General features: G+C 64.5%; 60 protein-coding genes, 2 tRNA genes and 2 pseudogenes. 33 read left to right on the forward strand and 31 right to left on the reverse strand.

Annotation, left to right across the window (positions count from 1 at the left end):
• Window positions 1-649: 649 nt before the first annotated feature.
• The 7 genes from VIR62_RS06700 (at window position 650) to VIR62_RS06730 (ending at window position 5,652) form a co-directional block, all read left to right on the forward strand.
• Window positions 650-1,138: a sigma-70 family RNA polymerase sigma factor gene (locus tag VIR62_RS06700; protein ID WP_431869779.1), complete on the forward strand. Its 489-nt coding sequence runs from the start codon at window positions 650-652 to the stop codon at window positions 1,136-1,138.
• Between the two features lie 137 nt (window positions 1,139-1,275).
• Window positions 1,276-1,845, forward strand: a complete 570-nt coding sequence (locus VIR62_RS06705) for a ferritin-like domain-containing protein (protein ID WP_431869781.1) — start codon at window positions 1,276-1,278, stop codon at window positions 1,843-1,845.
• 76 nt (window positions 1,846-1,921) lie between these two features.
• Window positions 1,922-2,263, forward strand: a complete 342-nt coding sequence (locus VIR62_RS06710) for a c-type cytochrome (RefSeq protein ID WP_431869783.1) — start codon at window positions 1,922-1,924, stop codon at window positions 2,261-2,263.
• Between the two features lie 161 nt (window positions 2,264-2,424).
• Complete coding sequence (locus tag VIR62_RS06715) at window positions 2,425-4,092, forward strand: GMC family oxidoreductase (RefSeq protein ID WP_431869785.1); 1,668 nt, start codon at window positions 2,425-2,427, stop codon at window positions 4,090-4,092.
• A gap of 63 nt (window positions 4,093-4,155) precedes the next feature.
• Window positions 4,156-4,605, forward strand: coding sequence for a peptide-methionine (R)-S-oxide reductase MsrB (gene msrB / locus VIR62_RS06720; RefSeq protein ID WP_431869787.1), 450 nt, complete (start codon window positions 4,156-4,158; stop codon window positions 4,603-4,605).
• Window positions 4,602-5,114 carry a peptide-methionine (S)-S-oxide reductase MsrA gene (gene msrA, locus VIR62_RS06725; protein ID WP_431869789.1) on the forward strand — a complete coding sequence of 171 codons (513 nt, stop codon included), beginning with the start codon at window positions 4,602-4,604 and terminating at the stop codon, window positions 5,112-5,114. Before msrB ends, msrA begins: the two co-directional genes overlap by 4 nt.
• Before the next feature lie 55 nt (window positions 5,115-5,169).
• Window positions 5,170-5,652, forward strand: coding sequence for a peroxiredoxin family protein (locus VIR62_RS06730; RefSeq protein WP_431869790.1), 483 nt, complete (start codon window positions 5,170-5,172; stop codon window positions 5,650-5,652).
• 21 nt (window positions 5,653-5,673) lie between these two features.
• Here VIR62_RS06730 and VIR62_RS06735 read toward each other — a convergent pair whose 3' ends face one another.
• The gene (locus tag VIR62_RS06735; RefSeq protein ID WP_431869791.1) at window positions 5,674-7,353 is read right to left on the reverse strand and encodes a cation:proton antiporter; all 1,680 of its coding nucleotides are present in this window, start codon (window positions 7,351-7,353) and stop codon (window positions 5,674-5,676) included.
• 450 nt (window positions 7,354-7,803) lie between these two features.
• Between VIR62_RS06735 and VIR62_RS06740 the strand changes: the two genes are divergently transcribed.
• The 8 genes from VIR62_RS06740 (at window position 7,804) to VIR62_RS06775 (ending at window position 13,600) form a co-directional block, all read left to right on the forward strand.
• Window positions 7,804-8,085 carry a GNAT family N-acetyltransferase gene (locus VIR62_RS06740; RefSeq protein WP_431869793.1) on the forward strand — a complete coding sequence of 94 codons (282 nt, stop codon included), beginning with the start codon at window positions 7,804-7,806 and terminating at the stop codon, window positions 8,083-8,085.
• Window positions 8,086-8,121: 36 nt separating this feature from the next.
• Window positions 8,122-9,132, forward strand: coding sequence for a magnesium and cobalt transport protein CorA (locus VIR62_RS06745; protein WP_431869794.1), 1,011 nt, complete (start codon window positions 8,122-8,124; stop codon window positions 9,130-9,132).
• A 122-nt stretch (window positions 9,133-9,254) separates the two neighbouring features.
• On the forward strand, window positions 9,255-9,497 hold the full coding sequence (locus VIR62_RS06750; protein WP_431869796.1) for a DUF2171 domain-containing protein: 243 nt from the start codon (window positions 9,255-9,257) through the stop codon (window positions 9,495-9,497).
• Between the two features lie 55 nt (window positions 9,498-9,552).
• Window positions 9,553-10,053 carry a Dps family protein gene (locus VIR62_RS06755; RefSeq protein WP_431869798.1) on the forward strand — a complete coding sequence of 167 codons (501 nt, stop codon included), beginning with the start codon at window positions 9,553-9,555 and terminating at the stop codon, window positions 10,051-10,053.
• 659 nt (window positions 10,054-10,712) lie between these two features.
• Entirely contained in the window at window positions 10,713-10,898 is a 186-nt protein-coding gene (locus VIR62_RS06760; RefSeq protein WP_431869800.1) for a hypothetical protein, read from the forward strand.
• 476 nt (window positions 10,899-11,374) lie between these two features.
• Window positions 11,375-11,662 carry a co-chaperone GroES gene (locus tag VIR62_RS06765; protein ID WP_431869888.1) on the forward strand — a complete coding sequence of 96 codons (288 nt, stop codon included), beginning with the start codon at window positions 11,375-11,377 and terminating at the stop codon, window positions 11,660-11,662.
• Between the two features lie 49 nt (window positions 11,663-11,711).
• Complete coding sequence (gene groL, locus VIR62_RS06770) at window positions 11,712-13,355, forward strand: chaperonin GroEL (protein ID WP_431869802.1); 1,644 nt, start codon at window positions 11,712-11,714, stop codon at window positions 13,353-13,355.
• 89 nt (window positions 13,356-13,444) lie between these two features.
• Complete coding sequence (locus VIR62_RS06775) at window positions 13,445-13,600, forward strand: hypothetical protein (RefSeq protein ID WP_431869803.1); 156 nt, start codon at window positions 13,445-13,447, stop codon at window positions 13,598-13,600.
• Window positions 13,601-13,902: 302 nt separating this feature from the next.
• Here VIR62_RS06775 and VIR62_RS06780 read toward each other — a convergent pair whose 3' ends face one another.
• Together VIR62_RS06780 and VIR62_RS06785 are read right to left on the reverse strand one after the other, a co-directional pair.
• On the reverse strand, window positions 13,903-14,382 hold the full coding sequence (locus VIR62_RS06780; RefSeq protein ID WP_431869805.1) for a GNAT family N-acetyltransferase: 480 nt from the start codon (window positions 14,380-14,382) through the stop codon (window positions 13,903-13,905).
• Window positions 14,383-14,743: 361 nt separating this feature from the next.
• Window positions 14,744-15,127: a hypothetical protein gene (locus VIR62_RS06785; RefSeq protein WP_431869807.1), complete on the reverse strand. Its 384-nt coding sequence runs from the start codon at window positions 15,125-15,127 to the stop codon at window positions 14,744-14,746.
• Between the two features lie 72 nt (window positions 15,128-15,199).
• On the opposite strand from VIR62_RS06785, the gene VIR62_RS06790 reads away from it, so the two are divergent.
• A tRNA-OTHER gene (locus VIR62_RS06790) sits at window positions 15,200-15,321 on the forward strand.
• Between the two features lie 7 nt (window positions 15,322-15,328).
• Here the strand turns inward: VIR62_RS06790 and VIR62_RS06795 are convergent.
• On the reverse strand, window positions 15,329-15,661 hold the full coding sequence (locus VIR62_RS06795; protein WP_431869808.1) for a PilZ domain-containing protein: 333 nt from the start codon (window positions 15,659-15,661) through the stop codon (window positions 15,329-15,331).
• A gap of 139 nt (window positions 15,662-15,800) precedes the next feature.
• Between VIR62_RS06795 and VIR62_RS06800 the strand changes: the two genes are divergently transcribed.
• Both VIR62_RS06800 and VIR62_RS06805 read left to right on the forward strand, forming a co-directional pair.
• Complete coding sequence (locus tag VIR62_RS06800; RefSeq protein WP_431869810.1) at window positions 15,801-17,243, forward strand: ABC transporter substrate-binding protein; 1,443 nt, start codon at window positions 15,801-15,803, stop codon at window positions 17,241-17,243.
• Between the two features lie 37 nt (window positions 17,244-17,280).
• Entirely contained in the window at window positions 17,281-17,730 is a 450-nt protein-coding gene (locus VIR62_RS06805; RefSeq protein WP_431869812.1) for a DUF4112 domain-containing protein, read from the forward strand.
• 1 nt (window position 17,731) lies between these two features.
• Here VIR62_RS06805 and VIR62_RS06810 read toward each other — a convergent pair whose 3' ends face one another.
• From VIR62_RS06810 to VIR62_RS06845, 8 genes are all read right to left on the reverse strand, one after another.
• The gene (locus VIR62_RS06810; protein WP_431869813.1) at window positions 17,732-19,843 is read right to left on the reverse strand and encodes a prolyl oligopeptidase family serine peptidase; all 2,112 of its coding nucleotides are present in this window, start codon (window positions 19,841-19,843) and stop codon (window positions 17,732-17,734) included.
• A 60-nt stretch (window positions 19,844-19,903) separates the two neighbouring features.
• Entirely contained in the window at window positions 19,904-21,232 is a 1,329-nt protein-coding gene (locus tag VIR62_RS06815) for a DUF2254 domain-containing protein (RefSeq protein WP_431869815.1), read from the reverse strand.
• Between the two features lie 6 nt (window positions 21,233-21,238).
• Window positions 21,239-22,240: a quinolinate synthase NadA gene (gene nadA, locus VIR62_RS06820; RefSeq protein ID WP_431869817.1), complete on the reverse strand. Its 1,002-nt coding sequence runs from the start codon at window positions 22,238-22,240 to the stop codon at window positions 21,239-21,241.
• A gap of 25 nt (window positions 22,241-22,265) precedes the next feature.
• Window positions 22,266-22,955: a DUF4230 domain-containing protein gene (locus VIR62_RS06825; RefSeq protein ID WP_431869819.1), complete on the reverse strand. Its 690-nt coding sequence runs from the start codon at window positions 22,953-22,955 to the stop codon at window positions 22,266-22,268.
• Window positions 22,952-23,818 carry an MBL fold metallo-hydrolase gene (locus VIR62_RS06830; RefSeq protein WP_431869821.1) on the reverse strand — a complete coding sequence of 289 codons (867 nt, stop codon included), beginning with the start codon at window positions 23,816-23,818 and terminating at the stop codon, window positions 22,952-22,954. Before VIR62_RS06830 ends, VIR62_RS06825 begins: the two co-directional genes overlap by 4 nt.
• A gap of 42 nt (window positions 23,819-23,860) precedes the next feature.
• Window positions 23,861-25,570, reverse strand: coding sequence for a M56 family metallopeptidase (locus VIR62_RS06835; RefSeq protein ID WP_431869823.1), 1,710 nt, complete (start codon window positions 25,568-25,570; stop codon window positions 23,861-23,863).
• Window positions 25,567-25,935 carry a BlaI/MecI/CopY family transcriptional regulator gene (locus VIR62_RS06840; protein ID WP_431869825.1) on the reverse strand — a complete coding sequence of 123 codons (369 nt, stop codon included), beginning with the start codon at window positions 25,933-25,935 and terminating at the stop codon, window positions 25,567-25,569. The genes VIR62_RS06835 and VIR62_RS06840 overlap by 4 nt, the downstream gene beginning before the upstream one ends.
• A 314-nt stretch (window positions 25,936-26,249) precedes the next feature.
• A complete protein-coding gene (locus VIR62_RS06845; RefSeq protein WP_431869827.1) occupies window positions 26,250-27,029 on the reverse strand; it encodes a helix-turn-helix domain-containing protein in 780 nt (259 codons plus the stop codon).
• Window positions 27,030-27,157: 128 nt separating this feature from the next.
• Here VIR62_RS06845 and VIR62_RS06850 point away from each other — a divergent pair, with 128 nt between their 5' ends.
• Window positions 27,158-27,547, forward strand: coding sequence for a hypothetical protein (locus tag VIR62_RS06850; protein WP_431869828.1), 390 nt, complete (start codon window positions 27,158-27,160; stop codon window positions 27,545-27,547).
• A gap of 93 nt (window positions 27,548-27,640) precedes the next feature.
• Here the strand turns inward: VIR62_RS06850 and grxD are convergent, their stop codons facing one another.
• The 7 genes from grxD to VIR62_RS06885 form a co-directional block, all read right to left on the reverse strand.
• A complete protein-coding gene (gene grxD, locus VIR62_RS06855) occupies window positions 27,641-27,970 on the reverse strand; it encodes a Grx4 family monothiol glutaredoxin (protein WP_431869830.1) in 330 nt (109 codons plus the stop codon).
• Window positions 27,971-27,981: 11 nt separating this feature from the next.
• A complete protein-coding gene (locus tag VIR62_RS06860) occupies window positions 27,982-28,215 on the reverse strand; it encodes a BolA/IbaG family iron-sulfur metabolism protein (RefSeq protein WP_431869832.1) in 234 nt (77 codons plus the stop codon).
• 17 nt (window positions 28,216-28,232) lie between these two features.
• A complete protein-coding gene (locus VIR62_RS06865) occupies window positions 28,233-28,559 on the reverse strand; it encodes a DUF1476 domain-containing protein (protein ID WP_431869833.1) in 327 nt (108 codons plus the stop codon).
• 75 nt (window positions 28,560-28,634) lie between these two features.
• Window positions 28,635-29,633 carry an NADPH:quinone oxidoreductase family protein gene (locus VIR62_RS06870; RefSeq protein WP_431869835.1) on the reverse strand — a complete coding sequence of 333 codons (999 nt, stop codon included), beginning with the start codon at window positions 29,631-29,633 and terminating at the stop codon, window positions 28,635-28,637.
• A 15-nt stretch (window positions 29,634-29,648) separates the two neighbouring features.
• Window positions 29,649-30,470: an N-acyl homoserine lactonase family protein gene (locus VIR62_RS06875; protein ID WP_431869837.1), complete on the reverse strand. Its 822-nt coding sequence runs from the start codon at window positions 30,468-30,470 to the stop codon at window positions 29,649-29,651.
• 23 nt (window positions 30,471-30,493) lie between these two features.
• Complete coding sequence (locus tag VIR62_RS06880) at window positions 30,494-31,129, reverse strand: 3-oxoacid CoA-transferase subunit B (protein ID WP_431869839.1); 636 nt, start codon at window positions 31,127-31,129, stop codon at window positions 30,494-30,496.
• 130 nt (window positions 31,130-31,259) lie between these two features.
• Window positions 31,260-31,967: a CoA transferase subunit A gene (locus tag VIR62_RS06885; RefSeq protein WP_431869841.1), complete on the reverse strand. Its 708-nt coding sequence runs from the start codon at window positions 31,965-31,967 to the stop codon at window positions 31,260-31,262.
• A 119-nt stretch (window positions 31,968-32,086) separates the two neighbouring features.
• Here VIR62_RS06885 and VIR62_RS06890 point away from each other — a divergent pair, with 119 nt between their 5' ends.
• Window positions 32,087-32,446: a bleomycin resistance protein gene (locus VIR62_RS06890; protein ID WP_431869843.1), complete on the forward strand. Its 360-nt coding sequence runs from the start codon at window positions 32,087-32,089 to the stop codon at window positions 32,444-32,446.
• Window positions 32,447-32,474: 28 nt separating this feature from the next.
• Here VIR62_RS06890 and VIR62_RS06895 read toward each other — a convergent pair whose 3' ends face one another.
• Complete coding sequence (locus VIR62_RS06895) at window positions 32,475-32,777, reverse strand: SCP2 sterol-binding domain-containing protein (RefSeq protein ID WP_431869845.1); 303 nt, start codon at window positions 32,775-32,777, stop codon at window positions 32,475-32,477.
• A 97-nt stretch (window positions 32,778-32,874) separates the two neighbouring features.
• On the opposite strand from VIR62_RS06895, the gene VIR62_RS06900 reads away from it, so the two are divergent.
• Window positions 32,875-34,533: a thiamine pyrophosphate-binding protein gene (locus tag VIR62_RS06900; RefSeq protein WP_431869847.1), complete on the forward strand. Its 1,659-nt coding sequence runs from the start codon at window positions 32,875-32,877 to the stop codon at window positions 34,531-34,533.
• Between the two features lie 35 nt (window positions 34,534-34,568).
• Window positions 34,569-35,492, forward strand: a complete 924-nt coding sequence (locus VIR62_RS06905) for a tetratricopeptide repeat protein (protein ID WP_431869849.1) — start codon at window positions 34,569-34,571, stop codon at window positions 35,490-35,492.
• Here VIR62_RS06905 and VIR62_RS06910 read toward each other — a convergent pair.
• The gene (locus VIR62_RS06910) at window positions 35,489-37,471 is read right to left on the reverse strand and encodes a protein-L-isoaspartate(D-aspartate) O-methyltransferase (protein WP_431869851.1); all 1,983 of its coding nucleotides are present in this window, start codon (window positions 37,469-37,471) and stop codon (window positions 35,489-35,491) included. The two genes, VIR62_RS06905 and VIR62_RS06910, sit on opposite strands and share 4 nt — an antisense overlap.
• Before the next feature lie 67 nt (window positions 37,472-37,538).
• Window positions 37,539-37,754, reverse strand: a pseudogene (thiS, locus tag VIR62_RS06915) (sulfur carrier protein ThiS); the annotation flags it as partial.
• A gap of 47 nt (window positions 37,755-37,801) precedes the next feature.
• Here thiS and aroQ point away from each other — a divergent pair.
• The 3 genes from aroQ to accC all read left to right on the forward strand — a co-directional run bounded on the left by aroQ (window position 37,802) and on the right by accC (window position 40,222).
• On the forward strand, window positions 37,802-38,242 hold the full coding sequence (gene aroQ, locus VIR62_RS06920) for a type II 3-dehydroquinate dehydratase (protein ID WP_431869853.1): 441 nt from the start codon (window positions 37,802-37,804) through the stop codon (window positions 38,240-38,242).
• 35 nt (window positions 38,243-38,277) lie between these two features.
• Window positions 38,278-38,748 (forward strand): acetyl-CoA carboxylase biotin carboxyl carrier protein, encoded by a 471-nt coding sequence (gene accB / locus VIR62_RS06925; RefSeq protein WP_431869855.1) that lies wholly within the window; start codon window positions 38,278-38,280, stop codon window positions 38,746-38,748.
• 124 nt (window positions 38,749-38,872) lie between these two features.
• Window positions 38,873-40,222, forward strand: coding sequence for an acetyl-CoA carboxylase biotin carboxylase subunit (accC, locus tag VIR62_RS06930; protein ID WP_431869857.1), 1,350 nt, complete (start codon window positions 38,873-38,875; stop codon window positions 40,220-40,222).
• Between the two features lie 217 nt (window positions 40,223-40,439).
• Here accC and VIR62_RS06935 read toward each other — a convergent pair whose 3' ends face one another.
• Entirely contained in the window at window positions 40,440-41,153 is a 714-nt protein-coding gene (locus VIR62_RS06935) for a L,D-transpeptidase family protein (RefSeq protein ID WP_431869859.1), read from the reverse strand.
• Window positions 41,154-41,694: 541 nt separating this feature from the next.
• Between VIR62_RS06935 and arsC the strand changes: the two genes are divergently transcribed.
• Window positions 41,695-42,042, forward strand: coding sequence for an arsenate reductase (glutaredoxin) (gene arsC, locus VIR62_RS06940; RefSeq protein ID WP_431869861.1), 348 nt, complete (start codon window positions 41,695-41,697; stop codon window positions 42,040-42,042).
• A gap of 52 nt (window positions 42,043-42,094) precedes the next feature.
• Window positions 42,095-42,844 (forward strand): leucyl/phenylalanyl-tRNA--protein transferase, encoded by a 750-nt coding sequence (gene aat, locus VIR62_RS06945; RefSeq protein ID WP_431869863.1) that lies wholly within the window; start codon window positions 42,095-42,097, stop codon window positions 42,842-42,844.
• Window positions 42,845-42,879: 35 nt separating this feature from the next.
• On the opposite strand, the pseudogene VIR62_RS06950 reads toward aat, so the two are convergent.
• The 6 genes and pseudogenes from VIR62_RS06950 to VIR62_RS06975 all read right to left on the reverse strand — a co-directional run.
• A pseudogene (locus VIR62_RS06950) lies at window positions 42,880-43,233 on the reverse strand (DUF2155 domain-containing protein); the annotation flags it as partial.
• Between the two features lie 29 nt (window positions 43,234-43,262).
• On the reverse strand, window positions 43,263-43,784 hold the full coding sequence (locus VIR62_RS06955) for an outer membrane lipid asymmetry maintenance protein MlaD (RefSeq protein WP_431869865.1): 522 nt from the start codon (window positions 43,782-43,784) through the stop codon (window positions 43,263-43,265).
• Window positions 43,785-43,790: 6 nt separating this feature from the next.
• The gene (locus tag VIR62_RS06960; protein ID WP_431869867.1) at window positions 43,791-44,171 is read right to left on the reverse strand and encodes an NADH:ubiquinone oxidoreductase subunit NDUFA12; all 381 of its coding nucleotides are present in this window, start codon (window positions 44,169-44,171) and stop codon (window positions 43,791-43,793) included.
• A 41-nt stretch (window positions 44,172-44,212) separates the two neighbouring features.
• Window positions 44,213-44,707 carry a DUF192 domain-containing protein gene (locus tag VIR62_RS06965; protein WP_431869869.1) on the reverse strand — a complete coding sequence of 165 codons (495 nt, stop codon included), beginning with the start codon at window positions 44,705-44,707 and terminating at the stop codon, window positions 44,213-44,215.
• Entirely contained in the window at window positions 44,707-45,312 is a 606-nt protein-coding gene (locus tag VIR62_RS06970; protein ID WP_431869871.1) for a cold-shock protein, read from the reverse strand. The genes VIR62_RS06965 and VIR62_RS06970 overlap by 1 nt, the downstream gene beginning before the upstream one ends.
• Window positions 45,313-45,386: 74 nt before the next feature.
• Window positions 45,387-45,941: a regulatory protein RecX gene (locus tag VIR62_RS06975; RefSeq protein WP_431869873.1), complete on the reverse strand. Its 555-nt coding sequence runs from the start codon at window positions 45,939-45,941 to the stop codon at window positions 45,387-45,389.
• A 101-nt stretch (window positions 45,942-46,042) separates the two neighbouring features.
• Between VIR62_RS06975 and VIR62_RS06980 the strand changes: the two genes are divergently transcribed.
• The 5 genes from VIR62_RS06980 (at window position 46,043) to nusG (ending at window position 51,337) form a co-directional block, all read left to right on the forward strand.
• Window positions 46,043-47,821, forward strand: coding sequence for a fatty acyl-AMP ligase (locus VIR62_RS06980; protein WP_431869875.1), 1,779 nt, complete (start codon window positions 46,043-46,045; stop codon window positions 47,819-47,821).
• Between the two features lie 62 nt (window positions 47,822-47,883).
• Window positions 47,884-50,223, forward strand: a complete 2,340-nt coding sequence (locus tag VIR62_RS06985) for a putative bifunctional diguanylate cyclase/phosphodiesterase (protein ID WP_431869877.1) — start codon at window positions 47,884-47,886, stop codon at window positions 50,221-50,223.
• A gap of 70 nt (window positions 50,224-50,293) precedes the next feature.
• Window positions 50,294-50,369, forward strand: a tRNA-Trp gene (locus VIR62_RS06990).
• A gap of 162 nt (window positions 50,370-50,531) precedes the next feature.
• Complete coding sequence (gene secE, locus VIR62_RS06995) at window positions 50,532-50,729, forward strand: preprotein translocase subunit SecE (RefSeq protein WP_431869879.1); 198 nt, start codon at window positions 50,532-50,534, stop codon at window positions 50,727-50,729.
• Window positions 50,730-50,797: 68 nt separating this feature from the next.
• On the forward strand, window positions 50,798-51,337 hold the full coding sequence (gene nusG, locus VIR62_RS07000) for a transcription termination/antitermination protein NusG (protein WP_431869881.1): 540 nt from the start codon (window positions 50,798-50,800) through the stop codon (window positions 51,335-51,337).
• 336 nt (window positions 51,338-51,673) lie between these two features.
• Here nusG and VIR62_RS07005 read toward each other — a convergent pair whose 3' ends face one another.
• Entirely contained in the window at window positions 51,674-52,579 is a 906-nt protein-coding gene (locus VIR62_RS07005; RefSeq protein ID WP_431869883.1) for a HEPN domain-containing protein, read from the reverse strand.
• Between the two features lie 65 nt (window positions 52,580-52,644).
• Here VIR62_RS07005 and VIR62_RS07010 point away from each other — a divergent pair, with 65 nt between their 5' ends.
• Entirely contained in the window at window positions 52,645-52,917 is a 273-nt protein-coding gene (locus VIR62_RS07010; RefSeq protein ID WP_431869885.1) for a hypothetical protein, read from the forward strand.
• Window positions 52,918-53,109: 192 nt separating this feature from the next.
• Here the strand turns inward: VIR62_RS07010 and VIR62_RS07015 are convergent.
• The coding region (locus VIR62_RS07015) for a hypothetical protein (RefSeq protein ID WP_431869887.1) at window positions 53,110-53,806 on the reverse strand (697 nt) is incomplete at its 5' end.

The raw sequence follows: 53,806 nt of genomic DNA on the forward strand, positions 1-53,806 counted from the left end.
TGTGGTTCCAAGCCTCCGCCACTTCGGTCAGATATCGGCTGGATTCGAGCGTTGCGATGCGTGCTTGGGCTTCGAGCAATTGGGGTCTCCTCACCATTCAGGATTTGCTGTCTACTCGCGCCCCAACGCGCCGGCGTTACACTGATGGCCGATCTCGACGAAAGTCAACGCGACCGCTGTCCAGTGGACCTGCAAGGCAGCGATCTGAGTCGAGTCGGCGTCTCATCGCGTCCAAAAGACGTGCTTGGACCGCTCTGCGTGCGGTATTATCTACTGGGCGTGCGCTGTCGTCCAAAGTTGGCGCGCAAGCCCGTAAAGCAATGGAAACATCCTTAATCGCGGCTCATGGTCGGCGACGGATGGACGCCCCAGACAGGTTCTGGTGCGCATTATCTTATTGGAAATAAGGTCGTTTCCAGCGAAGTGTGATATTGGACGCGGTTACAGGTCAAGAGGTCCGTTCGAAGTCCGAACGCGGGTTCTATTCGATCACTGACCTGAAACCCTTCGGCACGTTGCTGCTCGACCCCTGGACGAGGCAGCCCGAATGTCAGGATCGATACATAGAGACGCGCCGTGTTCTTCCGAGGAAGTCGAGGCAGCCCAAGCACCGACCATCATTTCTCTGAACGACCGATGGAATGCGCTGATGACGGCGGCCCAGAACGGCAATGATCGCGCCTATGAACGATTGATGGGCGAGGTAAGTCACTGGCTTTCAAAATATTTCCACAGGAAGCTTCCACCGGCCGCAGCGGAGGACGCCACCCAGGAAGCGCTTCTCGCCATTCATGTCCACAAGCAGAAATACCAAGCCAATGCGCCGATGACGCCCTGGCTGAAGACAATCGCACGTTTCAAATGGATCGATCAGCTGCGCGCACATTTACGCAGTCCCGATAGTTTGGGGGAAACTGATGTTTCGGTCGCTGATCACGGTCCTGCCGCACGAGCGGCCATCCTGCTCGAACTTCTCTTGGCCGAAGTAAAGCCGTCACAGGCCCATGTCATCAAGCTGGTTAAGCTGCACGGTGCCACGGTCGAGGAAGCGTCGAGGCTATCGGGACAATCGCCCTCGCTCGTTAAGGTCAACATCCACCGTGGATTGAAACGCATCGGGCAAGCCCTCTCCGACTGAGCGGCCGCGCGATTGCCGAGGTCACTGCTGTAACCGTTCCCGATCAGCCGCCGAGTTTGAAACCAGTAGTTCGAGGCTCCGCGGTTGGCGCCCGAACGATGGGTCCGAGTCTAACCGGACGCTTTGGAGATGGGACGATGGGCATGAATCAGGGTGTAGGCATCAGCGATCGACGCAAATTTCTTAGTTCCGGCGCGGTAATGCTGGGCATTGGCGCAACCGGCTTGATAAGCAGCAGTGCGGTAGCTGCCGTCGCCCAGTCGGACGATTTGGGCGTGCTCCAGACGTCGCTCGCCCTGGAACATGAAGGCATTGCCGCTTACCAGATCGCGGGAAAGAGCGGGCTGCTTTCTCCAGACACGCTCAAGGTCGCCCTGACGTTCATGGGGCATCACCAGGAGCACCGCGACTCTCTTGCCAAACTCGTAACGCAGTTAGGCGGCCACCCGATCGAACCGAAGACCGACGCCCAGTATATTGCCGAGCTCAAGCTCGGAGCGCTCAAGTCGGAAGGCGATGTCGTGGCACTCGCCGCAACGCTCGAGCGGGGCGCAGCCAGCGCCTATATCGGCCAGATCACTTCCCTCAAGGACCCCAAGATCGCCAAGCTCTTTGCTTCGCTCTCGGCGGACGAGGCGGTGCACTGGGCGACGCTCAACAATGCTGCCGGAACGCCGATACCCGCGGCAGCCTATCTCTTCGGCTGATCGGAGGTCGGTTATGGGTCTATCGCTCGTCGCAGTCTCCCGGATCGGGGCCGCGTTGTCAGTCGGCGCAGGCGTCATGTTTGCCATCGCGCGACCGAGCGCGGCGGCCGATGGTGCCGCGGCGGGACAGGCGCTTTATCAAACCAAGTGCGCCGGCTGCCATTCGGTGGATACCGACCGCATCGGGCCACGCCACCGAAATGTGGTTGGGCGTGCGGTCGCCGGCGTGCCGGGGTACACTTACTCGCCTGCCTTGAAGAAGCTGGGGGGCGTGTGGACTCCGGCCAGGCTCGACCAATGGCTACGCGGCACACAAAAGATGGCGCCGGGAAGCAGGATGTACCTTGAAATGGACGATCCGGCGCAACGGCGGCTGATCGTTGCCTACCTCCAGTCCGTGTCGAAAACGAAACCTTAGTCCGCCGCGTCGGCGTCGCGCGCAAGCCCCACGCGAGAAGGGCAGTCCGCTGCCACGACGCCGGCTATCCAATCAATTTCAGGACCGGGCACCGCGATGGCGCTGCGCCAGCTCCGGTTGCTGATCGAACGATACAAATGGCGAGAATGGGAAAGACACTGATGTATCACGAAGCTTACGACATTGTTATTGTTGGTGCGGGCGCGGCCGGCTGCGTTGTCGCGAGCTATCTCGCCGAGCACACCTCTGCGTCGATTGCGCTGATCGAAGCGGGCGGCGTGGATCGCGATCCGTTCATCCACATTCCGGCGGGCTTCGCCAACATGCTCGCCCATGACCGGAACGTCTGGAAATACGAGACGGTCCCCCAGCACGGCACCAAGCGGGCCTATCGCTCGGCCAAGGTGCTCGGCGGCGGCTCCTCGATCAACGCGATGGCCTATGTCCGTGGTCAGATGCGCGATTATGCCGCCTGGCAGGATGCGGTCGGCGAGACCGGCAAATGGTCGTATGAAGACCTGCTTCCCGTCTTCATCGCCCAGGAAAGCAACGACACCTTCCACGACGATTATCACGGCATTGATGGTGGCCTGGCAGTCCAGCAACCCAAGGGCATCAACGCGCTCAACCAATATTGCCTCAAGGCCTTCCAGGAATATGGGGTTCCCTTCAATCCCGACTATAACGGCAAGAGCCAAATCGGCGTCTCGCCGGTGCAGTCTACGATTGGAAATCAACGACGGTGCAGCGCGGTCGATGCCTATCTGCGTCCGCACCTCGCCTCTGGACGCGTGACCCTTCTCACCGAGAAGACCGTCGTTCGCGTTCTTGTCGAAAATGGCCGCGCCGTCGGCGTCCAGCTGAGCAGCAAGGGCTTCGAGGCGATCATGGCCCGCCAGGTCGTGCTATCGGCCGGTTCTATCCAAAGTCCGACGATCCTCATGCGCTCGGGCATCGGGCCGGCCGGACAGTTGCGCCGGCACGGCATCGGGGTGATCGTCGACTCTCCGGAAGTGGGGGAAAATCTACAGGACCACCCGATGGTGCCGGTCCGAGCCTATGTAAAGGGCGACCTCGGCTATCAGGCGGCCGCGATGGGCCTCGGAACCGTGAAGGCGGGCCTGCGATATCTCGTCACCAAGGATGGTCCGGCAGCGGGGAACGGCATCGAGACGGTTACGCACTGGAATCCGTCGGACGTCACCGCCGAACCCACGATCCAATGCTATCACGTTCCGATCATAGCCACCGAGGGTCTCGCTGCGACGGGCGACCGCTCGGGCATCACCTTCGAGCTCGTGGTGCTCCAGCCGAAAAGCCGCGGGTGGGTGCGGCTGGCCGACAAGGACCCGACATCGATGCCGCTCATCAACCCGAACTTCATCGGCGAGGAAGAAGATTTGAGGGCGGCGGTGGAATCGGTTCGCGCGATCCGCGCGGTGATGGCCCAGGAGTCGCTGGCGCCGGTGATCGAGGAAGAGATGGAGCCTGGGCCGCACATCCAGTCGGATGGGGAGATCGGCGAATGGGTGAAGCGTGTCGTGACGACGATGTGGCACCCGGTCGGAACGTGCCGGATGGGCCAGGATGCGCGAGCGGTGGTTGACGCAAGGCTGAGGGTCCGTGGCGTGGACGATCTCCGGGTCATCGACGCCGCGATCATGCCGAACATCACGAGCGGCAACACGAACGCCCCGACCCAGGCGCTCGCGCGCCACGCTACGGCGATGCTTGTCGAGGACCTGAAGCGGACCTGGGGCGCTCCGGCGCGAGCCGGCGACGCCGCTGTTCACGCCGCGCCCCGACTTGCGGCTGCATTGAAACTATAGCCTGGGCCTATTGGACACGATCCGGCCCAGCGCCCATCTCACCAAGGAGCCAAGGAGGATACCATGGCAAAATACGAGAAAGACCAAGCTGCTATCGCCAAGCTGACGCCGGAACAGTATCGCGTCACACAGGAGTGCGGAACCGAGCGCCCGGGAAGTGGCGAGTATCTCGGCAACAAGGAAGCTGGGATCTATGTCGACATCGTGTCGGGCGAGCCGTTGTTCGCGTCCTCCGACAAGTTCGAGTCCGGCTGCGGCTGGCCCAGTTTCACCAAGCCCATAGAGCCGGCACATGTGAACGAGCTGCGCGATACGAGCCACGGGATGGATCGCACCGAGGTGCGTTCGAAGCATGGCGATAGCCATCTGGGGCATGTATTCCCTGACGGCCCACGCGACCGCGGAGGCCTGCGCTATTGCATCAATTCAGCGTCGCTTCGCTTCGTGCCAAAGGCGGAAATGAAGGCCCAGGGCTACGGCGACTATCTCGATCAAGTGGAGGACATCCAATGACCACCGAACGCGCAGTACTGGCAGGCGGCTGCTTCTGGGGCATGCAGGACCTGATCCGTAAGATGCCGGGCGTCGTTTCGACCCGTGTCGGCTATACCGGCGGCGACGTGCCGGACGCGACCTATCGCAATCACGGCACGCATGCCGAGGCGATTGAGATCATCTTCGATCCGGAGCGAACGTCGTACCGCAAGCTGCTCGAGTTCTTCTTCCAGATCCACGACCCCACGACGCCCAATCGCCAGGGGAATGATCGCGGTTCAAGCTACCGCTCCGCCATCTATTTCACGAGCGACGAACAGAAGGCCGTGGCCCAAGACACGATCGCCGACGTCAATGCCTCGGGTTTGTGGCCCGGCAAGGTGGTGACCGAGGTGGAGGCTGCCGGACCCTTCTGGGAAGCGGAGCCCGAGCACCAGGATTATCTGGAGCGTATACCGCACGGATATACCTGCCACTTCGTGCGACCCAATTGGGTATTGCCGCGCCGATCAGAAGCGGCGGCCTAGCCTATGTTCCTGTCCGCGGTCCCTTGCGGGCCGCGGACATTGCCTGGAGGTCAGAATGCAGACGGGTATTGCGGGTCTGCCGGCACCACAATTGCGCGACGTGCGGTGGATCGACGGCAGCGGCGAAGAGCGCGGCCCTTTGTCGCTGGACGATCTCGGTGACGGATATCGGATACTGTACTTCTTTCAGCATTGGTGCCCGGGTTGCCACGCCCATGGTTTTCCGACCCTCGTCAGGCTGGTCGCCGAACTGGCGGACAGGAATGTAGGGTTCGCGGCGATCCAGACGGTATTCGAGGGATTCGAGGTCAACACGTTCGAGCGCATCCGCGACAACCAGCAGCGCTACGGTTTGAACATCCCCTTTGGCCATGTCGGTCCCGAGCGCGGCAAGTCGCTACCGGTTTTAATGGAGGAGTATCGTACCGGCGGGACGCCTTGGTTCGTGGTCATCGCGCCGGATGGCGGGGTGGTGCTCGACGGGTTCCAGCTTCATCCGAAAGCGCTCATTCGGGTTTTGCGGCCGCCGGCGGCTTGAACCGCGACGGCGGCGCGCGTGTCACGCGGCCAAGGGGCTCGCGATCCGCGCCCGCTGCCGGTCCGCCCAGGCGGAGACAGCGTCTGGCGCGATTCCGAACGCGGTAAGCAGCGCCTGGGCAGCATCGAGACCGTGAGATTCGTCGGACGAGACCACTGCTTCGATCCCAAGCTCATTGAGCTGCGCCGCCTCGTCGTCGGAGCCTGCCACCCAGAGGCGGTGAAGGTCTGGGTAGAGCGCCAGAGAAGATGGTATCCACTCCTGGGCAGCGGCGATCGAGGAGGCCGTCATCACACTGAATTGGCGCCCCCCAAGGTCGAGGGCGCGCCAGAGCCTCGCGTCCGACGCGTCCCCGAAGGAAGCCTTGTAGCCGTCGGCTACCGCGCTGCGAAGTCGGGCGCCATCGCGCTCGACAGCGTCATAGCCGATATCAAACTCCTCAAGGGCATCGGCGATCGTGCGCCCGACATCTCCCATGCCGACAATGATCACCGGGTTGGTCTTTCCCTGTGGTACCATCTCGGTTTGCATCTTGCGTGTCGCACGCCAGCGCAAACGTCCAGCAACAGCGCGGCCGATATAGGCAAGCGTCGGCGTCACAGCGAGCGTCAGAGCCACCGCGGCGACGAGCTGCGTGGCCGTAGCGTCGCCGACGGCCGCGCGAGCGCCGGGCGCCGCAAACACGACGAAGGCGAATTCCGAGCCGCCGGCCATCAATACCCCCAATTGGATTGAGCCGGGCACGGACCAGCGGAAGGCCAGGCTCGCAAGGACATTGCCAACCGACTTCAAGGCGATGATCCCGATCGCCATGGCGACGATGACCGGCCAGGCGCTAGCGACCACGGCACGGTCCAGCGAAGCACCGACCGAGAGGAAGAAGAAGCTGACCAGGAGACCGCGGAAAGGTCCGATTTCCGATCGCACGCTCGCTTTAAACGGACTCTCTGCCACCATCATCCCGCCAAGAAAGGCGCCGAGCGTCATTGACAGCCCGGCTATGGCAGCCGTCCAGCCCGCCGCGAGTGCGATCAGCAGCGCAGTCGCGGTGAAGGCTTCCTCCCCTCCGTGCCGCGAGAGGATGGCAAAGAGCGGGCGGACGATGAAGCGGGCCGAGAGCAACGCTATTGCGATTGCGACCAGGGTCTTCAACAAGGCCGCAAGCATGGCCGGCCCGGCGGCGCCGGTCTCCAGCGTCGTCGTCAGAATGAGAAGGAAAATGGCCGCAACATCCTGAAAGATCAGGATCGATATGGCCGTGAGCGCGACCGGGCAATTTTGTTGCCGGCGGTCCGCAATGACTCCCGCCACGATCGCGGTTGATGAAAGCGCTAACGTAATCCCGATAACGAGCGCAGCGATCGGCGATAGGCCCAGCGCCCACGCGCAGCCACCGATGAGGATTGTCGAGGCACCCACCTGCAGTGGCCCCAATCCGAAAATGTCGGCCGCTTGGCGGCGGACGTGCGCCGTGGAGAAATGCAGGCCGATATCGAAGAGCAGGAAGACGACGCCAAGCTCGGCTAACAGGTGAACCGTTCCTCCCGCCGAAAGCAGTTCGGGGCGGACGGCGGACACGACTATGCCAAGGAAGAGGTAACCGACGATCGGGCTCACCTTCGCCATGCGCGACAAGACGGCGGCCGCTATTCCGAGGGCCAGTAGAACCAGTATCGGAAAGATGGCTTCAGCGATCTCCACGCGCGCTATCCTTGCTGGCTGCGGGAACCGGGCCGAGCGCCAGGCGCCTGCTGAACCACGACGATTTGGGCATTCCAGTTCCTTCGATAGGCATGACCGGCAAACCATTGGCGCGTCTCAACCTTGACCGCGCGCGGATGGGCAAACCTCGCTCCCCTCACCCGCCGCGGCCGGCCTTCAAAGTCCGCGCCCCACAGATAAGCTTACCGGCCGAGAACGCCCTGGGGTTACGACCGTGGCCTCCAATCAAGCGCAAGATCCTGGCGGTCGCCGCCTGCAATGCCCCCGGTAGCCGCCACGATCGCCCCATCTCATGTAACCGTTGCTCCGTTCGCACCGAGCTTCGCAGCAGACCGGACCGTTTTGGCGCCGGGCAAGTCGTGGCAGAGGGCGGCATGTGCGCGCCGCGGGTTGCGAGCGACGTGCTCGAGGCAGCGGAAGGAGCGCATCATGGCAGACGAGATCATCAACAACGTTTCAATGAGCAGATATGAGCTGCCGATCGCAGATGACGTGGTGGCGGTCGTTTATTACACGTTGGAGGACGGACGTGTCGTGCTGCGGCACACCGAAGTTCCAAACGAATATGGCGGCCAGGGCATCGGTAAGCGACTGGCGGAGGCCGTGTTCGAGACACTTCGAGCCGAGGGAAAGCGGGTGATCGCGAAGTGCCCGTTCATGGCGTCTTATGCTGCTCGTAATCCTCAAATTGCCGCGATGCTCGATGGTTGAAGGAGATCGGCGTGGAGCGGCGCTGGAAATGCCGAGGTGAGCATCGTGATGGCCATCCACGGCGGGGACGAGGCGCCGCGCTGGACCGAGTGGGATGGTGCAACGGCGATCGCGCCCGAACATGGCTTTGCCTGGATTGACGTGGTCGATCCCGATGGGAATGACATCGGCAAGCTGCAGCGCGCCTTCGGTTTGCATGAGCTTGCTGTCGAAGACTCGATGAGCCTTGCTCAACTGGCAAAGGTGGACCTTTACGCGGATCATGTGTTCGTCGTGGCGAAGGCGGCTGAGCTCGGCGCATTCGAGATTGAATATACGGACGTCAGCATCTTCCTTTCCGAGAAGCGCGTCATCACGGTCTGCCGGATGGAAACGGCCTTCGGGCATCGGTTGAGGAACAGGATCGACAAGGTCGCCGCGCGGAACGCGAAAGGCCCCGAATATGCGGTCTACGAAGTCCTTGATCTGATTGTCGACGGCTATTTCCCCATAGTACAAATGATCGCCGACGAGGTCCTGTTGATGGAGAGGCGCCTCCTCGACGATTCATTGGATCGTGACGAGATCGCTCGAATCTTTCAGCTCCGGCGTGAGACGGTTCACTTTAAATACGTGCTCACCAGGATGAGCGACGTCTGCAACAAGCTCGCCAGCCTCGATGTTCCCTGCGTTTCCAATGACGCCAAGCCCTATTTTCGAGACGTGCTCGACCATCTCGCTCGCATCGACGCCATGAGCGCTGGCCTGATCGACGTCATCCGTGCGGCTTTGGAGGCGAGCAGCCTCCTCGAGCAGCAGCGGCAGTCAGCCATTACGCGCCAGCTCGCCGCCTGGGCAGGCATCTTGGCGATCCCGACGGCAATCACGGGTTTCTACGGGATGAACTTCGTCGACATGCCCGAGACACTAACGAGCTGGGGCTCTTTCGGGGTCCTGGGCCTAATGGCGGGGATCTGCGGCATGCTCTACTGGCGCTTCCGCCGGCTGGGATGGCTGCAATCGAGCCATGGCAAATCCAGGCGACGCCCCGTTGACGGGTTCGCCTAGGAACGCGCCTCGAGTGGATGTAACCTTGGGCGCTGAAGGATCGAGTGATCTGCGTCACCGGCGTTGAAACGCTGGGGACATCTCGAAACCATCTCACATTGGCGGGAACAGGAGTGAATCAAATGGCTGGATTCGAAGCCGTGAAGGAACGCATGGAAGTTATTGGTGCGGATGGCGCACATGTCGGCACCGTGGATCGCGTGAACGGTGACCGCATCAAGCTGGTGAAGTCGGACAGCGGTGAAGGCCGGCATAAGGGCCACCATCACTTCATTTCGCGTGGCTTGGTGGCCGAGGTCGAGGGCGACAAGGTCCGCCTGAGCGCAAACGGCGATGTCGCGGTCACATTCGAGGAAGAAGAATAGGCACGAGGGAGTGCGCGACGGCTATTTGCCGTCTGGTGAAGCAGGGAAGAAAAGAATGACGACGGCAAGCCCGGAGCAACTCAGAACGCCGACGGATCTCGATACGGGGGCAACAGCTGCCCTCGCGGATAGGCTGAATGCGACGCTCGCGGACAGCTTTGCGCTCTACCTCAAGACCAAGAATTTCCATTGGCACGTGTCCGGCCCCTATTTCCGGGACTATCACCTCCTCTTCGACGAGCAGGCGGCCCAGATCCTCCTGAGCACAGATGCGATCGCGGAGCGGGTGCGCAAGACCGGCAACACGACCGTGCGGTCGATCGGCGACATTGCCCGGCGCCAAACGCTGTCGGACAATGATGCCGATCTCGTTGACGCGCGCGATATGCTGGCCGAGCTGAGCGCCGACAATCTCGACCTGGTTGCGTCATTGCGAGCGGCCAAGGCCGTTGCTGAGGACGCGAGAGACAACGGAACTTCGGGATTGATCGACACATGGACCGACGAGGCGGAGCAGCGTGCCTGGTTCCTCTTCGAAACCGGACGCTCCGCGTGACGCACTGAACATTCCGCAGCCTGATCATGGATTCGGCGCAGGTTGTAACCTCCACCGCTGTTCATCCGTGAGAGCTCTGGAATGCTGAAGCCATACAGGAGGGTTGGCATCAGGTGTGTCCCTCGCCGTAGCTGGACCCGTGCGCCGCTGTTGTGGCTAGATCGAGGAGTTAGCCCCGCCGGCACCACCTGCTCTTAATCAGCGGGTCCTAGGTCTGAACCCTTGTGCGTCCACCGCCTTTTCAAGCCGTTAGCAGCCCCTCTCCTCCTGCCGAAATCAAAAGGTAGCAGCGGACGTAGCAAGCGACAGGGGACCAGCTGGCCGTCCTTGGCCGAATGGGAATAGTCGGTTCGTCGGGAGCGAAGCCGATTTCAGCAGTGGACGCCTGGCTAGCGACGAACGGTGCAAGGTACGGCGACTTCTCGGCACTCCTCGTATTAGGAGCGCTAATCCCTATATGATCGTCATCACCTGATCTTCCCGCAAGCATCCCGTGACAGAGAGACAGTGTGCTCCCGCTTGCTTCCACAGGTGTCACATCGATGAAGCGTTCACCTAAAATCGTTTCGCGGATCCCTTGTCGAACGCAAAAGGCAGCGCAGGATACCGTAGCTGGGTGCCGCGAACTCGCTGCAGCCGACCTCGCCAGAGCTTCGCTCATGGACACCGCGAACGGGCGGCGGCGTCTCGAATCCAGCGCTTTGAGCTGGACGAGCCGCGCGCAGTTGATCCAGCGCCTGGATGACAGCTTTGAAGCGCGCCAGGTCCTCGCCAGAGCGGAATGGGAGGACGGAGAAGCAGTTTCAAAGGGCCGGAATGCTCCGGACGTGAGCGCCGCAACATGAGCCGGCACTCGCTGTTTGGAAAACACACGGCTGGCGTGAAGGCCAGGCGCTGGGATCAGGGGCGGTTTGCAATCCGATGCACGTCTTGCGGGGTCGATATGATCAAGCCGCCTGAGCTCCAGTGGCAGCTGCGTACAGCCGGCACGCTGTGAGAGTCGTTGCGCGACTCCCGGTTTCGAGCGCGAATCGCGACGAAACAATCGAGCTGGTCTGCTCAAGCGGCCATCGGACAACCCACTCCCTCGCGCGCGTGCTGCGACTGAATGACGGTTGGTGCGGAAAATGTGGAGCCGACATCAGTTACAAACCTTTGGCTGATGCTGACCGGGCGTCGGCAGGCCAGCCAATCCACCCGGCAAGCGAGCTGCCGGATAGTGCCGAAAGACATCCAAGAGTACCACTTCGCAAACTGGCAGCGCTGGCTTCCGCTTGCGAGAGCGACGATCTCGTCGCGATCCAGCAAGAGGAGAGCTATGATGACGTTCCGCCCGCTCCATGACCGCGTTTTGGTCCGTCGCATCGAGGCGGCCGAGAAGACCGCCGGCGGCATCATCATCCCCGACACGGCGCAGGAAAAGCCCCAGGAAGGCGAAGTCATTTCGACCGGCAACGGCTCGCGCGCCGAGGACGGAACGGTGACGCCGCTCGATTTAAAAGCCGGCGACAAGATCCTGTTCGGGAAATGGTCCGGCTCCGAGGTGAAGTTGAACGGCGAAGACCTCCTCATCATGAAGGAAAGCGACGTTCTGGGCGTCCTCGCCTGAACTCCCGCTCCTTCCCGCTCAAACCGACGCCACAACAAGGACATCGATCATGTCAGCTAAAGAAGTTAGATTTTCGCGCGATGCCCGTGAGGGGATTACCCGGGGCGTCGACATCCTCGCCAATGCCGTGCGGGTGACGCTGGGGCCGAAGGGGCGAAACGTGCTGCTGAGCAAGAGCTACGGCGCGCCCCGAATCACGAAGGACGGAGTCGCTGTCGCCAAGGAAATCGAGCTCAGCGACAAGTTCGAGAATATGGGCGCGCAGATGCTGCGCGTGGTCGCCTCGCGAACGCACGACCATGCCGGGGACGGCACGACGACAGCCACCGTGCTCGCTCAGGCGATGGTGCGCGAGGGAATGAAGTCCGTTGCCGCCGGCGTCAGTCCGATGGACCTCAAGCGGGGCATCGATCTGGCCGTCACCCGGGTGGTGGAGGATCTGAAAGCGCGTTCCAAGCCGGTCGCGAACAATAACGAGATCGCCCAGATCGGGATCATCTCGGCTAACGGCGACGAAATCGTCGGTCGCAAGATCTCCGAAGCCATGGAAAAGGTCGGCAAGGAAGGGGTGATCACCGTCGAGGAGGCCACCGGCATCGAATTCGAGCTCGACGTGGTGGAAGGCATGCAGTTCGATCGAGGCTTTCTGTCGCCTTATTTCGTCACCAACGCGGAGCGGATGCAGGTGGAGCTCAGCGATCCCTACATCCTCTTGTTCGAGAGGAAGCTCTCCAACCTGCAGTCGATCCTGCCGGTGCTGGAAGCCATCGTCCAGACGGGCCGGCCGCTGCTCATCATCGCGGAAGATATCGAGGGAGAGGCTCTCGCCACCCTGGTCGTCAACAAGCTTCGGGGCGGCCTCAAGGTCGCCGCCGTGAAGGCGCCGGGCTTCGGCGACCGCCGCAAGACGATGCTGGAGGACATTGGAGTCATCACCGGCGGCCAGATGATCTCCGACGATCTCGGCATCAAGCTCGAAAATGTGACGCTCGACATGCTGGGTTCGGCCAAGCGGGTCACGATCGACAAGGAGAGCACCACCATCGTCGACGGAGCCGGATCCGCTGAAAGCATCAAGGCCCGTGCCGATGCGATACGCGGGCAGATCGAGCGCTCCGACAGCGAATATGATATGGAAAAGCTTCAGGAGCGCCTCGCCAAGCTTTCCGGCGGCGTGGCCGTGATCAAGGTCGGCGGCTCCTCGGAAGTGGAAGTGAAGGAACGCAAGGACCGGGTCGACGACGCGCTCCACGCCACACGCGCGGCCGTCGTGGAAGGCATCGTCCCAGGCGGCGGCACCGCTCTCCTCTATGCCTCAAGGGCGCTCGAAAATCTGAAGGGCGCCAATGCCGATCAGACGCGCGGCATCGATATCGTCCGAAAGTCGCTTCAGGCGCCGCTGCGCCAGATCGCCGAGAATGCAGGGTATGACGGCGCGGTCGTCGCCGCCAAGCTAATCGACGGCAACAATCAGAATCTTGGCTTCAATGCACAGTCCGAGACGTATGAGGATCTCGTCCAGTCCGGTGTGATCGATCCCACCAAGGTGGTGCGCTCCGCCTTGCAGGATGCCGCATCGGTTGCTGGACTCATCATCACAACCGAAGCTGCGATAGCCGAGTTGCCTGAAAGCAGTTCGGATCATCCAGCCATGCCAGCTGGCATGGCTGGTATGGGAGGCATGGGCTTCTAAGCGGGAAGAAGGATGCAGCCGGTGTCGAGATGAAGTTGTATGGCAGCATACAAGAGAACCTGGTGTCGGCCGTCCGGAGTGCTCGCAGATTGCGCAAGCACCCCGTTCACACCGACACTCTGAAGCATTGGGACGATCTGCTCCATTATGCGCGGCGGGAACTTGCGTCCGGGACAGCCGACCGGCCATTGATCGAGCCGCTTGTTACCGAACTCGACGCTGAGATCGCCAGCCGGGCACGCTAAGCATCTGCGTGTCACTTCCATTCGTCCCCGCGCGCACCAAGGCTCCTGTCGATCGACAATCGTCCTCTAAGCCTCGGCAGCCGTGCGCTTCGCATGAGTAGGCTACGTGCCGTACGCGGAGAAGAATGAGCTCTGGCGCTATGCCTGGCACTCCGCCTCGAAGCCGCTGCGCGACGCGTTGCTCTACCAGCACCTGAAGGAAATGCTGCCGCCGTTGGGTATCGCGGTATTTGCGTATGACCGGGGTGGCAGTGGGCACTCGGGCGGAAGATAGCGGACACAGCCCAGTTACGTCAGATCCTTCAGTTGAGCGGCTTGCCGAAGACGACCAGTTGCTCAACCTCGTCAAAACCGGCGGCGGCATGCCAACCCCTGCTTGCTTCATTGTCGGGACTTGTATCCGATCCAAGCCAACGCAAGCCTTCCGCTCGCGCCCATTCTTCCACTGCGGCAAGCAGTGCCCGTGCGACCCCTGAGTGACGAGCTTTGGGTTCGACCCACAAATCTTCGACATACGCCGCGCGGAGATCAGGGGATCCCTCAGCATAGTTGCGCACACGCGCATCTATAAGCCCCACCGGGACGCCACTGGCATCGAATGCGAGGAAGCCGACGTAAGGCTCATTCAGTGCCACCAGGTCACGCAGTTCGCGCAGAAAATCAGCCTCGGACTGCCCGCTGTGCAGGCAGGTAAGCATGCGCGCCCAGATTGGGTAGTCCGGTTCGGCGGCGGCCCTGACCGCCAGCGGATGCAGCCTTCGCTGCTGGTCGGTTTCAGTCATGGGCCACTTGTGCAGCTTCCTTGGTCGATCAGCAATCGGCGCAAGAGCGCCGCGGCGACGAACGCCTGTTTCCGGTAGAGAGCAAGCATCGCGGGCGATGTGACGAACGGTTTGCGAATTCGTTCAGCGACTCCAAGGTCTCTTCGAAGCGGTGCTCGGCTTCGGCAAAGCGCTGAAAGCGAACTCGTTCAACGAGGATCTCGGAAGGTGTGGGCTGCCCGGTGAGCAGAGCCATCACCTCTTCGATAAACTGCTCGAGCGGTTGGCGGCTTCCCTGCCCTGGTGTGAGGGTTGTCTGCACAGCGGGTGGAACAACCTCAATCACCTCGATCTTGCCCTTCAGCGCCGGCCAGCAAATCCTTCAATAGGCGCAGGCGTTGTCCGGCACGCCTTCCTGGCGCACCCATTGATAAGCCTCAACCGTTTCGCCGCGGGGCTGGTACTCCACTTCGAACGTGCGCTCGCCGCGCCTGATCTGCAGTGTGAGGTAGGCGTCCTGTTCACCCTGAATTGCGTCTTGCCCGACCGGCTTCAATATCTCATCGCCATTAAGCAGACCCGCCCGCGCCGCCGCCAAACCGGCGATGAGGCCGCGCACAATACGCGGATTTTCCGTCAGCACCTTCGGCTCGAATCCGAGCTGATAGCGACGAAGCGGCCTGGTCGCCCTTTCAAAGCAGGGTCCGAACGCGCCGGAATCGGGAAGCATGACAGCGCCGCCAAGCATCGCCTCGAAATCGGCCACGGCATCTGGCCCGCTCCGTCGGCCACCTCCTTCATGACCTCATCGCCGCCACATATGTGCATCGGCGCGCAAGCGGATGGTCGAACGCCCGGCTCGGAACGGGTTTAAAGGGAGCCTGAGCGTACCCTATATTTTTCGGCCTAAAATCTTCTGTCCTTCAGGGCGTGCGGGTTCGAGTCCCGCCGTCCGCGCCAGCTTTTTTCAGGCCGCCCCGGAAGGAGGGGTGGTCTTGACCGCTGTCCACTCGCAGCGGCTGAGACTGATCGGATCGAGGAACATTCCGCCCATGCGGCCGCCGATCTGCCAACGCACCTGGGCGCGCACGGCACCGATGCCGGGAACATCCAGCGCGACATAGCTGCCGATCCCGACCGGGTCGGCGCATTCCGCCATGAAGCCGCGTTGCGAGACATCGCGGATGCGGACCTCGACGCTGTACCAATCGCCGTGGCGGATGCTGGCCGTGGCCTGCACCTTGGTTCGCTTGGCGTGGCGTTCGCGATAATAGCTAGGCAGTTCCCGATCAGACTTCATCTGCACGTCCCCGTCACCTTCGGTGCTACACCGGATCGATGAAAGACCCGTAAATGTCGATCGATCGGACGAGGCGAACGGCCCTAATAATCGCTCCGGCGATGCGTTATCGAACGAAGCAATGGCGATTCGGTCACCTATGATGCGCACCGTGGTCGCCGGCGCCCTGCTCTGGATCGCCGGCTGCTCGGAGCCGGAAAGCGGTCCGATCGCGGTGAGCGCGATCGGCGACCCGCCCAGCCTCGTCAATCCCAACCTGAAACGGCTCGATCCGGCGTCGGCCTTCCTCATCGAGGCGGCTGCCCAGGGGCTGGTCCAGTTCGACGCCACCGGGCAGGTCCAGCCGGCGCTGGCGCAGAGCTGGATCGTGTCGGATGACGGCCTTCGATACACGTTTCGTCTCGTCCGCACCGAATGGGCGAACGGGGAGCCCGTCACGGCCGAGCAGGTCACGGAGCGGCTCCAGGCGGCGATAAGCCGCGCCAGCAGCAACGACCTCAAGGTCCAGCTGGGCGTGATCGACGAGATCGAGGCAATGACCGACGACGTGCTGGAAATCAGCCTCAAATCGCCGCGCCCGAACTTCCTCCAGCTGCTCGCCCAGCCGGAACTGGGCATCATGCTGGACGACGGCGGCACCGGGCCATTCAACCTGTCGCCTCAGGAAGATGGCGCCATTCTGCTCAGCGAGCATGACGAGAATGAGGAGGAAGACGGAGCCGGGTCACACGGGCCGCCCATCCTCCTTCGCGGCGAGCCGGCGGCGCGGGCGATCGCGCGCTTCCGGCAGGGTCGTTCCGATCTCGTGGTGGGTGGCAGGATCGGCGACCTCCCGATCGCGCGCGCCGCGGAACCCGGCGCGGCGGCGCTCCGCTTCGACCCCGTGGGCGGCCTGTTCGGCCTCACCTTCACGAGCCGGGAAGGACCCGTCGCCGATCCCGCCGTGCGCCGCGCTTTGAGCATGGCGGTCGACCGGACCGACCTGGTCGCGGCCCTCGGCGTGCCGGAGCTTCAGCCCCGCGCGTCGATCCTGCCGTCGGGCCTGGACGAGCTGCCACAGCCGGCGCAGCCCGACTGGGCGGCGAGCCCCCTGCCGATGCGGCGGGAGCAGGCCGCGCAAGCGATTGCGGAAGCCTTCGAAGGGGAACCGCCGACGCTGCGCGTGGCGATGCCGGAGGGTCCCGGTTACCGCCTCGTTTTCGCTCATCTTCGGCGGGACTGGCGGGCGATCGGCATCAATGCCGAACGGGTGGGGCTTCGGGAGGATGCTGACCTGCGCCTCATCGACCGGGTCGCGCCTGCCATGCTGGCCGGCTGGTACCTGCGTCACTTCAGTTGTGAGGCGAGCGTCATCTGCAGCGCGGAAGCGGATGCACTGCTCGAGGCCGCCCGGACCGAGCAGGCTATGGCGGAAAGGCGAACCCTGCTCGCCCAGGCGGATCGCCTGCTTACCGATGCGACGGCTTTCATTCCCCTCACCGCCCCGGTGCGCTGGTCGCTGGTTTCGCCGCGCCTGAGCGGCTTCCAGGTGAACCCCTTCAGCCGCCACCTCCCGGGCACGCTCGTTGTATTGGAACCCTAGACGCCCCAGCTTGGAAACGCAGCATGGAGGGAAGCGAGTGCCGACGCCGCAGGAACAGTTCGAAGCCTTCGCCAGTCAGCTGCCGGTCGGGCGCGATCCCAAATCGGTGCGTCGCCGGCTGGAGGCGATGGAGGCGGTGCTCGAACGAATGTTCGTCGTGCCCGGCATCAATCGTCCCATCGGGCTCGATTCGATCCTCGGCCTCGTCCCGGTACTGGGCGACATCGTCACCGCCTCAATGGGCGCCTGGCTGGTATGGGAGGCGCGGAACCTCGGCATGTCGAAATTCCAGGTCGCCCGCATGGCCGGCAATGTCGGCATCGACACGCTTTTGGGCGCGGTGCCGCTGGTGGGCGACCTGTTCGACTTCGTCTTCCGCTCGAACAGCCGTAACCTTAGGATCATCAAGCGATACCTGGACAAGCACCACCCTTCCACCATGACCGTCGAAGGAGAGGTCGTCGCGACGCCGGGATCCCGCCGCTAGATCACTCCTCGCCCTCGACCAGCACCCGGTTGAGGAAGGCGGTCAGCAACGCAGCCCGCTTCGCGTCCTCGGCATGATCCGCGCCGACCGAGTGGCCGCCCTCCATATATTCGTGGAAATAGATGGGGTTTCCATATTCCTCGAACCGCGCCGCCATCTTGCGGGCGTGGCCGGGGTGAACACGGTCGTCGAGCGTCGAGGAATAGAAGAAGACCGGCGGGTAATCCACGCCCTCCTCGATGTTCTGATAGGGCGAATATTTCGACATGAACGCCCAATGCTCGAGATTGTCCGGGTCGCCATATTCGCCGACCCAGGACGCACCCGCCAGCAGCTTGTCGTAGCGCTTCATGTCGCCGAGCGGCGAGCCCGAGATGACGGCACCGTAGAGATCGGGCCGCTGGTTCACCGCCGCGCCGACCAGCACGCCGCCGTTGGAGCGACCGGAGATGGCGATCTTGCCCGCCTGGCTAACGCCGGTGCTGACCAGATGCTCCGCCACCGCGTGGAGATCGTCGAAGCTGCGCTGGCGGTTCTCCAGCAGAGCGGCCTCGTGCCAGGCAGGGCCATATTCGCCGCCGCCACGAATATTGGCGAGCACATAGGCATTGCCTTCCTCGACCCAGAACAGGCCGAGCGGGCCAGCGCGATAGGGCTGCTCGGTGAGGTAAGTCGGCGTTTGCGCGGCGCGGAAACCGCCATAGGCATGGATCAGCGCGGGAACCGCTCCTTCCACGGCCTTCTTTCGAACCAGGAAATAGGGGATGCGGGTGCCGTCCCTGGAGGTCGCGAAACGCTGCTCGACGGTGAACTGGCTCGCGTCGAACTTGGGCGGAAGCGCCTGCACCACGCGCGGCATCGACCCCGAGGTGACCGCATAGAGCGCCGGCGGGTTCAGCATCCCCTCGACCGTGGCGAAGGCGAGATCGGCTTCGCTGGCGGTGTCCAGGAGGTGCACGGTCATGTTGGGTTCCAGCGCGACCGGGCTGCTGGTCCAGCTCCCTTCCTCGCCGACCGTGAGCGCGAAGAGCTTGCCGGAAACGTCGTCCAGCGCCTTCACCCACAGCACATTATCGGACGCGGCGACTTCCTCGATCGCCTGACTTTTGGTCGGCGCCGTCACCAACTCCGGCGTCGTGGCACGTCCGGCGGCGATGTCGGCGAGCGAGTAAGCGACGATCGCCCCTGCGGGAAGCGTCTCGCCGCCCTCCACGGCCAGCGGCGAGTTGAGGCTGGCGATCAGCCGCCCGTCGAACACGTCGCGGAAGTCGGCGTCCTCCGGGAGCGGTGTCTGGATGAGCTTGTCCGGGCCCTGATAGAGCCACAGCTCGCCGGTCCAGAACGTCTCACCCTTGTTGAGGAAGGTCCAGCGCCTGTCGTCGTCCATGACCGAGAAGGGCGAGACGCTGACATCGGTCTTGGCGCCCTCCATCACCGTTGACGCCTGGGCGAGCGGCGTGCCGCGCTTCCACAGCTTGGCGATGCGGCCATAGCCGGACGTCGTCAGGCTTTCCGGGCCATAATCGGTGACGACGAGCAGGCTGTTCTCGTCGACCCAGTCGACATTTGTCTTGGCCTCCGGGAGGGTGAAGCCGCCCTCGACGAACTGGCCGGTCGTGATGTCGAACTCGCGCACGACGTCGGCATCGGTGCCGCCCGGGCTCAGAGAGACGAGGCAGCGCGTATATTCGGGCGCGAGGCAGTTGGCCCCGTGCCACACCCAACTCTTGCCCTCCTGCTTCCCCAGAGCGTCGACATCGATCAGCACCCGCCATTCGGGTTTGCCCGCGACGTAGGATTCGAGGGAGGCGATCCGCCACAGCCCGCGTGGGTTCTGCGCGTCGCGCCACAGGTTCGTGACCTCGTCGTCCAGCACATCCTCCGGCGCCGCGATCTGCTGCTCATCGTCGAGGATCGCCCTGGCGCGCTTCCGATACTCCTCGTAGCGCGGCATCTTGGTGAGAGCTGCCTCGGCCTCGGCGTTCCATTCCTTCACCTGCGTCAGAGCGCGCTCGCCCTGTATCTCCTCAAGCCAGAGATAAGGGTCGTCGGCCGGCGGCGCAGCAGCAACGGTAAACAGCAACACGGCGACAGGAAGGATCGGACGAAACAAGCGCATCTCCCAATTTTCTAAGGTTTTGCCGAAGGCTAGAGGCTGGAAACGGGCCTGTCACTACCGGAGAACACGCAGCGAGGCCTCGAAGGCGCGCACCTTTTCCCGGATTTCGTCCAGCGCTGGCCCGGCAAGCGCCACCTCGGCCTGCTCTTCCAGCAGCTTCGCCTCCCGCGCCAGCACGGCGCGGCGCTCCGGCAATTCACAACCTTCCACGGCCGAAGCCAACATTTCGATAAAGACCTTGGCGGCGAGCGGGTTGCCGGCGGCGGACAGGCGGATGCCGCCGAACCCGCGCGCGACGAAATGCGAAAAATCGTCCTCGCGCGGCCGCACGCGCATCGCGTCATAATCTTCCTGCTCCGGACCTCGACAGAGGTTTCGCCCGGCGAGGCTGGCGGTGGCGGCGCCGACCCAGTGAAGGCTGGTGATCGCGGTGAACGGATCGTTGATCGCCGGCGACAAAGCACGGAGCGCGATCTCGACCAGCTCGTCGAACAGATATTCGAGATCCTGCGTCGGAGTCCGCGCCGCGCCGACGGCGAAGGCGCCACGAAGTTCCGCGCTCAACTCGCCGTCCGGATCGGCGCCGACCACGTGCAGCAGGACCATCGGGGGATGAATGAAATCGCCGGTGCGCACCTTGAGGCTTATCGTGGCGTCCACTGCGCGGGCGATGTCGTCCAGTCGGTCGAAGTCGATTATCTCGACATAACCGGTCGCGGTCGCCGCTACCGGCTTGCCGCCCGCGCCCTTGGACGGAGAGCGGGCGCCGTTCGCCTTTGGAAAACGTTCTTCGATATCCCTCAGCAGCCGTCTGCCGATCCCCGCCAGCACACTGTTGATGCGGATGCTCGCCGGGATGTGGTGAAGGAAATAGACCAGCACCGCGACCGAAAGCAGGAGAAGCGCGACGGCGATCAGCAATGATATCTGCGGAACGAAGCCGGGGAGATAGGTTGCGGCCGCATCTGCCGCGGTCGCCGGCACCTCGTCCTCGGCGCGCACCACCCGGAGTACCATTAGGCCGTAGACGAAGGTGGCGACGAAGACCCCGAGTGAAAGCTGGTTGCCCCGATCGGTCATGAAATTGGTGAGGAGGCGCGGCCCGTAGGTGCCGGATGCGTATACGACGGCCGCGATGGTGATGGCGAAGACCGTCGAGGCGACGCCGATCATCGAGCTGGAGATGACCGTCAGCAGGCTGCGGGCGCCGTCGGGGCGCGTCACCTGCACCCAGCCGAGATCTGTCAGCCACTGGGCGCCGCCGTTGCGGTCGATGTAGATGGTGGCGAAGGACAAGACCAGCGCCGTCAGTGTCAACAAGGTGGGAATGAACCAGTAGCTGGCGTTGAGGCTCAGCCAGAATTTGCGGAGACTGGTCTGCACCCGAGCCTAGCCGGCAGCGAAGATCGGGCGGCCGACATCGCCCTGTCCCACCGTGCGCCCGGCCATCTCGAGCATGCGATCGAGCGATTTCTTGGCGGCGAGACGCAGCTCCTCGTCCATCTCGATGCGCGGCGTGAGGTCGCGCAGCGAGATGTAGAGCTTCTCCATCGTGTTGAGCGCCATATACGGACACATGTTGCAGTTGCAGTTGCCGTCCGCGCCGGGGGCGCCGATGAAGGTCTTATGCGGCGCCGTCTTCTCCATCTGGTGGATGATGTGCGGTTCGGTGGCGACGATCAGCGTCTGATCGGGCGAGCGCAGCGCATAATCGAGGATGCTCGACGTGGAGCCGACATGGTCGGCATGGTCGAGGATGTGCGGCGGGCATTCCGGATGCGCGAGCACCGGGGCGCCGGGATGCTGGGCCTTGAGCTTCAGCAGTTCGGTTTCCGAGAACGCCTCGTGGACGATGCACACGCCCGGCCAGAGTAGCATGTCACGGCCGGTCTTGCGCGAGAGATAGCCGCCCAGATGTCGGTCGGGACCGAAGATGATCTTCTGGTCCTTCGGTATCTGGTCGAGAATGATTTCGGCGGAAGAGCTGGTGACGATGATGTCGGAGAGCGCCTTCACCGCCGCCGAGCAGTTGATGTAGGTAAGCGCGATATGGTCCGGATGGGCTTCGCGGAACGCCTTGAACTGGTCGGGTGGGCAGGAATCCTCGAGGCTGCAGCCGGCATCCATGTCCGGCAGGACGACGATTTTTTGCGGCGACAATATCTTCGCCGTCTCGGCCATGAAGCGCACGCCGCAGAAGGCGATGACGTCAGCATCGGTCGCCTCCGCCTTGCGGCTCAGATCGAGGCTGTCGCCGACGAAATCGGCGAGGTCCTGGATTTCCGGCTTCTGGTAATAATGCGCGAGGATGACGGCGTTGCGCTCCTTGCGCAGCCGGTCGATCTCCGCCCGGAGGTCCAGGCCCTTCAAGCTTAGATTGGGTGCGTTCATGCTCTTCCCGTCCGATGGGAGCGCCTCAGCGCTCCGCCTGCCTTTCGCCTAGCACATCCTCGACCCGACGCGATCTGTCCATCTGAGATGGATCGCGGCTTCCCGCCTCGTCGGCAAACTGCGTCACTACCGTCGCCTCGACCCCCGCGGCCCTCAGCGGCATGGCGAAACTGCGTTCCACTGCCGCCTTGGCCGCATCGCGCGCCATGCGCATCGTCACCGGCGCCTTGGCCTGCTCCAGCAGGCTCTGCTGTCCGCGGCGGCGATTGGCCATGTCGAGGGTCTGTTCGGCATTGCTCAGCGCCATCAGAACGCCGCCGCCGGAATATTCCTGCACCTCGGTTAGATCGATCTCCGGACCCGAAATTTCAATGGCCGGGAGGGTGACGGTGAGGGTCGAATTAGCCGCATTCCAGTCGAGATCCTGCTCGCCCATCCGGGCGAGGTCGAGCTCGTATCTGACCGTGCCCGGCATGATCAGCGTCTTCTGCGCCTGAAGTCCGTAGCGGCTTTCGGTCGAGGTCACGACCGTCACGAAGCGGGCGACGAAGGGCGTCAGCCGCGCCTGCTCCCGCACCGACTGGAGGCTGGCCGACGCGATCGTTTGAGCATCGGGTCCGCGATCAAACAGCGTCGAGACGCGCGCCACGCCCATGAACAACGCCCCGACGATGAGCCCCACCACGAGCGCGACGATAATTCCGGCTCGCTTCACGCGGCGAGGCTCCATAGCTCGCCCTCCTGGCGGACGAGGCCGCGCGCTTCGAGGTCAATAAGATGGGCGAGTACCGAGCGGCCGGCGGCCGGATGGAGGCGCGGATCGATGCCCTTGTACATTTGATCGACCATCGCCGGGATGTGCCCTTCTCCTGCCTTCAATCGCCGCAATATCTGCCCCTCGCGCTGGCGGCGGTGACCGATCAACCCGCGCACCAGACGGCGCGGGTGGTCCACCGCCGGCCCATGGGCGGGATAGTAAATGGCATCGTCGCGGGCGAGCAGCTTGTCGAGGCTGGCCATGTAGGCGGTCATGTCGCCGTCCGGCGGCGAGACAACGGTCGTGGACCAGCCCATCACATGGTCGCCGGTGAACAGCGCGCCCGTTTCGCGGAGCGCCAGGCACAGGTGATTGGATGTGTGCCCGGGCGTCGCGACGGCTTCGAGCGTCCAGCCATCGCCGCGCAACGTCTCGCCGTCGCCGAGGACTCGATCCGGCACATAGTCGAAATCGAAGGCGGCGTCGGCGCGCGGTCCCTCGTCCGGGATCGCTAGCGCCGCGCAGCCGATGATGGGGGCCCCGGTTGCCGCCTGAAGCGGCCGGCTGGCGGGGCTGTGGTCGCGGTGGGTGTGCGTGCAGACGATCGCCGCGATCCTCTCCCCCTCCAGCGCGCCGATCAAGGTTTCGATATGTTCGGGAAGATCGGGGCCGGGATCGATGACGGCGACTTCGCCCCGGCCGACGATATAGGTCTGGGTGCCGCTAAAGGTGAAAGGCGATGGATTGGGCGCGAGAAGCCGCCGCACGAGCAGCCCCGCATCCTCGACGATCCCTGTCGGCCAGTCTTCCATGGACCGCATGTGGCATCGCCGCCGCCCAAAGGGAAGAAGCGGCGGGCTGGATCAGTGGCGATCGCTCTCTTTCTGCCACTTCTCGGCTTCGTGCAGGGCGCGCTTCCGCTCCCGCTCGGCGTCGCGCAGGGCGTGCTGGCGTTCCCTCTGCGCCTCGCGCAGAGCCTCCCGCCGTTCCCGGTGCGCCTCGCGGAGAGCTTCCTGGCGATCCAGGTTCGCCTCGCGCAGGTCGGCCCGGGCTTCTGCCAGCGAACGCGCGATTTCGGCGCGGTCGATGTGAACCGCCGCCATTTCCGCGCGCGCTTCGGCGATCGACGCCTTGATCTCGGCGCGGTCCTCGGCGCTGAGCCGGACATGTGGCATGTCGACCACGACCGAAGCCATGGGCGCCGACATGGCGGCAAACCGGACCTTGTCCATATCGATCGCGGCGAGGCTCGCCTCGGCCTCGGCCATCGCCTCATGCACATCTCTCATGTCGATGGCCTCGACCGCCGCTTCGGCCTCGGCCACGGCGCTGGCGATTTCGGCTTCGTCGATGGCGGCGACGGCCGCCTCGGCCGCTGCGACCGCTTCGCCGTTCATGGCCGCCACGACCTCGGGATCGTTCATCACCGTCTCGACCCTCGTGCGTGCCCGTTCGGTCACACGGCTGACGATGGCGCGCGCCTCGGGATCGTCCACCACCTTGCCATTCTCACAAACGAGCGCCCCGTCGCGGCCACGCAGCGAAATGCCCTGGCCGTCGGACGTATCGCCGCATTTCTCGCGGATCGTCGCTTCCTCCGCCGCCGTGATCAGAGCGCCGTCGCGCTCCATCGCCTCGACGACGACTTCGCCGAGATCATCGTCGCGCTGGGCGAAACCGGGGCTGCTCAGCGCCAGGCCGCCCGTGGCAAGGATGGCGACGGCCGTAACGCCGCCCAGAGTGCGCGCTCTGCTGGCGCGATGGGATTTCATCAATTTCAGTCTCCGCTTCAATAGGTCGGCGCGGTTCAGCGGGCAGGCTGCGACCAGGCCGGGGCGGCTCGCGGCTTTGACGAGGGCGCTGGCATAGTCGTGGCGCCGATCGGGGGATTTGCGGGCGATCGCGGCATCGCAGGCCAGTTCCTGGTCGGCGCGGAAGGCGCGGAAGGCGCGGAAGGCGAAATGGGCGATGGGATTGAACCAGTTGAGCGCCAGCACGCCCAAGGCGGCCATGTTCCACCAGAGATCGCCCCGGCGATGGTGGATCAGCTCATGCTCCAGCGCGAGACGCTGCTCGGCCGGGCTGTAGCGCCAGTTGAACAGTGGCGGCACGACGATGCGCTTGTCCAACACGCCAATCGCCACGGGACCGTCCACGGCCTCGCTCTCTATGACGCGGACGCCGCCGAACTTCTCGGGATCGCCCTTGCGTGGGCTGGAACCGATGCTGAGCAGGAAGGCGCTGTAGGCCGACTGGTGCCAGATCAGGAATGCGACCGCGCCGCCGGCCCATAGCGCGAGCAGGATGGACACCCACTGCCCGGGTCCGGCATCCACCGGCAGCGGCGCGGCCGCGGCCCTCTCCACCGCGGGGAGAACCACGGTGATCGAGGGAACGGAAACCGGCGTTGAAAGCGAAGGCATGTGCGGCATCACCAGCCGCAGCGCCGGCAGCAGCCACAGCGCATAGGCCCAGGTCGCGCCGAAAAGCCGCGCGACCGGCGTGCGCACGGCAAGCACGAGCAGCATCAGGAGCGTGCTGCCGATGATGGCGTCGAAGGCCCAGGCAATCATGATTTGAGCTCCTTCAAAAGAGCTTCGATCTCGGCGATGTCTTCGTCGGTGAGGCTGTCGCGTTCGGCGAGGTGCGCGACCAATGGGCTGACGCTGCCGCCGAACATGCGGTCCAGCAACCGGCGCGACTCGCGGGCCACGAAATCGTCGCGGGCGATGGCGGGACGATAGAGATAGCGCCGCCCGTCCTCTTCATGAACAAGCGCGCCCTTGGCGAGGAGGCGGGAGAGCATGGTCTTGACGGTGCGGATGCTCCAGCCGCGCTCCGGGTCGATCCGGTCGGCGACTTCCTGGGCGCCCAGCGGCGCCTGGCGCCACAGCACCTCCATAACCGCATGTTCCGCGTCTGAAATGCGTTCGGTCATCGGCGCCCTCCAACCCAAGGATTACAGCTGTAGTCTCACAAGATTACAGACGTAGTCAATACGCAAAGCGACGAAACCCGAGCCGTGTTACACATTTAACACAGTTGAAGCTGAACGGTTGATTAAGCAGCTTCTGTCGGGCGGCTTTACAATCGCGGAAAAGGTTAATTCCGCTTCACCATCGGACGGGCGGGTTTTCCGCGCTCCGCCGCATCTGGCACGCGGCGTGTATCCTTATCGGCGTCCACACTGTTCCACCGAACATGGGGCGGACAGGCGCTTTCTTCCGGTCGCGCCGTCCGCCCCGCTCATCTTCAGCTCCGACTCTCCAGCAGCTCCGCCGTCCGCGCATTGGCCGGCAGGAACGTCTCGATCGCCAGCTCCGACAGCGTGATGTCGATGGGCGTCCCGAACATCGTCGTCGTGCTGAGGAAAGACAGTTCGCCCGCCTCGCTTTTCAGCAAGAACGGCACGGCCACGCCTCCGAAACCGCCCGCTCCGTGAGCGGTGCCGCCGGGATAAGCGCGCAGCTCCTCCAGCAAGCGGGCGAGCCCGGCGTCGGCGCTCGCATCGATCTGCGTCTCCAGGCGGTGAAAGATATGGGCGCGCCATTCGGGAAGGTTGGCGATGCGCGGCGCCGCGCCTTCGGGATGGAGGCTGACGCGCAGCACGTTGACGGGCGGCTCCAGCAGATGCGGTGCCACGCCCGCCAGCAACGGAGCCAGGCCGGCATTGGCGCTGATGAGTTGCCAGTGCCGGTCGACGGCGAGCGCCGGAAAGGGTTCATGCGCCTTCAGCACCAGCTCCACCGCGCGGCGCGCATCGGCCAGCGCCGGATCGTCCAGCGAACGTTCCGGCAGACAGGGCGCGAAGCCGGCGGCGACAAGTATCCGGTTCCGCTCGCGCGCCGGGACGGCGAGCCGCTCGGTCAGCCGCACCACTATGTCGCGGCTGGGCCGCGACCGGCCGGTTTCGACGAAGCTGAGGTGGCGGGCGGAGATTTCCGAGTCGAGCGCGAGATCGAGCTGGCTCAGGCGGCGGCGCGCGCGCCAGGCGCGGAGCTGCTCACCGACCGGGAGGGCATGGGTTTCCATGGTTTTGGGCTTAGCGGCTCCGGAGCCGCAATCCCATTACGTCCAGGTAATCGACCCCATGACCCCTTTCGACGAATCAAAAGGGCGCCGCGGGCGAATCGCGGCGGTCCAAAACGAAAGGAATGATCATGTCTTCGACCCTGTTTCTGCGCCGTGTCCTTGCCCTCGACGCGCTGAGCTGCGCCGGCATGGGCGTCCTGTTGGCCGCGGCGGCGGCTCCCCTCGCGCCGCTGTTCGGACTTCCCGAAGGACTGGTGCGCGGCGCCGGACTGTTGCTCCTGCCGCTCGCCGCCTTCATCGGCGGCCTCGCCTCGCGCCCCTCGCCGCCGCCCCTCCTCGTGTGGGTGGTGATCGTCGGCAATCTGGGCTGGGGACTGGAGAGCTTCGTTCTGGTCGGCCAATATGGCCCCTCGATCACCGCGATCGGCACCGCCTTCGTCGCCGCCCAGGCACTGACCGTGCTCGCCCTGGCGGGGCTGGAGTTTATCGGCCTCCGCCGAATCCGAGCGGGAGCATGAGTTCTCCCCTCCCGTTTCACGGGAGGGGTCGGGGGAGGGTTTGTGAGACCTCTTGAAACAGCCCCTCCCCCAAGCGGGACGGGAGCAAGGGGCTTACTCCGCCTTGGCCACCTGCTTGTCGGCCATGAGCTGCTGCAGCTCGCCGGCCTCGAACATCTCCATCATGATGTCGGAGCCGCCCACGAACTCGCCCTTCACGTAGAGCTGCGGGACGGTCGGCCAATCGGAATAGTCTTTAATGCCCTGGCGGATCTCCGGGTCCTGGAGCACGTCGACCGTCTCGAAGGCGACGCCGAGATGGTCGAGGATCGCCACCGCGCGCGAAGAAAAACCACACTGCGGAAAAAGAGCGGTGCCCTTCATGAAGAGGACGATGTCGTTCTTGCTGACGATCTCGTCGAGGCGGGCTTTGGTGTTGGTCATATCTTCAATCCTCATTCGGGAATCGCGGTGGTGAGCTGGAGCGCGTGGAGCACGCCGCCCATCCGCCCGCCCAGCGCCTCATAGACGCGCTGATGCTGCTTCACGCGCGGCACGCCCCGGAAGCTCTCCGCCACCACGCGCGCCGCATAATGGTCGCCATCGCCGGCGAGGTCAGTGATCTCGACATGGGCGTCGGGAATGCCCTCGCGGATCAGCGTTTCAATCTCCTCTGCGGCCATCGGCATGGTTCAGCCCCCCATCCTCAACCTTGGGCCTCGATCATCTGCCGGCGCGCCTCGACATGCTTGTGCTCCAGCGCCTCGCGGATGCGCGCCTCGTCGCAATCGATGCCGGCGGAGGTCAGGTCGCCCAGGATCTTGCGGACCACATCCTCGTCGCCCGCCTCCTCGAAATCGGACCGGATCACGTCCTTGGCGTAGGCCTCGGCCTCGACATCGGTCAGGCCCATGAGCTTCGCCGCCCAATGGCCGAGCAGGCGATTGCGGCGGGCGAGGACACGGAACTGCATTTCCTGATCGCGGGCATAGAGATTCTCGAATGCCTTCTCACGGTCGTCGAAGGTGGTCATAGGGGTCCTTTGAAACGGGTGCGCCTCTTGGCCAGATAAGGGCCCCCAGGGGCGGACGCAACGGCAGGCGCGTGCCTAGTCCATCGTAACCACGAGTTTCCCGACCGCCTTGCGCGCCGCCATGTGGGCGATTGCGTCGCCGCCCTGCTCCAGCGGCCAGGTCCGGCTCACCTTCGGCGCGATCTTCCCTTCCTGCCATAGCCGGAACAGCGTCCGGATATGCGCGGCATTACCCTCGGGGTCGCGGCCGGCATAACCGCCCCAGAAGACGCCGCACACATCGCAGCTCTTCAGCAGGGTCAGGTTGAGCGGCAGCTTCGGGATCCCCGCCGGAAAGCCCACCACCAGATAGCGCCCCTCCCAGGCGATCGAGCGCAGCGCCGGTTCGGCATAATCGCCACCGACCGGATCGTAGATCACGTCGGCGCCGCCCGGCCCGACCACGTCCTTGAACGCCTGCGCCAGCGCCTTCGACTGATCCCTGTCGAAGGGACCGCTGGGGTAGACGAAGACCTCGTCGGCTCCCGCCTCGCGCGCCGCCTCGGCCTTTTCCTCCGACGATACCGCGCCGATCACTCGCGCGCCGAAGGCCTTGCCCAGCTCCACGGCCGCACGGCCCACGCCGCCCGCCGCGCCGAGAACCAGCAAAGTCTGCCCCGCCTCCAGCCTGCCCCGATCGACCAGCGCATGGATGGAGGTCGCGTACGTCAGGATCAGCGCCGAACCTTCCTCGAAGCTCCGCTCGGGCGGCAGCGGCAGGGTCGCCCCGGCGTCGACCAGTATCTTCTCGGCAAGACCGCCATTCCGGACCATGGCGATCACCCGGTCGCCCTGCGACCAACCTTCCACCCCCTCGCCCAGTGCTTCGACCACGCCGGCGATCTCGCCGCCCGGCGCGAACGGCCGCTCGGGCCGGAACTGGTATTTATCTTCGATCACCAGCACGTCGGGATAGTTGATCGCGCAGGCCTTGACCCGCACGAGCAACTGGCCCTCGCCTGGCACCGGATCGGGCAACTCCGTCAGCTCCAGCGTCTCGGGCCCGCCGACGGTGTGAGACAACAGTGCTTTCATAAGGCTCTTCTTGGCTTATCGCGCCGCCTCGGGGAAGGCGGGAAGCTTGGCCACATCATCCGGCTCGTGCTGGATGATCACCTTGGCGTGGAGATTCCTCGCGAGCTTCTCGAAGCGGTCATGGGAGGCCAGCGTGTCGGCGCGATCGACGTTGAAGCTCGGGACGCCGCCCACCTCGCGATTCTCGGTGAAGTGATACTGGTCGCCCGAAATCAGCACCGGCCCGCTGGCGAGGCGAACGAGCAGTGCCTGATGGCCTTCGGTATGACCCGGCATCTGAAGTATCTTCACCCGCCCATCGCCGAACACGTCCTTGTCGCCTTCGAGCGGCTCGACCTTGCCTCCCCCGGTCAGCCAGTGGCGGAAGCGCGCCTCGGCGGGCTTCCAGACCTTGATCACTTCCCAGTCGCCCTGGCCGGTGAGCAGGGTCGCGTTCGGGAAATCCGCGACCTGGCCGGTATGGTCGTAATGATAATGGCTGATGCCGACATAGGTCACGTCGCCCGCGTCGAAGCCGATACGCCCCAGCTGCGTGACGATCTTCTCCTTGAGGAAGGTGCCCTCCGCGTCCTTGGGCTTCCCTGCAAGCGCGCCGTCCACGCCCGTGTCCCAGAGCAACAGGCGATCGCCGTCCTGGACGAGGTAGCAGCTCGCCACTAGAGTCTTCTTCTGGCCGGCATAGAGGCCGGTATCGGAAAAGACGCCCAGATCGTCGATGTCGAGCGTGCCGCAATCGAGCCGCCAGAGCGACAAGGGCGTGTCCGTCTCATTGGAAGGCGGACTCTGCGCCCCGGTCAGGGCCAGTGCCGCCACAGCCGCTAGAAATATCTTCTTCATGTTCGCCCTCCCGCTTGCCGGAATCATGTGACGTAGCGCGCCGTCGTCTTCGCCGCCACTTCCTTCGCCGTCACGTCCGGCGCCAGCTCGATCAGCTTGAAGGGGCTGCCATGGTCCGGCCGCTGGAAAACGCAGAGGTCGGTGACGATCATGTCGACCACATTCTTGCCGGTGAGCGGCAAGGTGCAATCGGGGATGAACTTGGGATCGCCGTTCTTGGACACATGCTCCATCACGACGATGATCTTCTTGACCCCGGCGACGAGATCCATCGCGCCGCCCATGCCCTTGATCATCTTGCCCGGGATCATCCAGTTGGCGATGTCGCCATTCTCGGCCACTTCCATCGCGCCGAGCACGGCGAGGTCGATATGCCCGCCCCGGATCATGGCGAAGCTCTGCTCGGAGCCGAAGTAGACCGTCTGCGGCAGCTCGCTCACCGTCTGCTTGCCCGCGTTGATCAGGTCAGGATCGACCTCATCGTCATAGGGAAAGGGCCCGATGCCCAGCATCCCGTTCTCGGACTGGAGCGTGACCGTCATCCCCTCTGGAATATTGTTCGCGACCAGCGTCGGGATGCCGATGCCGAGATTGACGTAATAGCCGTCGCGGAGCTCCTTGGCGGCGCGGGCGGCCATCTGATTGCGATCCCAGGGCATCAACGAACTCCCATAATCTTGTGTGCACCGATTTCGTTCGTCCCGAGCATAGTCGAGGGGCGCTGGCACAGAGTCCGAGAAACGCCCCTCGACTTCGCTCGGGACGAACGAAGGTGGGTGGCTATTTCAATCACGCCGCCTCCCTCTGCCGCACAGTGCGGAACTCGATCTTCTTGTCGTAGGGGGCGCCCAGGATGAGGCGCTTTACGTAGATGCTGGGGAGGTGGACGCAATCGGGGTCGAGGCTGCCGATCGGGACGATCTCCTCCACCTCGGCGACGCAGACCTTGCCCGCGGTCGCCATGGGCTGATTGAAATTGCGGGCGGTCTTGCGGAAGACGAGGTTGCCCATCTCGTCTGCCTTCCAGCCCTTGATGATCGAGAGGTCCGCGCGGATGCCGCGTTCGAGGATGTAGGTCTCGCCGTCGAACTCCTTATGCTCCTTGCCCTCGGCGACGATCGTTCCCACGCCGGTCTTTGTATAGAAGCCCGGAATGCCTGCCCCGCCCGCACGGCAGCGCTCGGCGAGCGTCCCTTGGGGGCAGAATTCGACCTCGAGCTCGCCCGCCAGATATTGCCGCTCGAACTCCTTGTTCTCGCCGACATAGGAGGAAATCATCTTTTTCACCTGCCGCGAGCGCAGCAGCTTGCCGAGCCCCTCATTGTCGATGCCGGCATTGTTGGAGGCGATGATGAGATCCTTGACGCCGCTCTTCTGGATGGCGTCGATCAGCCGCTCCGGAATGCCACTTAGGCCAAAGCCGCCCGCGCAGATCGTCATGCCATCGTGTAGCAATCCGTCGAGCGCGGCTTCCGCATCGGGGTAGATTTTCTGCATCTCTCGCTCCGCTCTGAATGCGGAGGCGATAGGCGGGCAGGGCGAGTCAGGTCAAGGAACCGGATTTGAACCGGCGACGCCGAAGCGGCATAGCAGAGGCGATCGGGGAGGAAACCCGCATGACCGACCACGCAACGCCCAATCTTCCATCGCGCGACTTCGAGGCGACGTTGCGATTCTATGGAGCGTTGGGCTTCAGCGTAAGCTGGCGCGACGAAGGCTGGATGATCCTCGAGCGCGACGGTCTCACGCTGGAGTTCTTTCCGCGCCCCAAGCTCGATCCGTTGACCAGTTGGTTCAGCTGCTGTCTACGGTTGAACGATCTCGACGGCTTCTACACGCTGTGCAAGGCAACAGGCATTCCGGAAAGCGGCGTCGGCCAGCCGCGCCTCCATCCACCTAAAATCGAGGATTGGGGCGGACGCATCGGCGCGCTGGTGGACCCCGACGGCACAGTGCTGCGGCTGATCCAGAATTAGGCGTCACTCGCTGTCGGTGAAGCGAGCGTCAGCTCTTCAGTTTCGCCAGCACACCCTGAAGCTGCATCGCGTTGGACATGTCGCCCTCGACCTTCAGCTTGCCCTGCATGAAGGCGGTCATGGCGTCGAGCTCGCCCTTGGTGAGCGCTTCCCAGTCGGCCCAGCTGATCTTGATCGTCGTATCGGCCGCGCCGTCTTCCTCGGTCACCGCGTTGGCGACGCCGTCGAGCATGATCGCGCCCTCCCCGCCGCCGAAGTCGAGCTTGATCCGCTTGCCGGAAACGAAGGCATTGTGCTCGCCCATCTTGGCGACGAGGTCGGACTTGGTCATGGAATGCTCCTGGCTGTTTCGCCCTCCCCTACTTTACGTGAACGTCAAGTCAAGGGTCCCGCTCGACACGGTCGATGCGGCGATTTAGGGCGCCCCCATGAGCAAGACACGCACCGGGGGCCGCATCCTCATCGACAATCTGGTCGCGCAGGGGTGCGATCGCATCTTCTGCGTGCCTGGGGAAAGCTACCTCGCGGCGCTGGATGCACTTCATGACACGCCCGAGATCGACCTCGTCGTCTGCCGTCAGGAGGGCGGCGTGACCTACATGGCCGAGGCCGACGGCAAGATGACCGGCCGCCCGGGCGTCGCCTTCGTAACGCGCGGGCCCGGAGCGACCAACGCCTCGGTGGGCATCCACGTCGCCATGCAGGATTCGACGCCGATGATCCTCTTCATCGGCGACGTCGCCCGCGGCGACCGCGACCGCGAAGGCTTCCAGGAGGTCGATTTCCAGACGATGTTCGCGCCGCTCTCCAAATGGGCCGCGCGGATCGACGATGCCGCCCGCATCCCCGAATATGTGGCGCGCGCCTGTGCCGTGGCGATCTCCGGCCGGCCTGGGCCCGTGGTGCTGGCGCTCCCCGAGGACATGCTGCGCGACGAGGTCGCAGCGGTGGATCGCCCGCGCGTCGAGCGTCCAGCCCAGGTGCCCTGCCCCAACGAGATCGCCATGATCGGCGACAAGCTGCGTGCGTCGAAACGACCGGTGGCGATCGTCGGTGGCGCCGGCTGGACTCGCGAAGGCGGCGAGGCTTTCGCGCGCTTCGCCGAAGCCTGGGGCCTTCCGGTCGCGGTAGGCTTCCGTCGTCAGGATTCATTGACGAACGAATGCCCCGTCTATGCGGGAAACCTCGGCTACGGCCCCAATCCGAAGCTGGTCGAGCGGGTGAAGGCCGCCGACCTGCTGCTCGTCGCCGGCGCGCGCCTCGGCGAGGCGACCACCGACGGCTACACGCTCGTCACACCCGACCATCCGGGCCAGACGCTCATTCACATCCACCCTGATCCGGGCGAACTCGGCCGGGTCTACCGCACCGACCAAGCTATGTGCGTCGACATGAATGTCGGGCTCGCCCTGGAAACGCTGGAGCCCCCCTCCCCTCGCCCCACCGCGGGTGAGGAGGCTCACCGGGAATGGCTCGAGTGGAGCACGGCGCAGGCGAAGGACATCGCCCTCGACCTCGGCCAGGTCGTCATGCACATGCGCGAGGCGCTTCCCGCCGACAGCATCATCTGCAATGGCGCCGGCAATTTCTCTGGCTGGTGGCATCGCTACTGGCGCTATGCCGAGCAGCCGAGCCAGCTCGCCCCGACCAATGGATCGATGGGCTACGGCATGCCCGCCGGCGTCGCGGCGGCGCTCAGGCATCGGGACCGGCAGGTGGTCGTCGTCGCCGGCGACGGCGACTTCATGATGACCGGACAGGAGCTGGCGACGGCGGTCCGCCACGGCGCGGACATGCTGATCCTGGTCGTCGACAATGCCAGCTACGGCACCATCCGCATGCACCAGGAGCGCGAATATCCCGAGCGCCTGTCCGGCACCGAGCTGGTGAACCCCGATTTCGCCGCCCTCGCCCGCGCCTATGGCGCCTGGGCCGAGACGGTGGAACGGACTAAGGATTTCGCGCCGGCGCTGGCCCGGACGAAGGCGCGATCCGGGGTCAAGCTCCTCCATCTCAAGACGGATGTGGAGAATATCACGGCGAACACCACCATCACCGCCTTACGCGAGCGCGCCAGAAACCGCTAAGGTGGCCGCCCCGTCGACTGGAGAGAGTCTGCCCGATGCGTTCCGCGAAAAGCCTGATCCTTCCCCTCGCTTTGCTCCTCTCAAGCACGTCCGTCGCCGCCCAGTTGTCGAAGGACGATCTGACGGAGCTCGATACGCTCGCGGCCGACGAAAATGGGGAGTCGACAGCGACTCAAGAAGAAGCCGAGGAGGCGGTGAAGGAGCCGCCGGTCGAGGCGGAAACTCCCGCCGACGAGACTATGAGCGGGGGCCCCGAGGGCCTTCTCGCGAAGCTCGCGTCGCTAGCCGCCGAGGGCAATGGCGAGGCCGCCTATCACCTCGGCATGGCCTATCATCTAGGCGCCAATGGCGTGGAGAAGGATCCGCAAAAGGCCTTTGAGCTCTTCACGCAATCCGCCGAGACCGGCGATCCGCTCGGCGCCTATATGCTCGGCTCCTATTATGAAGGCGAAGGCGGCGAGGCGGTCGAGACGAACCCGGAGCTGGCACTCAAATACAAGCTTGCCTCCGCCGAGGCCGGCCACGCCCTCGCGCAACATGATGTCGCGCAGCATTTCTACGAACAGGACGATACCGATGAGGCGCTGGAATATCTGCTCGCTTCGGCGAAGCAGGGCCACGTCCCCTCGCTCCAGGCGCTCGCCTCGCTCTACAGCGGCGAAGGCAAAGTGGCCAAGGACCCGGTCAAGCAATTCGCCTATGTCGCATTGCTCCAGGGCAATTCGGCCGAAGCGCCGTCAAAGCGCATCCAGGAGTGGCGCGACAAGATGCAGGCGGAGCTGAGCGAGGAGCAGCTCAAGGAGGCGATGCAGCTGGTCGACAATTGGAAGGTCGAGCCGTCCGAGGTCACCCGGAAGGCGCTGTCCGGCGAAGCGGCCGCGATGAAGCTCGCCGGGGCCGATGCGGCCCCGACCGAACTTCCGGCGGCGGACAGCAAGGAAGCCCAGGAAGGGCGTTAGAGGCCGAACGGATAGGTCTCTTCCTCGCCCATTTCGATCTTGCCCGGCAGCGGCGTCACCGCCCGCGTCTCGTCGAACCAAACCCAGGCGTCGAACTGACCGGGTAGGATCGCCTGCGAATAATGGCTCCAGCGCTCCGTCTCCGGGCGATAGATGACGCCGATGAAGCGCTCCAGCCGCGGCTCCTCCAGCATCTCGCGGAGCCCCTCCTCCGCGCCGCGCAGGTCGAGCAGGAATTCCTTGACCTCGCTGTCGTGCGAGACGCGTTCGTAGCTGCCGGACAGCGACGGCCGCACCGCCTTCACCTCCATCGGCGCGTCCCAGTCGGTCGCGGCGGCGACGGTGCCCGTATGCGTGCCGAAGCCGATCAGCATCGCTTCCCGGCCGAAACGCTCGCGGCATAGCTGGCCGATATTCAACTCCTCGCGCACCTGCCCCATCTCGGTATGGCTGGCATCGCCGATATGGCTGTTGTGCGCCCAGACGATGGCCTTGGACTCCGGCCCCTTCGCGTCCAGCAGCTGGCAGAGCGTCTCGAACATATGCGTGTCGCGCAGGTTCCAGCTTTCCGCCGCGCCATGATACATGACCCGGTAATATTCCTCGGCATTCTTGACGAGCCGGGCGTTGGCATGGGCGTCGAGGAACTCGTCGCCGTCCTCCGCTGCATAGTTCAGGCGGTTCTGCAGCAACTCCCTCAGCATCTCGACGACGGGCTGCTCGCATTCGGCGAAGCCGCGCGTGATGGCCATCCGGCCATAGCCCTGCGGGTTCTTGGCGTAGGGCATCAGGCAGCCGTAGCGCTCCCGTGCCACCGCCGCCGCTTCCGGATCGACGTCGTCGAGATAGTCTATGACCGCCCGCATCGAGCCGCCGAGATTGTAGAGATCGAGCCCGTAGAAACCCGCCATTTCCTCCGGCGCGCCCCCTTCATTGTGGCGCCGCAGCCAGCGGATGAAGGCGTCGACGTCGGTGTTGCGCCACATCCAGGTGGGGAAGCGCTGGAACGCCGCCTCCTCGCCCTCGCGCTTCGACCGGTGACGGACATAGCGGTCGACCGTCGCCGCGTCCGGCCAGTCCGCCTCCACGGCGATGATGGTGAAGCCATGTTCCTCGACCAGCCGCTTGGTAATCGCGGCGCGGGCACGGTAGAATTCGGATGTGCCGTGGCTCGCCTCGCCGAGCAGGACCACGCGCGCGCCGGCATAGGAATCGAACAGGGCGCCGAAGGCCGGATCGTCGATCGCCGGTAGCGGCTCAGCCGCCGCCCCGATGAGATCGGGCAGGGAACGCAGCGCTTGCCGTCCCCCCTTCGCATCCTGGAACCCATGGACCCCGATCAACGGCACGAAGCGCACGCCGCCCAAATCCTCTTTCTCGAAGTCATCGTCGCCGACGCGGGTGACTCCCACGAGCTTCTGGATCGAATGCGGCTCCCCGACCGGCATCACCAGTCGTCCGCCGATGGCGAGCTGGCGAGTCAGCTCCTTCGGGACGTCCGGCCCGCTGGCGGCGGCGATGATCGCGTCGAAGGGCGCGGAGGCGGGCAGGCCTTTGGTTCCGTCGCCATGGATGATGGTGACATTGTCATAGCCCAGACTCTCCATTCGCCGCTTGGCGAGGCTGGCCAGCTCCTCGTGTCGCTCGATCGCGAATACCTCGTCCGCCACCTGCCCCATGACAGCGGCGGCATAACCGGAGCCGGCGCCGATCTCGAGCACCCGGTCCCCCGCCTTCAGCCCCGCCGCCTCGATCATCAGCGCGACGATATAGGGCTGCGAAATCGTCTGCTCGGCCTCGATCGGCAGCGGCGAATCCTCAAAGGCGAATTCGCGGATATGCTCCGGCACGAATTCCTCGCGTGGTACGGTGCGCATCGCGTCGAGCAAACGCCGATCGCTGACACCCCGCGCCGCTATCTGCCGCTCGACCATCCTTTCGCGCTCGGCTGCGGCATCCATGACAGGTGCATCGACCATGTTAGCCTCCCGAGAGGTTTCGGGAGTCAAACAGGCACTGACGCTGGACGTTCCGGAAAAAGCGTCAGCCGCCGCCGACGAAGGTCACGATCTCGAAATCGTCGCCATCCTCGACTCGCACGTCGACGAGCGTCGAGCGCGGCACGATCTCCATATTGCGTTCCACGGCGACCTTGGTCGGCTCGAGGCCCAACTCGGCGGCGAGCTCCGCGATCGTCATCCCCGCCGTCACCCGGCGGTGCTCGCCGTTGACGCTGATCGAAACGGTGCCGTCGTCGTGCATGTCACTCCCTTTGCGCATCCTCGCCGTCCGCCATATAGGAAGCGGCCATGGCGAAACCACCGACCGTCTATGTCCTCAATGGGCCCAACCTCAATTTGCTCGGCACGCGAGAGCCCGAAATCTACGGCTCCGACACCCTCGACGACATTGCCGGGCGCCTGGAGGACCGGGCGCGAGAGCTCGGCCTCGCGGTCGACATGCGCCAGTCCAACCATGAAGGCCATCTGATCGACTGGCTGCACGAGGCGAATGCGGCGAGCGCCAAGGCCGTGATCCTCAACGCCGGCGCCTTCACCCACACGTCGGTCGCGCTCCACGACGCGATCAAGGCCGTCGCCGTGCCCGTGATCGAGGTACACTTGTCCAATCCGCAGGCGCGGGAATCCTTCCGCCGCCGCAGCTTCGTCGCGCCCGTCGCCCAAGGAACCATCGCCGGCTTCGGAGCGCTCGGCTACCAGCTCGCTCTGGACGCCGCCGCCCGTCTCTGACAGGACGCCGCCCAAACAGGGGAACAAGAGAAAAGATGACCGACAAGACCAATGCCGAGGGGGCCATGCGCGTCGATACCGACATGGTCCGCCGTCTCGCCGAAATGCTGAGCGAAAACGACCTGTCCGAAATCGAGGTCGAGGACGGCGGCAGGAAGATCGTCGTGAAGCGGCAGATGGTGTCGGTGGCCGCCGCGCCTCTCGCTCATGCGGCTCCGGCCGCCGTCCAGGGCCCGGCACCCGTCGCCGAGGAGGCGCTCGCGGCCGCCCATGCCGGCATGGTCAAGTCGCCGATGGTCGGCACCGTCTATCTCGCCGGCGAACCGAGCGGCAAGCCGTTCGTCACCGCCGGCCAGAAGGTCAATGCGGGCGATACATTGCTTATCGTCGAGGCGATGAAGGTCATGAACCCGATCGCCGCGCCGCGCGCCGGGACCGTCAGGGAAATCCTTGTCCAGGACGCGCAGCCGGTCGAGTTCGATCAGCCTCTCGTCATCGTCGAGTAAAAGGACATGACCTGCTTTTCCTCGTCACCCCAGCGAAGGCTGGGGTCCCTGCTGACCTTCCATCTGTCGCGCCGGTCGACGGCCGCTTGGATGCCAGCCTCTGCTGGCGTGACGGTGAACTGACATGGCCATCCAGAAGGTCCTGATCGCCAACCGCGGCGAGATCGCGCTGCGTGTCCATCGCGCCTGCCATGAAATGGGCATCAAGACGGTCGCAGTGCATTCCACCGCCGATGCCGACGCCATGCACGTCCGCCTCGCCGACGAGGCCGTCTGCATAGGCCCGCCCCCGGCCGGCGAATCCTACCTCAACATTCCCAACATCATCTCGGCCGCCGAGATCAGCCACGCCGACGCCATCCACCCCGGTTACGGTTTCCTGTCGGAGAACGCCCGCTTCGCCGAGATCGTTGAGCTCCACAACATCATCTGGATCGGCCCCAAGCCCGAGCATATCCGCACCATGGGCGACAAGGTCGAGGCCAAGCGCACCGCCGGCGCGCTCGGCCTGCCGCTCGTGCCCGGTTCGGCCGGCGCCATCGACAGCGTTGAGGAGGCCAGGGGTCTCGCCCGCGAGATCGGCTATCCGGTGCTGATCAAGGCGGCTTCGGGCGGCGGCGGGCGGGGCATGAAGGTGGTCCCATCCGAGGACCAGCTCGAAGCCCTAATCAGCCAGGCCCGTTCGGAGGCGAAGAACGCGTTCGGCGACGACACCGTCTACATGGAAAAATATCTCGGCGATCCGCGCCACATCGAGTTCCAGATATTCGGCGACGGCAACGGCAATGCCATTCATCTCGGCGAGCGCGACTGTTCGCTCCAGCGCCGCCACCAGAAGGTGCTGGAGGAAGCCCCCTCCCCCGTCATTTCGCCCGAGGAACGCGACCGCATGGGCGGGATCGTCGCCAGGGCGATGGCCGAGATGGGCTATCGCGGCGCCGGCACGATCGAATTCCTTTACGAGAATGGCGAATTCTACTTCATCGAGATGAATACCCGGCTTCAGGTCGAGCATCCGGTGACCGAGATGATCACCGGCCTCGACCTGGTCCGCGAACAGATCCGCGTCGCCGAGGGCAATCCGCTCACCCTGCGCCAGGCGGACGTGGTCTTCCGCGGCCATGCCATCGAGTGCCGCATCAACGCAGAGGACCCTAGGACCTTCACCCCCTCGCCGGGCCTGGTCAAAGGCTATCACGCGCCGGGCGGCATGAACGTCCGCGTCGATAGCGGCCTCTACGCCGGCTACCGCGTGCCGCCTTATTATGACAGCATGATCGCCAAACTCATCGTCTACGGCACCAGCCGCGAGGGCGCGATCAAACGCCTCCGCCGCGCGCTCGAGGAATTCGTGATCGACGGCATTACCACCACCATCCCCCTCCACCAGAAATTGATCGAGGACCCGGAATTCCAGTCCGGCGACTATACGATCAAATGGCTGGAAGAGTGGCTGGCGCGGGACGGCCAGTAGTTCCTCGGCGAAGGCCGGGGCCCAGCTTCAACCGCCCGCCTGGACTTCGGCGTTTAGATTCTTCACCCGTCATACCCGCGAAAGCGGAAATCCCGCTTCTCCCTTTCGGCTCTCCCGGCGACGCAAGCGGCACCCCCGCTTTCGGGGTGACGATGGAGGGTCGAACCCGAACTCATCTTGCTCCAGTCGCGAAACAGCCGACAAGGAGCATCGGCGCCTAGGCCTCGTAATAGTCCGTCATCCATCCCTCGGTGACCAGCACCTGGTCGCCCAGCCCCGCCTCCTCGTAAAGGATCGCGGCGAACTCGTCGGGCAGGCCGATGCAGCCATGGGTGGCCCACTCGTAGCCGATCTCGCCGCTGCCATGGATGGCGACGCCGTCCCAGGTCAGGCGCAGCATGTAGGGCATCGGCGCGCCGTCGTAGAGGTTGGACACATGGTCGATGTCTTTCTCCAGGATCGGAAAGGTCCCCGTCGGCGTCGGCTTGTCGTCGGCGCCGTAGATGATGACCGAGCGCCCGATCTCGACGCCGGCGCGATAGACGTACAGGCGCTGCGCCGTGAGATCGATGACGACGCCGATCGGCCCGTCGGGCGCCCCCTCCTCATCCCAGACATAATCGTTCGGCTGCAACGGATAATCGAGCGCGAGCACGGTGTTGACGGCAAAGGCGGAGGCGGGCGTTGAAGGCGCCGCCAGAAGCTCGGGCGCCGGAGCGGATGGATCGGATGCGGCGAGAGCAACGGGTGCCTCGACCGCCGGGCTCGAGGCCGGATTCTGGGTTGCGGCAACCGCCGGCCCGGCCAATCCGGACGCGGCCATCGGCAATTCCTGCGAGCACGCCGCCGTCGCCGCGAAGCAGGCGAGCGCCGCGACCAGCTTCCATCCCCGAACCGTCCCCTCGCGCGCCATCCAGACCGTCTCCAACATGGTTTCCAGGGGATTAACGCAGAAGCGGGGACGCTGACTACCGGCCTGTCCCGGCTGTGCCCGTTCGGGACGGTCTCCGCCTAGATCCTTCCGGCGATTTTTGGGGGTCCTGGCAGAATGGCTGCCTGTGTGGAGCGACGTCCCCGCCCATTTACAGGCTGTCACCAGAGATTTACCCTGGTCGGGCTCGACATTCCCAGAAACTGTCGATTGGCCCCAGTGGCACCCGAAGGAATAGCCCTTTTCTACACGCCATGTTCCTGTCATGTTCCCTTGCCCCACACCGAAGCAAGACGATGGGTTTCAAAGTCGGCGATCCTGTATCGAGGAAAGGATTTTTTGCCCGCGGGAAGCTGGACTTCGTGAACTTTGTGAACTTTCCGGCGCTGGTCGCCGGCGCGGACCAGGAACGCATGGCGCGTTGGACTAGCCTTTGCCTGACTTTTGACGTCGGCCGATGGCGCCAGGCGGAGAGCGAATGCCCTCACACGTGTAACATCTGTAACACTTGGCGGGATGAACCGGAGGAACGGACAGGACAATGAAGGCGACCATCTACCACAACCCCAAATGCAGCACCTCGCGCAAGACGCTGGAAATCCTGGAGCAGTCCGGCGCCGACGTGACGGTCATCGAATATCTAAAGCACCCGCCCACCAAGGATGAGCTCCGGCGCCTCTACAACCGCGCCGGGATCAGCGTGCGCGAGGGCCTGCGCGCCAAGGAGCCGCTCGCCCAGGATCTCGACCTCGCCGGAGGCCATGTCAGCGACAATGCCATTCTCGACGCCATGGTAGAAAACCCCATCCTGATCGAGCGGCCGCTGGTCGAGACCGACAAGGGGGTCCGCCTCTGCCGCCCCCAGGAAAATGTGCGCGAGATACTCTAGGATAGGTCCAAACCCGGTTGACCGGCGATGAGCGGAGTATCAATCAATAGACATGGCGGTTCTCGATCCGGACCTGCTGCTGCGCGCCTATTCCATCGGCGTGTTTCCGATGGCGGACAGCCGCGACGCCGACGAGATATTCTGGGTCGAGCCCCGCAAGCGCGCCATCATCCCGATGGGCGGTTTCCGCATGTCGCGCTCGCTTCGCAAGACGATCCGCTCGGGCGCCTTCACCGTTACCCACGACAAGGTCTTCGCCGCGGTCGTGCATAATTGCGCCGAGCGGGAGGAGACTTGGATCAACCGCCAGATCGAGCAAAGCTACAACCTCCTCCATCGCCTCGGCCACGCCCACTCGATAGAATGTTGGCAGGACGAGGAACTGGTCGGCGGTCTTTACGGCGTTCGGCTGGGCGGCGCCTTTTTCGGTGAGAGTATGTTCTCGCTGCGCCCCGATGCGTCCAAGGTGGCGCTGGCCTGGCTGATGGCGCGGCTGCTCGTCGGCGGATTCCGGCTGCTCGACTGCCAGTTCATGACCGAGCATCTGCGCAGCCTCGGCGCGGTCGAGGTCGACCAGAAACGCTACGTGTCGATGCTGTCGGCGGCGTTGTCGGCGGGCGCTTCAGCCGCCGGCTCCTCGGTTTCGGGCTCCGGCTCCGACGCCGGCGCTGGCTCGGCGGGGGCCGGCGGCGGCGCGGAATTCGATGCGCTCGACGGGTTGCTGGCCGCCCGCTCGTCGCGCTCCGGCGGCGGAGCGCCGTCGGGATGGGTCATCGCGCAGCTTTTGGGCCAGACGTCGTAGACCGGATGCTCGACAACATTGAGCGACGGCGATTCCTTGTAGAGCCAGCCCGAAAATATCCGTTCGAACCGGCCCTCGAGATTGCGCACATCGACCTGCACGAAGGCCCCCGTCAGCTGCTGTATTTCGTGAGGCGCCGTCGTCTCGCAGGCCCTCAGCCGGACGATCACGTCGTCCACCCGGATCGCCTGACCAGGCTTCAGCTCCAGATCGCGCGAGAGGCCGTTGCGCTTGTTGAGAAGGCCCAGGACCGCCACCCGTTCCGCCATCGGCGTCGTGCCGGGAGCCATGGCTGTGACCGTTTGCGGGGTGTCGATCGTCTGCGGCTCCGGCTCGGCGTCGGTGGCCGGCTGCCGTTCGGGAACGCCGCGGTCGCAGGCGGCGAGCATCGCAAGACCGGTGAGGAGAAGAAGACGAGTCACTGCGCCGCCGGCTCTTCCATCGTGCCGAGTCCCGGACTGCCGGTGTCCGCCGGCGGCGATGCGCCCGGGCCGCCGGAGCGATTGATGAAGGAGCCAATGAGTCCCATCATGTCGACCGACCCCTGCGTGTCGAAAATCATGTCGCCGTCCTTGAGCGGCGTCGGCGAGCCGCCGGGCAGCAGCACGATGAAGGTGCCGCCAAGCAAGCCCTCGGCCGTGATGGCGGCGCTGCTGTCGGAGGGTATGCTGACGTCCTCGTCGATCGCCAGCGTCACCTCCGCCTGATAGGTTTCGGGATCGAGGCGTTGCCCGGCGACGCTTCCGACCTTGAGGCCGGCCAGCTTCACGTCGGTGCCGATCGAAACGCCGTTGGCGGCTGGAAAGAGGGCTGTCACCCGGATCGAATCCTCCATGCCTCCGCCCGTCCTCTGCCAGGCAAAGACGAAGAACCACACGGCCAGGAGAACGACCAGCAGGCCGACGATCGCCTCGACGAGATTGTCTCGGAGAGTCGCCATGACGACCTATTCGGGCGTCCAGGCTTGATAGTCGCCGCTCGCCGCCGCGCGCTGGCCGCCGCGCTCGAGGGCGCCGGACGGGAGATACGCGTAGGCCGTACCAGTCAGGTTCGGAGTCGCGGGCTTCTCGAACTTGCGCACCGGCGGCAGGACCTCGTCCGGATGTCCGTCGATCTGGTGATGCAGCCAGCTGTACCATTCGGGCGGAATACGGCTCGCATCATTGGCGCCTTGATAGATGACCCAGCGCTTGTCGCCCTTCTTGGAGCGGAAGTAGACGTTGCCGAGCGTGTCCGTGCCGAAGCGCGCGCCGTGCCGCCGGGTGAACCACGCGGTGCCGATGGTCGCGCCGTTCCACCAGGTGAAGATCTTGGACCAGAAACCCATGGCGGCTCGCCTAGCGCCGATGGGCGATGCTGCGCAAGCCTCTACAGAGCGGGCCCGCCGGACCATGCCACTCGATCGCCCTCCTCGATACCCAGCTCGACCGAGCGGCCGCCCGCTATCTCGAGCACCGCCACCACAGGCTCGCCGACTCCCACCGGCGCCAGCGAGTGCGGCGTCGTATTGACGGCGATCCGCGCGATCGTGCCGTCGGCGCGGACGAAAATCATGTCGAGCGGGATCAGCGTGTTCTTCATCCAGAAGCTGGCCGGACGCGGACGCGTGAAAGGAAAGAGCATGCCGGCGCCGGACGAAAGGCTCTCGCGGAACATGAGCCCGCGCGCCTGCTCCTCCGGCGTGCGCGCCACCTCGACGGTGAAATCATGCGTTCCGGTCTCGCTGCGGATCTGGAGCGGAATTCGTTCCAGCGCAGGCCGGGTCTCCCGCGCCGCGGCGATCTCGGCCGCGGACGGCGGTTCGCCCCGGCAGCCCAGCAGAATTAGCGCCAAAGCCGCGGCCGCCTTCATTCGTGTCGGCATCAGCGCGGCTCCACTTCGACCGCGAGCGGCCCCTTTCGCCCCATCGCCACCCGCGCGCGGAGCGGCTCGTCCGGTCCGAGGTCGGTCATGCCGCCCCGCCTAACCGTCTCCATGTGGATGAAGATGTCTTCTGAGACGTCATCTTCGCGCACGAGAAATCCATAGCCTTTCAATCGATTGAACCATTTGACGCGGACCGGCTCGAAACCGCCGGCATCGCTGAGCAGGGCTGAGGGATCGACCCGATCGCCGCTGCTCCTGGTGCGGCACGTGTCCGGCGCAATCGCGGTGCTGAGGTCGATCGACAGGATCTTGCGGGCCTGGAGGCCGCGCTCCTGGTCGGCGACCAGGCATTCGACGATGGCGCCTTCGGGCAGACTCCGCCGATCATGCTCCTTGAGAACGCTGAAATGGACCAGGATGTCGCCCTTGGCCTGGTCGCTCACCAGAAAGCCGAAGCCGCGCGTGGCGTCGAACCATTTCATGGTGCCGGTCAGCTTGACTAGCGCCTCGCTGTCTTTCGCGTCGAATTCAAGATGCAGGGGATCGGCGGCATCCGAATGAGACGCTTGATCGCTTGCAAGCATTTCGGGGCGCGAAGTCATTAACGCTCACTCTACCATGATTTTGTCTAAAGTATCACGGCTTTTGCTGGGTTTGAACTGTTCGCGCGCGAAAATCAGCAGCTGTCGCATTCCGGGATTTCCCCGGGCGCGGATTCTAGCACTCGGCGGATGATATCCACGGGATGACCCGCTCGGGCCATGGCGGCGAAAGCCTTCCTTCGTGCTTCCGGGCCGGACGCGATGGCAGCATAAGGCCCGAGCCGCCTCCGCTGGGCGAAGCGAAGCGCCGCGGCCATCGCCCCCGCTCTCGCCTGTTCTTTCGCCGGGGCCGCGTCCGCTTCCTCTATGCCGGCCGCATGCAGGGCCTGGTCGACTCGCCGCTGGCCATATCCCCGTCGCGAGAGAGACGCCGCGCGTGACGCCGCAAAGGCAGCGTCATCGACATAACCCAGGCTCGATATACGCTCGACAAGACTATCGACGGGAGGCTCTCCGCCGTCGTGCCAGCCGCGCTCCCGCACCTTGCGTACGAGATAGGTCCTGAGCTTGGCCCGGGTGCTGGCATAGCGCCCGACATAGAAAAGGGCGATCCGCTCCAACGCCTCCTCATCGAGCGGAGGGCGGGGTCTTTTATGGCTGTTCGGCGTCACGCGCCTTGATTGTGCCATAGTCGAGCCAGAATATGAACGCGCCTTATGCCGTAAGACGGGAGCCAATTCGGAAGAGCTCCCGCATGGACGGGTGTTCACAGTCAAGGATTATACCCGCAGTGCTCCAACAAGCTGAAGGCCGGACGCGGCCACGCACGCAGGATCAAGCTGCTCTTGTACCGACCCCGACGGCGGACACGCTGCCGCGCCGCTATGCCGACTTCGATACGCTCGGCGAGGCGCTGGACTATGCCGCCGAGGGCGTTCGCGGCCTAAACTTTCACGACCCCAGGGGCCAGCTCGTCCGCGCCTATACTTTCCGGGAGCTTCGCGACGACGCGATTAGCGTCGCCTACCGCCTGATCGCGCATGGAGTGAAGGGCGGCGACAGGATTGCGCTGATCGCCGAGACGGGGCCCGAATTCGCCGCCTTCTTCTTCGGCGTGGTCTATGCGGGCGCCTGGCCGGTTCCGCTACCGCTGCCGACGTCCTTCGGCGGCAAGGAATCCTATATCGATCAGCTTTCGGTCCAGCTCAAAAGCTCGGATCCGAGCCTCCTCCTCTATCCGGCCGAGCTGACTGGCATGGCGGATGCCGCGGCCGAGGCTATCGGAATCGAGGCGCTGGATTGGCAAGGGTTTGCGATGCGCGCCGCCCCTTCGGCGCCCCTTCCTTCGGCCAAAACCGACGACATCGCCTATCTCCAATATTCGAGCGGCTCCACCCGTTTTCCGCATGGGGTGGCGGTGACGCATCGGGCGCTGCTCAACAATCTCGCCGCCCACAGTCACGGGATGGAGGTGGTCGATAGCGATCGATGCATTTCCTGGCTTCCCTGGTATCACGACATGGGCCTGGTCGGCTGCCTGCTCTCACCTGTGGCGAACCAGGTTTCGACCGATTACCTGAAAACCGAGGATTTCGCCCGCCGGCCGCTCGCCTGGCTCGATCTCATCAGCCGCAACGAAGGGACGACGCTCAGCTACTCGCCCACCTTCGGTTACGACATCTGCGCGCGCCGCATTGGCAGCCAGAGCAAGGTTTCCGAGCGTTTCGACCTGTCGCGCTGGCGCGTCGCCGGCAATGGCGCCGACATGATCCGGCCCGACGTCATGCAGGCCTTCGTCGACGCCTTCGCCGATGCCGGCTTCAACGCCAGGAGCTTCCTCCCGAGCTACGGCCTCGCCGAAGCAACGCTGGCGGTCTCGATCATGCCGCCCGGCGAGGGAATCGTCGTCGAGCTGGTCGAGGAAACGCTTCTCGCCGGCGGCGGCACCGCGCGGCGGGACCGTCCGCAACGCTATCGCGCCATCGTCAATTGCGGCAAGGCGGTCAGAGACATGGAGATCGCCATCCGCGACGAGGAAGGCCAGCCCCTGCCCGACAAGGCGATCGGCAAGGTCCATGCGCGCGGGCCCTCGATCATGCACAGCTATTTCCGGGACGAGGCGGCCACCGACGCCTGCCTCGACCCCGACGGTTGGCTCGACACCGGCGACATGGGCTATTTGTCGGACGGCTACATCTACATCGTCGGCCGGGCCAAGGACATGATCATCATCAACGGCAAGAACCACTGGCCGCAGGATATCGAATGGGCGGTGGAGCAACTGCCCGGGTTCAAGGCCGGCGACATCGCCGCGTTTTCGATAACGACGCCGGGCGGCGAAGAGACGCCGGCGGTCCTCGTCCAATGCCGGACGTCGGATGCGGAAGAACGAGGCCGGCTTCGTGACGAAATCCGCGAGCGGGTGCGGGCGATCACCGGCATGCATTGCGTCGTCGAACTGGTGCCCCCGCGCACACTGCCGCGCACCAGCTCTGGTAAGCTCAGCCGCGCCAAGGCGCGCAATCTCTATCTGTCGGGCGAGATCCAGCCCTACGATATCGCCGCATAATTAACAGCGCATCCATAACTCTTCCCTAACGCTTCCCGGGCTATCGTCCGCCTGGGAAAGCCATGAGCGACGTAACGCTGCCAAAACTCGACTGGCGCATTGTCTTCAACCGCGCTGCACCCCCGGGATACAGGGGTTGGGGGCGCGTGCGCGCGGCGCAACTCACCGACATGGCGAGGGCGGTAAGCGCCGCGGCGTGGGGACAGGCCTTCAATGCCGTCCTGCTGATCCTGATCCTGGCGGGGAGCATCGATCCCAGTGTGCTCGCGCTCTGGCTGCTCGCGCTGACCCTGCTGATGCTGCGCGCCTTCACGTTCCTGAAGCGTGTGCAGCATCGGATGATCCATTCGATACCGCGCCGCGCGATCGACCGGGCCGGCAATCACAGCGTCGTCTTCGGCTTTCTCTGGGCTATTCCCGCAGCCTACTTCTTCCCGGAGGCCAGCGCAGCCGAGCAACTGGCGATCTGCATGGTGACCGCAGGAATGATGGCGGGCGCCGCCTTCATCCTGTCCAACGTTCCACCAGCCGCCGGCGCCTACATCTGCATCATGGGCGCCGCGGCCACGACCATGCTGCTCAAGACCGGCTGGCCGCTGATCGCCGCAATAGGGCCCGTCTATACGATCGGCCTCATGGTGATCGTCTATTCAAGCGGCCGCGCCTTCATGCTGCGAAAATGCGTCGAGCTTGCGCTCGAAGAGCGAACCGAGACGGTCAGCCTGCTTCTGCGCGATTATGAGAGCAGCGATGCCGACTGGCTATGGGAGCTCAACGGCAACCTCCTGCTACAGAGCGTGTCGCCTCGCTTCGCCCGGGCGGTCGGCCGCGCAGCGCTCGATGTCGAAGGCAAGTCGCTCCTTGACCTCCTGTCCGGAGGAAAGGCTGCGGACCCGGCTAAAGCCAAGGCGCTGGAGACGCTTGCCGACCTGCTCAGCCGCCGAGCGCCGTTTTCCGAGATGCTGGTGCCCATCACCAGCGCTGCGGGAACCCGATGCATCGAGCTTTCCGCCCGACCGCGCTACAACGGCCAGGGCCGGTTCATCGGCTATCGGGGCGTCGGATCGGACGTCACCGAGGCCCGCCAGGCGGCTGATCGCATCGCCCACATGGCCCGCCACGACGCGCTGACCGGCCTCCCCAACCGGTTGCAATTGCTCGAGGCCCTCGGCGACGCCCTGGCCGACGTTCGGGAGAATGGCGGCCTTTGCGCCATGCTGCTGATCGACCTCGACCGGTTCAAGTCAGTCAATGATTCCCTTGGGCATGTGGCCGGCGATCATTTGCTTCGCCAGGTTTCCTCCCGTTTCGATCCGATCATATCGGATACCATGACCGTCGGCCGCCTCGGCGGCGACGAATTCGCGCTCGTCATTCCTGACGCCTCCGACATCGCGTCGGTAGAACGACTGTGTCTGGACATCATCGAGGCCCTGAAGGAGCCTTTCGTCTACAATGACCAGCATCTGTTCGTGGGCGCGAGCATCGGCATCGCGCTCGCGCCGACCGACGGCACCTCGGTCGAGGAGCTTATCCGCAATGCCGATCTCGCCCTCTATCGCGCCAAGGACGAGGGCGGCAACGACATCTGCTTCTACGAACCCGCCCTCCACGCCGAGGCGGAAGAGCGGCGCCGGATCGAGCTCGCCCTGCGCACGGCGCTGGGCCGCGATGAGTTCCGGCTCGTCTACCAGCCGGTGGTCGACGCGAAGACATCGCGGGTCCAAGGCTTCGAGGCGCTGGTCCGCTGGCGCAACCCCGACCTCGGCGACCTGTCACCTATGAAGTTCATACCCATCGCCGAAGAAACCGGCCTCATCGGCCGCATCGGCGAATGGGTGCTGCGAACCGCATGCACGGAGGCCGCGCGCTGGCCGGCGAACATTTCGGTCGCCGTCAACATCTCGCCGCTCCAGCTTCAGGAACCGGGTTTTATCCTGACGCTGATCTCTGCGCTTTCCCAGAGCGGGATCGATCCGCACCGGCTCGAGCTGGAGATCACGGAGACGGTGTTCCTCCATATCACGCCCTTCACGCAAAAGGTTCTTCACCAGATCCAGAGCCTGGGCGTCGGTCTCGCCATCGACGATTTCGGCACGGGTTACTCTTCATTGGGCTATCTGCGCGACGGCCGCTTCGACACGATCAAGATCGACCGCAGCTTCGTTCAGGCGGCACGCGAGGACGACCCCGAAAGCGGCGCCATCATCCGCGCCGTCGTCGCGCTCGCGGGGAGCCTGGGCATGAGAACCGTGGCGGAGGGCGTGGAGACGACCGAGCAGCTCGCGCTGGTGCGCGCGCTCGGCTGCGAACGGATCCAGGGCTATATCTTCTCCGATCCTGTACCACCGTCGGCGATCAAGCCACTGCTCGGCGAGGTCCGCATCCGCGCCGCCGCCTGAGCGCATTTCAAAGGCCTGTCACCTCTTGCGCTCCCCTCCCCGCCTCGCTAATGGGCGGCTCTCCGGCTCTAGGAGTGTAGCTCAGCTGGTAGAGCATCGGTCTCCAAAACCGAGGGCCGTGGGTTCGAGTCCCTCCACTCCTGCCAATCCCGCCGCAAAAAAGGGGCCGCGTCGCTCCCAAAGAGAAAAGAGCGCTGGGAAATCGGGACCGGGGGACTATGTGGAAGGAAGGTCATGGCGGCTCCGGACAGATCGGAGGGCCGCCGCGGCCTCTTTTGTGTGTTTGAACGAAGGCGAGGGCAAAGCGCGTGGCGAAGGTCAATCCGGGCGAATTCTTCAGGCAGGTCCGCGCCGAAACCGCGAAGGTCGTCTGGCCGTCGCGCAAGGAAACAGTGACCACCGCGATCATGGTCATCATCATGACCGCGCTGCTCGGCATCTTCTTCTTCGGCGTCGATTCCGCGTTCAGCGCGATCGTCAAGGCGCTGCTCGGCCTCTTGAGCTAGTCACAGGCCCTCTCCCCAACCCTCTCCCGGCGGCGGGAGAGGGAGCGAATTAGGAAACAGGATCACGAATGTCTCGCTGGTATATCATCCACGCTTATTCGGGCTTCGAGAACAAGGTGCGCGACGCCATCCTGTCGGAGGCGACGCGGCTCGGCCTGGAGCAGCTTGTCGAGGCCGTCGAGGTCCCGACCGAGAAGGTGACTGAGGTCCGCCGCGGCAAGAAGGTGACGTCGGACCGCAAGTTCTTCCCCGGCTACGTGCTCGCCAAGCTCGCCATGAACGACGACGTCTATCACCTCGTCAAGAATACCCCCAAGGTGACGGGCTTTTTGGGCTCCTCAGGCAAGCCGCAGCCGATCAGCGAAGCCGAGGCCGCGCGCATCCTCAACACCAAGGAAGAAGCCGCCGCCGCCGCGCCCAAGACCAAGGTCAGCGTCGACTATGAGATCGGCGACAACGTGAAGGTGCTTGAGGGGCCGTTCGCGAGCTTCAACGGCATGGTCGAGGAGCTGGATTTCGACCGCGGGCGCGTGAAGGTTGGCGTGTCGATCTTCGGGCGGGCGACGCCGGTCGAGCTGGAGTTCGAGCAGGTAGAGTTGGTCAAATAGAGATTTGACCAACGCGTGTCCCGGCGAAAGCCGGGATCCAGGAGAAGAACGACTGGGCTCCGGCTTTCGCCGGGAACAAGGGCCGGGGCGGAAGCTCCGGCTTTTTCGCCTTCGTCAGCTTCGCGCCCTTCCCGGCCATTTCGAGCTTGCTTAGATGCCCCCAAAGCGGTCACTCGTGCACCGAGGGGCGAAAGAGCCTCGCTGCCAGGGACTGTGCGGATCGCAGAAATAGACCGCAGCATCCGCTCTGCCTTTCTGGCCAAGGCCGCTCTTCTTGGCCATGGCCCGGCCAAAGGCCGAAAGACCAAGGCAGCCTGATCGTCATGCGAGCGGCCGCTATTGGCGGGCCTGCGCCTTAAGCTCCGACAGCCGCTCTTCGCAAAGGGCGGCGACGATATCGCGCAGACACGCGACCGAGGCTGCCAGTGCGTCGAGATCATCGGTCGTGATCGCATAGCTCGCAGAGTAGCGCGCCTCCACATAAGCGCGCTTCAGCCGCTCGAAGCGGCTTCGATCGCGCTTCGTGGCTCGCGGCCAGGCTTCGACCAGCCGGGGCGCCTTGTCCTCCGCGAGCGAACGCAGGAACTTGATGTTGTGCGAGCGCGGAAAGTAGAGCGTCCGCACAAGCAGAAAACAGATGTAGAAGCGTTCGACGGCTTGGTGCAGTTCAAATGCGGCTTTCTTCAACCGACCCCGTTCAAGGTTCGATTGAAAGTCATCAAAGAACTCACCAGCGCTGGGTAGCCAGTCGTCGAAATACTCCTTCGCCATGCGATGAGCATCGGCCGGCGTGAGCGGCATCGGCGTGGCAAGCGGATGGCAGGGCAGCTCGTAGAGTGCGATCCCGTCACGGGCGATGTCGGTCCAGAAATACTCGCCGCGCGCGAGCGCGCTGTTCACCTCGTCCAGCGAATGCACGATGATGTTGACCGGACGGGCGATGGCAGGGTCGCGCGCGATCCGGTCCTCGGCGACATACCAGTAGTCGGCGATGTCGGTGAGATCCTCGTGGCTGATGACGATCAGCAGATCGAAGTCGGACTGATAGCCGTTCTCGGGCTCGTCCACCCAGTCATCGCGGGCGTAGGAGCCGAACAGGATGATCTTGTAGACCTTGCCGCCCCGCTTGTGCGGCTGGGTGGCCCGCCCGATCGCCGTCTCGAACTCGTCGAGGAGGATTTGCCGGATGCGCTCGAGCTCGCGCTGCTGCTGTTCGGGCAGATGGTCGAGATCGTTGCGCATGCGCTTCATCCTAGACGGCGTTTGCTAGGCTGCCCAGCCCGCCCAGGGAGTGTTGCTCCCCCCGGGTGGACTGGGCATTTTCACGAGCGCGCGCGCCACAGGCGGAGCCGCAAGCGCAGGTTCAGACGTCGCTCGCGCAGGAACCGCCGGATCGGACCAAGGGTGATACCCTGCTCCTGCTCCCAAACGTCGCGACCAAGCCGATGGAGAGCGTCGGCGAAGATACGCTCGACCTGCCGGGGCGACAGACCGGTTCGCTCGCCGATCTCGGCATAGGTCAGTTGATCGTGGCGTTTGGCGGAGAATATCCCCGCATGGAGCGGCGCAGCCGGTCATAGGCGCGCCGCAGCCGTTCCAGCGCAATGGGATCGATGTATTTCATGGAAGGCCTCCCGGTGCGGGGCGAACCGCCGCCGGCATCGGATCACGCCGCTTCGGCCATCGGTTCGGGATCGGGCTCGGCCCGCGGCTCCAGGCTCTGCGCCCGCGTCACGGTTTCGCCGTCCGATCGTCGGCAACTTCGTTCGCTGCTAACGGGGCGCTTCGCTCCCGCTGCGCAGCTCACGAGCGCCTCGATTGACGACCAGGAGACAGGCCGCCAGGAGCTCCAGCGGTTCCTCCACCTGCCTGAGGGCAGGCTGTTCGAGGAGGTCGCAGGCGAGCGCGGCGGCGAGGTAGAGGCTGGCCGCGGCGATCGTCATGCGGTGGCCTTCGCTCGTCAGCCATTGCCCTATGGCGCGCGGCGAGAGGCCCGCCCGCGCCGCGCTCCGGAGGATGGCGACGAGGGCGAGGAAAGCGGCGGCCGCGGCGAGGAAGAGCGGCGCCTCCCACAAGGTCCGCAAAGCGACGAGGACGAGATCGTGCGCGCCGTCCAGCTCTCCGCCGCCGCGCATGTCGGGCATGTCCCAGCCAAAGAGCCGGGCACCGAAGGCGATCTCCGAGAGGAAGCACAGGCTTGCCAGCAAGAGGACATAGAGGGCCAGCCAGTCGAAGCCTCTTCCCCCACGCAGGTGCGTGGCGGCGCCGAGGGCCGCGATCGCGAAGAGCGTCGCGGTGGCCCATTCGATGGGGCCGTCCTCCCTCAGCAGGCTTTCCGGGCCGAACCTGTTGGTGAGGATGCCGGCCGCGACCGCCGCTATTCCCGCGCAGGCGAGCATGATCGGCAGGCGCCATGGCGAGCGTTCGTGGCGGGCGGCATCCGGGGTCGGGCGGGTCGTGGCGGCGGCG

The sequence above is a fragment of the Allosphingosinicella sp. genome (assembly GCF_036570505.1).
GTDB lineage: Bacteria > Pseudomonadota > Alphaproteobacteria > Sphingomonadales > Sphingomonadaceae > Allosphingosinicella.

Bases quoted from the DNA above. Each gene is read 5' to 3' on its own strand.
- VIR62_RS06700 (WP_431869779.1), top strand. From the start codon at position 650: ATGACGGCGGCCCAGAACGGCAATGATCGCGCCTATGAACGATTGATG.
- VIR62_RS06705 (WP_431869781.1), top strand. From the start codon at position 1,276: ATGGGCATGAATCAGGGTGTAGGCATCAGCGATCGACGCAAATTTCTT.
- VIR62_RS06710 (WP_431869783.1), top strand. From the start codon at position 1,922: ATGTTTGCCATCGCGCGACCGAGCGCGGCGGCCGATGGTGCCGCGGCG.
- VIR62_RS06715 (WP_431869785.1), top strand. From the start codon at position 2,425: ATGTATCACGAAGCTTACGACATTGTTATTGTTGGTGCGGGCGCGGCC.
- msrB (WP_431869787.1), top strand. From the start codon at position 4,156: ATGGCAAAATACGAGAAAGACCAAGCTGCTATCGCCAAGCTGACGCCG.
- msrA (WP_431869789.1), top strand. From the start codon at position 4,602: ATGACCACCGAACGCGCAGTACTGGCAGGCGGCTGCTTCTGGGGCATG.
- VIR62_RS06730 (WP_431869790.1), top strand. From the start codon at position 5,170: ATGCAGACGGGTATTGCGGGTCTGCCGGCACCACAATTGCGCGACGTG.
- VIR62_RS06740 (WP_431869793.1), top strand. From the start codon at position 7,804: ATGGCAGACGAGATCATCAACAACGTTTCAATGAGCAGATATGAGCTG.
- VIR62_RS06750 (WP_431869796.1), top strand. From the start codon at position 9,255: ATGGCTGGATTCGAAGCCGTGAAGGAACGCATGGAAGTTATTGGTGCG.
- VIR62_RS06755 (WP_431869798.1), top strand. From the start codon at position 9,553: ATGACGACGGCAAGCCCGGAGCAACTCAGAACGCCGACGGATCTCGAT.
- VIR62_RS06760 (WP_431869800.1), top strand. From the start codon at position 10,713: ATGGACACCGCGAACGGGCGGCGGCGTCTCGAATCCAGCGCTTTGAGC.
- VIR62_RS06765 (WP_431869888.1), top strand. From the start codon at position 11,375: ATGACGTTCCGCCCGCTCCATGACCGCGTTTTGGTCCGTCGCATCGAG.
- groL (WP_431869802.1), top strand. From the start codon at position 11,712: ATGTCAGCTAAAGAAGTTAGATTTTCGCGCGATGCCCGTGAGGGGATT.
- VIR62_RS06780 (WP_431869805.1), bottom strand. From the start codon at position 14,382: ATGACTGAAACCGACCAGCAGCGAAGGCTGCATCCGCTGGCGGTCAGG.
- VIR62_RS06795 (WP_431869808.1), bottom strand. From the start codon at position 15,661: ATGAAGTCTGATCGGGAACTGCCTAGCTATTATCGCGAACGCCACGCC.
- VIR62_RS06800 (WP_431869810.1), top strand. From the start codon at position 15,801: ATGATGCGCACCGTGGTCGCCGGCGCCCTGCTCTGGATCGCCGGCTGC.
- nadA (WP_431869817.1), bottom strand. From the start codon at position 22,240: ATGAACGCACCCAATCTAAGCTTGAAGGGCCTGGACCTCCGGGCGGAG.
- VIR62_RS06830 (WP_431869821.1), bottom strand. From the start codon at position 23,818: ATGCGGTCCATGGAAGACTGGCCGACAGGGATCGTCGAGGATGCGGGG.
- VIR62_RS06835 (WP_431869823.1), bottom strand. From the start codon at position 25,570: ATGATTGCCTGGGCCTTCGACGCCATCATCGGCAGCACGCTCCTGATG.
- VIR62_RS06840 (WP_431869825.1), bottom strand. From the start codon at position 25,935: ATGACCGAACGCATTTCAGACGCGGAACATGCGGTTATGGAGGTGCTG.
- VIR62_RS06845 (WP_431869827.1), bottom strand. From the start codon at position 27,029: ATGGAAACCCATGCCCTCCCGGTCGGTGAGCAGCTCCGCGCCTGGCGC.
- VIR62_RS06850 (WP_431869828.1), top strand. From the start codon at position 27,158: ATGTCTTCGACCCTGTTTCTGCGCCGTGTCCTTGCCCTCGACGCGCTG.
- grxD (WP_431869830.1), bottom strand. From the start codon at position 27,970: ATGACCAACACCAAAGCCCGCCTCGACGAGATCGTCAGCAAGAACGAC.
- VIR62_RS06860 (WP_431869832.1), bottom strand. From the start codon at position 28,215: ATGCCGATGGCCGCAGAGGAGATTGAAACGCTGATCCGCGAGGGCATT.
- VIR62_RS06865 (WP_431869833.1), bottom strand. From the start codon at position 28,559: ATGACCACCTTCGACGACCGTGAGAAGGCATTCGAGAATCTCTATGCC.
- VIR62_RS06870 (WP_431869835.1), bottom strand. From the start codon at position 29,633: ATGAAAGCACTGTTGTCTCACACCGTCGGCGGGCCCGAGACGCTGGAG.
- VIR62_RS06875 (WP_431869837.1), bottom strand. From the start codon at position 30,470: ATGAAGAAGATATTTCTAGCGGCTGTGGCGGCACTGGCCCTGACCGGG.
- VIR62_RS06880 (WP_431869839.1), bottom strand. From the start codon at position 31,129: ATGCCCTGGGATCGCAATCAGATGGCCGCCCGCGCCGCCAAGGAGCTC.
- VIR62_RS06885 (WP_431869841.1), bottom strand. From the start codon at position 31,967: ATGCAGAAAATCTACCCCGATGCGGAAGCCGCGCTCGACGGATTGCTA.
- VIR62_RS06890 (WP_431869843.1), top strand. From the start codon at position 32,087: ATGACCGACCACGCAACGCCCAATCTTCCATCGCGCGACTTCGAGGCG.
- VIR62_RS06895 (WP_431869845.1), bottom strand. From the start codon at position 32,777: ATGACCAAGTCCGACCTCGTCGCCAAGATGGGCGAGCACAATGCCTTC.
- VIR62_RS06900 (WP_431869847.1), top strand. From the start codon at position 32,875: ATGAGCAAGACACGCACCGGGGGCCGCATCCTCATCGACAATCTGGTC.
- VIR62_RS06905 (WP_431869849.1), top strand. From the start codon at position 34,569: ATGCGTTCCGCGAAAAGCCTGATCCTTCCCCTCGCTTTGCTCCTCTCA.
- VIR62_RS06910 (WP_431869851.1), bottom strand. From the start codon at position 37,471: ATGGTCGATGCACCTGTCATGGATGCCGCAGCCGAGCGCGAAAGGATG.
- aroQ (WP_431869853.1), top strand. From the start codon at position 37,802: ATGGCGAAACCACCGACCGTCTATGTCCTCAATGGGCCCAACCTCAAT.
- accB (WP_431869855.1), top strand. From the start codon at position 38,278: ATGACCGACAAGACCAATGCCGAGGGGGCCATGCGCGTCGATACCGAC.
- accC (WP_431869857.1), top strand. From the start codon at position 38,873: ATGGCCATCCAGAAGGTCCTGATCGCCAACCGCGGCGAGATCGCGCTG.
- VIR62_RS06935 (WP_431869859.1), bottom strand. From the start codon at position 41,153: ATGTTGGAGACGGTCTGGATGGCGCGCGAGGGGACGGTTCGGGGATGG.
- arsC (WP_431869861.1), top strand. From the start codon at position 41,695: ATGAAGGCGACCATCTACCACAACCCCAAATGCAGCACCTCGCGCAAG.
- aat (WP_431869863.1), top strand. From the start codon at position 42,095: ATGGCGGTTCTCGATCCGGACCTGCTGCTGCGCGCCTATTCCATCGGC.
- VIR62_RS06955 (WP_431869865.1), bottom strand. From the start codon at position 43,784: ATGGCGACTCTCCGAGACAATCTCGTCGAGGCGATCGTCGGCCTGCTG.
- VIR62_RS06960 (WP_431869867.1), bottom strand. From the start codon at position 44,171: ATGGGTTTCTGGTCCAAGATCTTCACCTGGTGGAACGGCGCGACCATC.
- VIR62_RS06965 (WP_431869869.1), bottom strand. From the start codon at position 44,707: ATGCCGACACGAATGAAGGCGGCCGCGGCTTTGGCGCTAATTCTGCTG.
- VIR62_RS06970 (WP_431869871.1), bottom strand. From the start codon at position 45,312: ATGACTTCGCGCCCCGAAATGCTTGCAAGCGATCAAGCGTCTCATTCG.
- VIR62_RS06975 (WP_431869873.1), bottom strand. From the start codon at position 45,941: ATGGCACAATCAAGGCGCGTGACGCCGAACAGCCATAAAAGACCCCGC.
- VIR62_RS06985 (WP_431869877.1), top strand. From the start codon at position 47,884: ATGAGCGACGTAACGCTGCCAAAACTCGACTGGCGCATTGTCTTCAAC.
- nusG (WP_431869881.1), top strand. From the start codon at position 50,798: ATGTCTCGCTGGTATATCATCCACGCTTATTCGGGCTTCGAGAACAAG.
- VIR62_RS07005 (WP_431869883.1), bottom strand. From the start codon at position 52,579: ATGCGCAACGATCTCGACCATCTGCCCGAACAGCAGCAGCGCGAGCTC.